The organism is Pirellulales bacterium (assembly GCA_036267355.1).
Lineage (GTDB): Bacteria > Planctomycetota > Planctomycetia > Pirellulales > DATAWG01 > DATAWG01.
In genome coordinates this window covers 1-57,671 of record DATAWG010000008.1, presented here as the reverse complement: position 1 = coordinate 57,671, position 57,671 = coordinate 1, and the positions used below count along the sequence as shown (strand labels likewise).

40 protein-coding genes and 1 tRNA gene (1 of these 41 running past the window's edge) are annotated in these 57,671 nt (G+C 61.2%); 22 read left to right on the top strand and 19 right to left on the bottom strand.

The genetic code is table 11. From position 1 onward, the window contains the following. The 8 genes from VHX65_01940 to VHX65_01905 form a co-directional block, all read left to right on the top strand. Window positions 1-510: the 3' end of an ATP-binding protein gene (locus VHX65_01940; protein HEX3997287.1), read on the top strand. 990 nt of this gene lie to the left of the window's left edge; the window shows 510 of its 1,500 coding nt (coding positions 991-1,500); the start codon falls outside the window, past its left edge; the stop codon is at window positions 508-510. Window positions 511-609: 99 nt separating this feature from the next. Next, the gene (locus tag VHX65_01935; GenBank protein HEX3997286.1) at window positions 610-1,056 is read left to right on the top strand and encodes a response regulator; all 447 of its coding nucleotides are present in this window, start codon (window positions 610-612) and stop codon (window positions 1,054-1,056) included. Further along, window positions 1,053-1,379, top strand: coding sequence for an STAS domain-containing protein (locus tag VHX65_01930; GenBank protein HEX3997285.1), 327 nt, complete (start codon window positions 1,053-1,055; stop codon window positions 1,377-1,379). Before VHX65_01935 ends, VHX65_01930 begins: the two co-directional genes overlap by 4 nt. A 77-nt stretch (window positions 1,380-1,456) precedes the next feature. After that, window positions 1,457-3,193 (top strand): ATPase, T2SS/T4P/T4SS family, encoded by a 1,737-nt coding sequence (locus VHX65_01925; protein HEX3997284.1) that lies wholly within the window; start codon window positions 1,457-1,459, stop codon window positions 3,191-3,193. Window positions 3,194-3,361: 168 nt separating this feature from the next. Continuing rightward, window positions 3,362-4,552: a type II secretion system F family protein gene (locus VHX65_01920; protein ID HEX3997283.1), complete on the top strand. Its 1,191-nt coding sequence runs from the start codon at window positions 3,362-3,364 to the stop codon at window positions 4,550-4,552. A 462-nt stretch (window positions 4,553-5,014) separates the two neighbouring features. After that, entirely contained in the window at window positions 5,015-5,179 is a 165-nt protein-coding gene (locus VHX65_01915; GenBank protein HEX3997282.1) for a hypothetical protein, read from the top strand. A gap of 117 nt (window positions 5,180-5,296) precedes the next feature. Continuing rightward, window positions 5,297-6,178, top strand: a complete 882-nt coding sequence (locus VHX65_01910; GenBank protein ID HEX3997281.1) for a PEP-CTERM sorting domain-containing protein — start codon at window positions 5,297-5,299, stop codon at window positions 6,176-6,178. 283 nt (window positions 6,179-6,461) lie between these two features. After that, on the top strand, window positions 6,462-8,006 hold the full coding sequence (locus tag VHX65_01905) for an Lpg1974 family pore-forming outer membrane protein (GenBank protein HEX3997280.1): 1,545 nt from the start codon (window positions 6,462-6,464) through the stop codon (window positions 8,004-8,006). A 362-nt stretch (window positions 8,007-8,368) separates the two neighbouring features. Here VHX65_01905 and VHX65_01900 read toward each other — a convergent pair whose 3' ends face one another. The 4 genes from VHX65_01900 to coaD form a co-directional block, all read right to left on the bottom strand. Further along, entirely contained in the window at window positions 8,369-10,090 is a 1,722-nt protein-coding gene (locus tag VHX65_01900; protein ID HEX3997279.1) for a LysM peptidoglycan-binding domain-containing protein, read from the bottom strand. Between the two features lie 128 nt (window positions 10,091-10,218). Then, complete coding sequence (gene rsmH, locus VHX65_01895; protein ID HEX3997278.1) at window positions 10,219-11,106, bottom strand: 16S rRNA (cytosine(1402)-N(4))-methyltransferase RsmH; 888 nt, start codon at window positions 11,104-11,106, stop codon at window positions 10,219-10,221. A 333-nt stretch (window positions 11,107-11,439) separates the two neighbouring features. Beyond that, entirely contained in the window at window positions 11,440-12,501 is a 1,062-nt protein-coding gene (locus tag VHX65_01890; protein ID HEX3997277.1) for a DUF1559 domain-containing protein, read from the bottom strand. A 78-nt stretch (window positions 12,502-12,579) separates the two neighbouring features. After that, window positions 12,580-13,089, bottom strand: coding sequence for a pantetheine-phosphate adenylyltransferase (gene coaD, locus VHX65_01885; GenBank protein HEX3997276.1), 510 nt, complete (start codon window positions 13,087-13,089; stop codon window positions 12,580-12,582). Between the two features lie 129 nt (window positions 13,090-13,218). Here coaD and VHX65_01880 point away from each other — a divergent pair, with 129 nt between their 5' ends. Next, window positions 13,219-15,207 carry a UvrD-helicase domain-containing protein gene (locus VHX65_01880; protein ID HEX3997275.1) on the top strand — a complete coding sequence of 663 codons (1,989 nt, stop codon included), beginning with the start codon at window positions 13,219-13,221 and terminating at the stop codon, window positions 15,205-15,207. Window positions 15,208-15,682: 475 nt separating this feature from the next. On the opposite strand, the gene VHX65_01875 is transcribed toward VHX65_01880, so the two are convergent. The 5 genes from VHX65_01875 to VHX65_01855 all read right to left on the bottom strand — a co-directional run bounded on the left by VHX65_01875 (window position 15,683) and on the right by VHX65_01855 (window position 20,939). Beyond that, the gene (locus tag VHX65_01875; GenBank protein ID HEX3997274.1) at window positions 15,683-16,801 is read right to left on the bottom strand and encodes a hypothetical protein; all 1,119 of its coding nucleotides are present in this window, start codon (window positions 16,799-16,801) and stop codon (window positions 15,683-15,685) included. Between the two features lie 330 nt (window positions 16,802-17,131). Beyond that, window positions 17,132-17,908, bottom strand: a complete 777-nt coding sequence (locus VHX65_01870; protein HEX3997273.1) for a molybdopterin-dependent oxidoreductase — start codon at window positions 17,906-17,908, stop codon at window positions 17,132-17,134. A gap of 199 nt (window positions 17,909-18,107) precedes the next feature. Then, a complete protein-coding gene (locus tag VHX65_01865) occupies window positions 18,108-18,785 on the bottom strand; it encodes a cytochrome b/b6 domain-containing protein (GenBank protein ID HEX3997272.1) in 678 nt (225 codons plus the stop codon). Between the two features lie 139 nt (window positions 18,786-18,924). After that, the gene (locus VHX65_01860; protein ID HEX3997271.1) at window positions 18,925-20,298 is read right to left on the bottom strand and encodes an MFS transporter; all 1,374 of its coding nucleotides are present in this window, start codon (window positions 20,296-20,298) and stop codon (window positions 18,925-18,927) included. Window positions 20,299-20,866: 568 nt separating this feature from the next. Beyond that, window positions 20,867-20,939 (bottom strand) — tRNA-Ala (locus tag VHX65_01855). 306 nt (window positions 20,940-21,245) lie between these two features. Between VHX65_01855 and VHX65_01850 the strand changes: the two genes are divergently transcribed. The 3 genes from VHX65_01850 to VHX65_01840 all read left to right on the top strand — a co-directional run bounded on the left by VHX65_01850 (window position 21,246) and on the right by VHX65_01840 (window position 27,673). Then, the gene (locus VHX65_01850) at window positions 21,246-22,400 is read left to right on the top strand and encodes a lysylphosphatidylglycerol synthase transmembrane domain-containing protein (protein HEX3997270.1); all 1,155 of its coding nucleotides are present in this window, start codon (window positions 21,246-21,248) and stop codon (window positions 22,398-22,400) included. Between the two features lie 191 nt (window positions 22,401-22,591). Further along, window positions 22,592-25,933 (top strand): transcription-repair coupling factor, encoded by a 3,342-nt coding sequence (gene mfd / locus VHX65_01845; protein ID HEX3997269.1) that lies wholly within the window; start codon window positions 22,592-22,594, stop codon window positions 25,931-25,933. 312 nt (window positions 25,934-26,245) lie between these two features. After that, window positions 26,246-27,673: a peptidylprolyl isomerase gene (locus VHX65_01840; protein ID HEX3997268.1), complete on the top strand. Its 1,428-nt coding sequence runs from the start codon at window positions 26,246-26,248 to the stop codon at window positions 27,671-27,673. On the opposite strand, the gene VHX65_01835 is transcribed toward VHX65_01840, so the two are convergent. Then, window positions 27,661-28,689, bottom strand: coding sequence for a redoxin domain-containing protein (locus tag VHX65_01835; protein ID HEX3997267.1), 1,029 nt, complete (start codon window positions 28,687-28,689; stop codon window positions 27,661-27,663). The two genes, VHX65_01840 and VHX65_01835, sit on opposite strands and share 13 nt — an antisense overlap. Before the next feature lie 204 nt (window positions 28,690-28,893). Here VHX65_01835 and VHX65_01830 point away from each other — a divergent pair, with 204 nt between their 5' ends. Together VHX65_01830 and VHX65_01825 are read left to right on the top strand one after the other, a co-directional pair. Further along, window positions 28,894-29,424, top strand: a complete 531-nt coding sequence (locus VHX65_01830; protein HEX3997266.1) for a class IV adenylate cyclase — start codon at window positions 28,894-28,896, stop codon at window positions 29,422-29,424. Between the two features lie 149 nt (window positions 29,425-29,573). After that, window positions 29,574-30,905 carry a citrate synthase gene (locus VHX65_01825; GenBank protein ID HEX3997265.1) on the top strand — a complete coding sequence of 444 codons (1,332 nt, stop codon included), beginning with the start codon at window positions 29,574-29,576 and terminating at the stop codon, window positions 30,903-30,905. 90 nt (window positions 30,906-30,995) lie between these two features. Here the strand turns inward: VHX65_01825 and VHX65_01820 are convergent, their stop codons facing one another. After that, window positions 30,996-32,024, bottom strand: a complete 1,029-nt coding sequence (locus tag VHX65_01820; GenBank protein ID HEX3997264.1) for a hypothetical protein — start codon at window positions 32,022-32,024, stop codon at window positions 30,996-30,998. An 892-nt stretch (window positions 32,025-32,916) separates the two neighbouring features. Here VHX65_01820 and VHX65_01815 point away from each other — a divergent pair. The 7 genes from VHX65_01815 to VHX65_01785 all read left to right on the top strand — a co-directional run bounded on the left by VHX65_01815 (window position 32,917) and on the right by VHX65_01785 (window position 46,778). After that, window positions 32,917-33,711: a hypothetical protein gene (locus tag VHX65_01815; protein ID HEX3997263.1), complete on the top strand. Its 795-nt coding sequence runs from the start codon at window positions 32,917-32,919 to the stop codon at window positions 33,709-33,711. Beyond that, window positions 33,620-35,473 (top strand): DNA polymerase Y family protein, encoded by a 1,854-nt coding sequence (locus VHX65_01810; protein HEX3997262.1) that lies wholly within the window; start codon window positions 33,620-33,622, stop codon window positions 35,471-35,473. The genes VHX65_01815 and VHX65_01810 overlap by 92 nt, the downstream gene beginning before the upstream one ends. Window positions 35,474-35,583: 110 nt before the next feature. After that, a complete protein-coding gene (locus VHX65_01805) occupies window positions 35,584-39,399 on the top strand; it encodes an error-prone DNA polymerase (protein ID HEX3997261.1) in 3,816 nt (1,271 codons plus the stop codon). 231 nt (window positions 39,400-39,630) lie between these two features. Continuing rightward, complete coding sequence (locus VHX65_01800) at window positions 39,631-40,713, top strand: ATP-grasp domain-containing protein (protein HEX3997260.1); 1,083 nt, start codon at window positions 39,631-39,633, stop codon at window positions 40,711-40,713. 179 nt (window positions 40,714-40,892) lie between these two features. Then, window positions 40,893-41,912, top strand: a complete 1,020-nt coding sequence (locus tag VHX65_01795; protein ID HEX3997259.1) for a hypothetical protein — start codon at window positions 40,893-40,895, stop codon at window positions 41,910-41,912. Window positions 41,913-42,046: 134 nt separating this feature from the next. Continuing rightward, window positions 42,047-45,076: a PVC-type heme-binding CxxCH protein gene (locus tag VHX65_01790; GenBank protein ID HEX3997258.1), complete on the top strand. Its 3,030-nt coding sequence runs from the start codon at window positions 42,047-42,049 to the stop codon at window positions 45,074-45,076. Between the two features lie 334 nt (window positions 45,077-45,410). Further along, on the top strand, window positions 45,411-46,778 hold the full coding sequence (locus VHX65_01785) for a hypothetical protein (GenBank protein HEX3997257.1): 1,368 nt from the start codon (window positions 45,411-45,413) through the stop codon (window positions 46,776-46,778). A gap of 141 nt (window positions 46,779-46,919) precedes the next feature. Here VHX65_01785 and VHX65_01780 read toward each other — a convergent pair whose 3' ends face one another. The 8 genes from VHX65_01780 to VHX65_01745 form a co-directional block, all read right to left on the bottom strand. After that, window positions 46,920-48,389: a DUF1501 domain-containing protein gene (locus VHX65_01780; protein ID HEX3997256.1), complete on the bottom strand. Its 1,470-nt coding sequence runs from the start codon at window positions 48,387-48,389 to the stop codon at window positions 46,920-46,922. A gap of 38 nt (window positions 48,390-48,427) precedes the next feature. Next, complete coding sequence (locus tag VHX65_01775) at window positions 48,428-48,793, bottom strand: hypothetical protein (protein HEX3997255.1); 366 nt, start codon at window positions 48,791-48,793, stop codon at window positions 48,428-48,430. 172 nt (window positions 48,794-48,965) lie between these two features. After that, window positions 48,966-49,181, bottom strand: a complete 216-nt coding sequence (locus tag VHX65_01770) for a hypothetical protein (protein HEX3997254.1) — start codon at window positions 49,179-49,181, stop codon at window positions 48,966-48,968. Between the two features lie 29 nt (window positions 49,182-49,210). Beyond that, window positions 49,211-49,558 carry a DUF5615 family PIN-like protein gene (locus VHX65_01765; protein HEX3997253.1) on the bottom strand — a complete coding sequence of 116 codons (348 nt, stop codon included), beginning with the start codon at window positions 49,556-49,558 and terminating at the stop codon, window positions 49,211-49,213. Continuing rightward, window positions 49,555-49,854, bottom strand: coding sequence for a DUF433 domain-containing protein (locus VHX65_01760; protein HEX3997252.1), 300 nt, complete (start codon window positions 49,852-49,854; stop codon window positions 49,555-49,557). Before VHX65_01760 ends, VHX65_01765 begins: the two co-directional genes overlap by 4 nt. 35 nt (window positions 49,855-49,889) lie before the next feature. Next, window positions 49,890-52,052 (bottom strand): PSD1 and planctomycete cytochrome C domain-containing protein, encoded by a 2,163-nt coding sequence (locus VHX65_01755; protein ID HEX3997251.1) that lies wholly within the window; start codon window positions 52,050-52,052, stop codon window positions 49,890-49,892. Between the two features lie 230 nt (window positions 52,053-52,282). After that, entirely contained in the window at window positions 52,283-52,618 is a 336-nt protein-coding gene (locus VHX65_01750) for a hypothetical protein (protein ID HEX3997250.1), read from the bottom strand. 168 nt (window positions 52,619-52,786) lie between these two features. Next, window positions 52,787-53,509, bottom strand: a complete 723-nt coding sequence (locus tag VHX65_01745; GenBank protein ID HEX3997249.1) for an SGNH/GDSL hydrolase family protein — start codon at window positions 53,507-53,509, stop codon at window positions 52,787-52,789. Window positions 53,510-53,718: 209 nt separating this feature from the next. Here VHX65_01745 and VHX65_01740 point away from each other — a divergent pair. After that, the coding region (locus tag VHX65_01740; protein ID HEX3997248.1) for an MG2 domain-containing protein at window positions 53,719-57,671 on the top strand (3,953 nt) is incomplete at its 3' end.

Genomic DNA, 57,671 nt, shown 5'->3' with positions numbered 1-57,671 from the left:
ATCGCCCGCATCGAGGCCGGCATGATGAGCGTTTCCAAGAATGCGATTTCGCTGAACGAATTGCTGTCGGCCACGCTCGACATCGTTCGCCCATCTGCGGCCGCGAAGCGAATCGAGCTCTGCGCTGAATTCACGCCGATGTATTTGGGCGTGCTCGCGGATCGCGATTTGATGATGCAGGTGGCGATCAATTTGCTCTCGAACGCCATCAAGTACACGCCCGAAGGCGGACGCGTGACGCTTCGCAGCCGCGCGGCCGACGACGAGGCGCAATTCGACGTCGACGACACCGGCGTCGGCCTCGACGAAGAGGACAAACTGAAGGTGTTCGAGCGGTTCTACCGTGTGCATAAGGACCGGCACATGGCAAGCGGAACCGGACTCGGTTTGCCGCTGGCAAAGCACATTGTCGAAGACGTGCACGGCGGCCGGCTCACCGTCGAGAGTTCGCCCGGCAAGGGAAGCGTGTTTACCGTGTCGCTGCCTACGGCGGCACAGTTGGTTTCATGAACGAAGGGTTTGGAAAGAAGCGGATCGAACGTAATTGCCGTCAGGCGGGAAAGCCTGACCCGCGGCGGCTGACGAAGGCTGTAAACCGGGTAATCCACGATGCCTCACTCGATTTTGCTTTGCGACGACGATATCGCAATCCTGCGGGCGGCCGAGTTCAAATTGAGCCGGGCCGGCTACGACGTGCGCTGCGCCCACGACGGCTTGGAAGGCTGGCAAGAGCTCGAGCGCCGCTGTCCCAATCTGCTTATTACCGACTTTCAGATGCCGCGCTTGGACGGTTTTGGATTGTGCCGCAAGGTGCGCGGCAATCCGCCGACCGCGCATCTGCCGATTCTGATGCTCACCGCCAAGGGATTCGAACTGCTTTTGGCTCAGGCCGTTGCCGATTGTGGCGTGATCGCGGTGATCGCCAAACCCTTTAGCCCGCGCGAACTGCTGCAAACCGTGCAGCGGGTGTTGGGAGATGAAGGGACGTATGGCGCGCTGCCGGCGATCGCCGCGATGCCCGTCGAGAAACTCCAACCGATCAGGCCGCCGCGATGAACCTTCCCACGGAAATCTTCGGCAACGTCGCGGTCGTTCATACACCGGAAGAATTGGGCAGCGAACAGATCGGGCCATTCCACGCGTTTCTCGCCGGCTTGTCGCAAGTGGCGGTTGTGCTCGATCTCGACGGCAGCGAACTGCTCGATAGCGCGGGCCTGACCGCCCTGGTCGATCTGCAAGAGCGACTGCGGATCGCCCAAGGCGATTTGAAAATCGCCACGGCAAACCCGATCAACCGAAAGATCCTGGAACTAACTCGCCTCGACCAACAACTCGAAGTGTTCGAAAGCGTCGTCGACGCCGTAAAGAGCTTCCGCTGAAAAGACGGAAGGCTGCACGCTACCGGCTACAGGACGAAGCAGAAGCCACTGCCCCCTCACTCTCACCCTTGCCCGCCATGTCCGTCGCCAACGAAGTGCCTCAACGACTGGGCAATCTGCTGCTCGACAAGGGCTATCTGTCGCTCGATGCGCTCGAGCAGGCGCTTAGCAAGCAGCTCCAATCCGGCGGAGAAAATAAGCTGCTCGGCGAAATTCTCGTCGAATTGAATATCTGCAGCGAAGACCAGATCGTCGAATGCCTGGCGGCCGAATACGGCGTCCCTTATGCCAAGCTGGAAGCGCGACTGTTCGATCCGAAAGTGGTCGATCTGCTGGCCCGCGACTATATCGAAGCCAACCTGACGTTGCCGCTGTTCTTGGTTCGCGACACGCTGACCGTCGCGGTCGCCGAACCGTCGAATCTATTCCTGATCGAAGAACTGCGAAAGCTCACGAAGCGGCAAATCCAGATCGTCGCCGCGACGCCACGCGACATCCGCCGGATGCTCACGTCCCTGCCGAACTCGAAAGTGTTCGTCATCGACGACATCATCGAAGATTCCGACGCCGCAAACGTCACGCTGATCGAAGAAGCGATCGAGGACATCGGCGATGTTGCCGAAATCGCCGGGCAATCGCCGGTTATCCGGCTCGTAAATTTCATCGTCTACACCGCCGTCAAGGAAGGGGCCAGCGACATCCACATCGAGCCGGCCGAACGCTGTCTCCGCGTGCGCAACCGGATCGACGGGCGATTGCACAAATCACTCGAGGTGCCGGCCCATCTGGCCGGAGCGGTCACCAGCCGTATCAAAATCATGGCGGCCATGGATATCAGCGAACGGCGATTGCCACAGGACGGCCGCGTGCATGTGATGCTCGAAGGGCGCAAGATCGATTTGCGCGTCAGCACCTGTCCGAGCAACCGCGGCGAGAAGACCGTGATCCGGGTGCTCGATACGCGGAGCGTGTCGCTGAATCTCGAAGATCTCGGCTTTGCCGAAGACCTTCTCACCGGATTTCAGCAAACGATTCGAGCGCCCAACGGAATCATTCTCGTCACCGGCCCGACCGGAAGCGGCAAATCGACGACGCTCTATGCCGCCCTGAATGCGATCAGCTCGATGGACAACAACGTCTGCACCGTCGAAGATCCGATTGAATTCCACCTGCCGCTCATCAATCAGTTTCAGGTGCAAGAAAAGGTGGGCCTGACGTTTTCAAAAGTGCTCCGCACCCTGCTGCGGCAGGACCCCGACATCATCATGGTCGGCGAGGTGCGCGACGAAGAAACCGCCCGGACGGCCATCCAGGCCGCACTCACGGGCCACTTGGTCTTCAGCACGCTGCATACCAACGACGCTTGCTCGGCCGTCACTCGGCTGGTGAACATGGGTGTCGAGCCGTATTTGATTTCGGCGGCACTGAACGCCGTGTTGGCGCAGCGGCTGGTACGTCGCACTTGCGCCAAATGCCGGCAACCCTACGATCCGCCCCGGACCGTGCGAAAAACACTCGAGCGCATGGGCTACGACATTCCAGAATTCTTTCGCGGGGTCGGTTGCCGCAATTGTCGCAACACCGGCTTTAGCGGCCGCGTCGGCGTGCACGAATTGCTGGTTTTGAGCGATGAAATTCGCGATGCGGTCACCTCGCGAGCCCCGTTGCAATCGATTCGCGAATTGGCCGTCAAACAAGGCATGATCACGCTCCGGCACGATGGATTTCGCAAGGTGCGGGCCGGGCTGTCCACGGTCGAGGAGATTTTCCAGGTCGCCGGAGATTATCGAGAAACACGCCAGGAAACACCGTAATACGTAGCAGGCACACTCCGTGTGCCGTCGGCGCGATGCGGAGCGCTCCGCAACGAGTGGGGCAGACGGCACACGGAGTGTGCCTGCTACGTTGCTCGCGGCCCTGCCGCGGCGACGCGAGCGTGCACATTTCGCGGATTCTAAGCCAGCAACGCATCGGAAATCGTCATGGACTTTCAATATCGGGTACGCGATCCGCTGGGCAATTTCGTCCAAGGGAAGCTCGAAGCCGTCAGCGTTGAAGACGCCGCACAACAACTGCGCCGCGACGGCTTCGCGGTCGTCGAGCTCGAAGAAGATTCGAGCAGCGGCTTGCTTTCTCGTCGAATCAGCAAACGCGACATCATTTACATCACCAACCAATTGGCGGTGATGGTCGACACCGGGATCACGCTGTCCACCGCTCTGGAAGGAATCTTGAAGCAGGAAAAGAACCCTGCGCTGCGCCGCGTATTGCTCGATCTGAAATCGTCCGTCGAAGGCGGCGACGATTTTTCCAGCGCTCTGGTGCGTTATCCGAAGCTGTTCGACAAGACTTATGTCGCCTTGGTCCGGGCCAGCGAAGCCACGGGCACGCTCGGTCCGATGCTCGAGCGCATCGCCAATTATTTGCGCAAGGAATTGGAAACCCGCGGCAAGGTGCGATCGGCGCTGGCCTATCCAATGGTGATGCTCTTCGTGGCGATCGTCGTCACGTTTTTCTTGCTGATCTACGTGCTGCCGCAATTCACGCCGTTGTTCAATCGCCAGGGAATCAAGCTGCCGGTTTCGACCGTGATCATGATGCACCTGTCGGACATGCTGATTCACCACTGGCCATGGTTCCTCGTTGGTGCGATTGCGACGATCGTCGGGCTGGTGTTCGCCAAGCGCACTCCGCATGGGACGCAGGCGTGGCATTGGCTCAAAATCAATTTTCCGATCATCGGGCCGATGGTTCGCAAAGTGGCGATTAGCCGAAGCGTGCGAACGCTGGGGTCGATGGTGGCTGCCGGCGTGCCCGTGCTCGATGCCCTACGGCTTTGTGCGGATGTGTCGAACAATTTTTATTACGAGCGGATGTGGATGCACGTGATCGAGCAGGTGACGTCGGGCAAGCAGATTTGCGAGGGCCTGGCCGACAATCCGCTTTTTCCGCCGATGTTGGTGCAGATGATTTCCACCGGCGAGGCGACCGGCAAGTTGGATCGTGTGCTGGAGAAGGTGAGCATCTACTACGATCAGGAAGTCGACGCGTCGATCAAAACCACGACAAGCCTGATCGAGCCGATCATGATTTCTGTGATGGGCGTCGTGGTCGGGGGGATCGCGATGTCGCTCATGTTGCCGATTTTCTCGCTGAGCCGGCACGCCGGATGATTCGCAAGTCGTTGTGGCATAGTCGGTTCGGCGGACGTGGATTGCTTGACCGAAGCGGTCCGGCGCCGAAAGTTCGCCGCTCAAAAAATCTTCGGCGGCGGTGTTTGCAAAATGCTTGACGCGGACTAGTTTCGTGGATAGTATGGGCGGAGATGAATTCGGCTCAGGCGAGCACCGAAGGTGCGTTTCGCAGAAGGGGCCGAAGATGTGTGGAACGAAGCAGGTAAGTCTCATGAACGTCCAAGTCCGCGCCACGGGTTAGTCGGCGCGACTCACGAGGGTTTCTATCCTGTGACTTGGAGTAGCCGGAAATTGGTTGGTTGCAACTAAGGTTGCCGGTTCGTGATTCGCGTTGCTTTCCCCCGCGGTGAAAAAACCGCACACGGCTTTGACCCGGCAAATTTGTCGGGCTGCTTGGTTCGTCGCACGTTTGCGCGAGCCAGAGGCGCCCCTTCGCCTGTCATGCCATCGAGCGTTGCTCTGCTCTTGATGCCCGATCTGGTCCTACTCGGCCGACCGGCGCTCGGAAGCAGCTTTGCGACGCCCCCGACGATCCGTCGCCCGCGTTTGACTGGGGCGATTCGGCACGTCGAACCGGTGCGATTCGCGGCATTTCTTCCCGAATAGCTTTCTCGATTGCTGCCTTTATTGGCCGCCAATCGTGAATGGCTTCTACGTCAACCCATCCCTGGACGGACAAGGTTCTCGCCGGACGCCCACTTCATCGAATCAAAGACTCACACAATGACTTACACAATGACGCCCCACCGTATCACGCCTCTCCCGCCCGCTCGCCGCTCGGCGAAGCGCAAGCTCGGCTGGAAAATATGTCTGTTGGCAATCGTCGCGGCCGCATTCGCATCAGCCACGCCCGCCGTTCGCGCCGATACGATGAGCTATTCGATTGACGTTTCGTCGAGCCTGGCGTTGACGGAATCGCCGACCAACCCGAGCGTTCAATTGCAGGTTTCCGATCAGTCGGCCTTGGTGGATCGCGTCGCCGACAACAATCCGGTCGTCGAACTGACGAACACGTCGACCACCGCCGACATCAGCAGTGTGCAATTGACGCTGAACGATCCCGAGAGCGTGATCGAGGCGGTCAAGGTGTTGAGCTCCGATGGTACGGCAACCGGCGCCTTTGCCAACAACGTTTACGGCGGCCCGGCCACCTCGCTCGATATCGCGCTAGCCACCCCGCTGGCGCCGGGGCAATCAATCCTTTGGGAAATGGAATTGGCCCCCGTCAACGGCTACGGGTCCGCCGGCTGGACGCCCGGTTATCAAAACATTTTGTTTCCGGGCAGCAATCCCGTGCCGGGCACGAATGCGTCGTTCGACGTAACCTATACCGATCCCACGACCGGCACGCCGACCAGCTCATCGTATGTGTTGCCGGATCTGTCGAGCTTCGATCCGGCCGTCACCGTGCAGCCGACGACGGTTTGCTCGTCCACCGGAACCGCCACGGGCCTGTTCACGCTCAGCGTGCCTTCGACAACTCCGACGCCGACGCCCGAACCTGGCACGATCGTTTTGATGGGCATCGGTCTCGTTCCGCTAGCAGTGCGGGTTTGGCGAAAGCGCCGGCAGCCGGCGGGCGTCGTCGCGGAAGCGATTGCCTGATCGCCCCGTGAGCCCGCCGCGCTAGCAAGGGACAGATAGTGTGGCCGACGCGAATTCCCTCGCCCCCAACTTTTCCGCCTGAAGGCCACTCTGCGGCCTACAGGCTTTCTTCCGTTTCCGGCAACTCTGCCGGAAAGCCAAGATCTTCCTTCTTTGCCAAAAAAGCGGCAAGTATCGGTCGTAGCGGTGCCGATAGGTGGATAAGCCGGGCTAAATGTTCGTGCCGGCAAAGCGTTATCGGCTGTCGGCGGGGCGCCGCGGCGTTGTTCGAGGAGGAGATTCAATGAGCCGATCGATTCGTATTTCGTTGTTCGCCGCAGTGGCCGCCGGAACAGTGCTTTCAGCCGGATTTGGCCAAGCCGCGAGTCCATATGGCACTCCTGCGGGCTATGCAGGCGGAGCCCCGAGCAACACTGGCGGATCGCAACTGACACTCGTATCTGCCACCGAAGAACAACCGCAGATGGCCGACCCTTCAACCGTTCGCTTGACCGACCCGCAGGGGACGGCTCCGACGGTTCAGCATCCGGCGGCACAAGCGTCGCCGAAGCCGACCGCGGCTAAACCGGCCTCGCCCCGGGCTTCCATGCAGACCGCCAAGCCGGCATCAAAGACGCCGCGCCCGGCTCCATCCGTCGTCCAACAACGAACGGCTCCGCGACCGGCGACTCCGGCCCCGCGCTATGCCGAAAGATTGCCGCCGAGGCAGCCCGCGCCGACCTATGCTCCGGGGCGACCGGGCGTGCAACTCACGGCACAAGTGGTCGTCGATCCGACCGTTCCGGGTCGCCAGGAAATGGTGATGCGGCCGGGGTCGCCCTCATCGCCGACTCCTCCGTCGTCGCCGGAGGTCGACGCGGCGATTGCCGATGGTCCGATCAGCACGACCCCCGAATGCGGGCCGACTTGCGGCTCGTGCTGCAATTCGTCCTGCGGGTTCTGCGTGGGGATGGAATATCTCTTCCTCCGCCCGCACTTCAACGATGACGAAGCGTTCCAACAGTTGACCGCGACAACGACCGCGACGACGGCGACGCAGACCGACCAGCTCGTCAATTTCAACGAGCCCTACAATAGCGACTATCATCTCTTCCTTGGCTACCATACCGCTTGCGGCGATGAATTCCGCTTCGGTTTTTGGCATATCGGCGACAGCGCCAATCAGTCGGGCACCGTGACGGGCGATTTTCTCGGCGGCGCCGGCACCGCCTTCCAAGCCCCCGGCGGAACCGAACTCACCATCGCGGGCGAAACAATCACTGCCACCAGCCATCTGACGATGAACATCTACGATTTCCAAGATCGCAAGCGGCTCGATCTTCCCAGCTTCGGTTGCAACTGCTGTCCCGAATGGGAAGTGCACTGGTCGTATGGCTTGCGAATCATCGACTTCCGCCATACGGTCGACATTTTCGACCCGATCGAAAGCTTCACCAACGAAGCCGATTTCATCGGAGCAGGCCCGATTCTTGGCATCGAAGTTCGCCGCCAAATTGGCCATTCGAAAGTGTCGGCCTATGTGTCCGCCACGGGCGCTATGCTGCTCGGCGAGCAGCGCGGACGAAGCACCACCACGACTCCCGGCCTGCAAACCGCCATCCTGACAACCGAAGCCACGGCGGATCGCAAGATTCCCGATGTCAACGTGTCGATCGGCTTGGAATGGCAGCCATGCTGCCATGCCACGTTCACGGCCGGCTGGATGTTCGAAGACTTCGGCGACCTTGGCGCGCCGACGTGCCTGAACTGCAATGCACCGACCGGCACTCTCAGCAGCGGCGACCTGTCGTTCGACGGATTGTTCGTCCGTGCCGAGTACAGCTTCTAATGGTCGGTCGTGGTTTTGCTGATGAGTGAAAGCACGACGGTTGGCTACCGGCGGCTAACGCATTGCCGCTCACGCTTGCCAGCCATGTTTGAGCGGCAAGGTGCCGTGTGCCATAGACGCCGTGTGCCACTGGCCAGCGAAGTCGGCCAGTGGGAGCGCCGCTGGACTCGGCGATACTCTCTTGCACGTTGCCGTTTGGCGAGTGTATCGGGTCAGACGCCTCCGAGCCGCAGCGCCAACTCGCCGGCCGACACTGGCCGACTGCGCTGGCCAGTGCCACACCAATCCGCCAGTGCCACACCAACACCAATCCGCCAGTGCCACACGAAGATATGCCCGTGTCGAAATACTTCAACAGGCTGCTAGCGTTGCAGCGTTGCGCTTGGCTCGCGGGCGATCGACGCCGCGGCGCCATCGGCGGGGATTACTAGTTGAGTGCCCGCCTTCAAATAGCCGAAATCGTTGCCCAGTCGATCGTGGTTGAGTTGATAGATTTCGCCCCAACGCGACGCTCGGCCTAATTCTCGCCGGGCGATTTCATACAGTGTGTCGCCGTCGGCAACGGAATACAGCCGGGTGCCCGGAGGCCCGCTCGCCACGGCCGCGGCGGGCACTATTTCTGCATCGCGACCCGACTTCGGACACAGCGCCGGATACATCTGCTCGAGCATCGCCACTTCGGGCACGTCGAGCACGTCGCCAACCTGCAATCGATCGGATTGCGAATGCTGCCGGCGATTGTGCTCATAAACGGCTTTGAAATACCCGCCGGTGCCATACACCTTTTCGGAAACGGTCCAGTAGTTGTCGTTGGGCTGAACGATATACTGGCCCGACCTGCCAGCGCCAGCCTCGGCGGCTGCCGGTACGGCCGGAGGAACAGCAGCCGGCTGGGCCGCGCTCGGAACCTGAGGCGGCATCGTCGGTTGACCGTTGGCAGGCAGCTGCACTCCTCCCGGGGAATCGGAGTATTGCGACGGCACATTGATCGCCGTCGAAGTTATCGGCGGAGGAACCGAATCGGCGGCCGAGGATCCCGGGGGGGCCGCTTGCGACGGCGACCGTTGCGCAGCCGGCGGCGCTCCGGAAGCTTGCAAACCGGAGCCATTGGATCCGAACGAACTGCGGGGAACGTCCGACAATCCGACATTCGCCGAAGCGCCGGCATCGGGCGCAGCGTTTCCAGAATGCGAGCCGCGCAACGGATTGGGCTCGGTCGCATCGGCGGAAGCCGCGGCTAGTCGCGCCGTTGGCCGATTCGCCGTCGGATCGTCCGGTCGCGCGGAAGATGGGCCGGCCGAGGGTGATTTTTGTTGAAACGGATCCGTCGATCGGTTGCCGGTCGGAAATCCGGCCGAAGGTGGTCGATCCAGCGGCGAGGCGGCGCCGCGCAGCGGAGAATCGCTGGATGCCGTATCGGTCGGCGCAGCGGATTTGTGTTGGAACGGCTCCGCAGAAGCGGCCCCGCTGCTAAAAGCCGAAGGGGCGGTCGCCGCTGCCGCTGGTGCGCTGTTTGTTCCCGCGGTAAACAGGGAATGACTGCCGTTGGCAACCGTGGTGTCTTGTGGTCTACCCGATGCGCCGCCGGCGGCATCGGCCGGCTTGCGATGGCTGAACTGCGAGAAACGATCTTCCGGCGCTGCCGGAACCGCGGTGCCTGCCGTCGTGCCGGCATCTGCCGAGGCCGCAGCGCCGTTGTTGTTCGCGATTGGCGCCGCGTCGTTCGGCAGCGTCGTGCTGCCTGTCGCAGGCGCGCTGTTCGCCGCGGGCAAAAACGAACCTCGCGGCTCGCTGGTGGCGTCGGCGGAATCGCTCGCCGGGAACTGATGCGGCGTGCCGAATAGCGATTTTGAGGAACTTGCGCCGTCGATCGCGGGATCGGCGGGGCGGCCGGTGTCGGTGGCAGAAACCACCGTCGGCTTATCGGCCTGAGCTGCGGAGGCGGCCATCTGAGTTGCCGTTGCGGCGGGGGCACGTACATCCTCGGGCCGCGTTAATCGCCTGACAAGAATGTAGCCAAACGCCGCCACCAGCACTCCAATCACCGCCAAACCAATTTTGATTTCCTTGCCGATTTTTTGCATGACAAGCCTCCTCCTTAAGGCCCGCATTACCACGCGGAAGTTTTTTTATTCGGTGCCGTTCAATAATGATTCGCAAAAAATTCGTTAGCCCGAATGCAGCAACCGCTGCCGTAGCCCACTGGCACGCATCAGCTCTCGCTGGCTCGCTCCGCAACACGCAGCTTCGCACTGCGGCTCCGCGGGTTGCGTGCACACTCTTCGTCGCCCGGCACAATCGGTTTGCGCGTCAGCGCCCGATACCGTGGATCATCGCGAAATGCTTCCTTCACGCGCCGATCTTCCAACGAATGAAAACTGATCACGGCCAGCCGTCCGCCGGGCGTCAAACAATCGGGCAAACGCCGCAAAGCAATTTCCAGGGACTTTAATTCATCGTTGACCGCAATCCGCAGCGCTTGAAAGGTTCGCGTCGCGGGATCGATCCGTTTCGGCCCGTGGGGCCGAGGCACGACGCGGCGAATCAATTCCGCAAGTTGGCCGGCCGTTCGAACCGGATCGTCGCGACGGCGCTCGACGATCGCCCGGGCGATGCGACGACTGAAGCGTTCTTCTCCATATTCGTAAATAATGTCCGCCAAATGCTCCGAGCTCAGACGGTTGATCAGCCGCCAGGCCGGCTCACCGGCCGACGGATCGAATCGCAAGTCCAAGGGGCCATCGGCCGCAAAGCTAAAACCCCGATCCGCGTCGGCCAGTTGGTCGCTCGACAGGCCCAGATCGAGCAAAATTCCGTCGACGGCCGGCCGTTCGCACTGCTCCAGCACTTCGGGCAAATCGCAAAAATTGGCCTGCACCAGCCGCACCGGGAAACCTGCAAGTCCTGCCGCGGCCCGCTCGATGGCCGCCGGATCGCGGTCGAGGGCAATGACTTGCCCGTCCGGTGCAACCCGTTCGGCGAGCGCGCGCGTATGGCCGCCGCCGCCCAGGGTGCCATCAACGAACGTCTGGCCGCCGCTGGGTATGAGCCATTGGAGCACCTCTGCCAGCAGGACCGGTTGATGCTGGGAAGCCGTCACAGGGAGTATGTACTCGATTTTCGCCAAATACGGCAAGAGAGTTTGGGGGAGATCGCGTCGATGCAAATTCGGCATCCCTCGCCGCTCCACCGCCCACCGGCGGCTAGCGCCTCGCCGCTAACCGGGGCATCTACGTGTGAGCGGCAAGCCGCCAGCCGCCGGTTGAAGCATTGCCGACGAACGATTGCTTGTGTGCCACTGGCTCTGCCAGTGCTGAAATCCTCGGTAATTCCTGCACTGGCGGAGCCAGTGGCACACGAAGATCCGCTCGGTCGAAATTACTTCAACAGGCTGCAAGCCGCCGGTGACTGTGATCGTCCTTCAAATGCCTGTTTATTGCAACGCGCGATCGTCGATCGGATGGCCGTCGCTGCGATTGCATAGTTCGCCCAGGATGGTCGTGTCCATCGTATAGCTGAGCCGGTGGATGGAGCCGTCGCAAAAGACGAATCCGGCGCCGTCGGGATGGGCGCTTCCGAAGCAATCCCAGGCATCCATGCCGTAGGTGTCTTCGAGCAGTGGCTGACTTGGCGAACCCCAGCGGCAGACATCGTCGAGAAAACCGATGTCCCAACCTTGAAAATCGCCTTCCAAACTGCCGTTGGTATAGGCGTCGGGCGACATGTATTTTTCTCCCGATAAGATCGTGTTGCTCGCGCCGTCGGTGATATGTGCTAGCTGAACCGTGCTTAACAGGAAGTTCACGCCGGTCGCGGCGATCGCCGATTGATCTTGAAACTCGCCCAAGGCCATGTGATTTGCCAGCACGCCGGGAATCTGGCTGTCGCCGTCGGCGATCGACGACGGGCCGTTGTAGTAAAAGCCGGAAGTGGTGTCGCCGGAGTTGGCGGCATAATCGGTCTTTCCTTGCATGCTGACGTAGGTCATGTTGATGTAGAGGGGCGTAAAACCGCTGAACGTGGATTGATGCGTGTAGGCGGCCACGGCCCGCCGGCTGGGGCAAATGAAGGCGGCAATCGGCGTGGCCGCGGCAGCGCCGAGGGCAGTGTATTTCTGCGAAGGGCCGAGGCCCGAGCCGACATCGTGCACCGCCGTTTGCTCGATGAACGGAAGGATGTTGTAGAAAAATCCGCCCGGCTGCTTTGGAGAAAAGCCCTGGTCGGGATCGCCGGCCCACCACCAGCCCCAACCGCCGGTCGGCAAAAATCCCATTTGCGATTCGTGCGCGAGCGCCGCCGTGCCAATCTGTCGCAGATTGTTGGAGCAGGTCGACCGCCGAGCCGCTTCCCGCGCCCCCTGCACCGCAGGCAACAACAGCGACATCAGAATCCCGATTATCGCGATCACGACCAACAATTCGACGAGCGTAAAACCGCGGCAATCGCGCGGGCCATTTTCACCCGCCGTTCGAAATCTGATCGTCGTGAATTGCATGGGGCGCCGTTCATCTTCCAGCCCTATTGAAACAGCCGCCTGTGGGGGCGTCAACGAACGAGGGCTAGAGCGACCAGTCTACGCGCCCGCGGCCGGAAACTTCTTCCGCAACTCGCGCAAAACCACCGGCGGCACGAATTGCGACAACTCTTCATCGCTCGCCAGCGGCGTGATCTGCTTCAACAGCGAACTTGAAATGTGCGAATACTGGGCGTCGGCCATCAAAAACACCGTCTCAATTCCCGGATCGAGTTGCCGGTTGGCCAACGTCATCGTGAATTCGGATTCAATATCGGTCAGCGATCGCACGCCGCGGAGCATCACCCGGGCCCCGCATTGCCGAACGAAATGCACCGCCAGCCCGCCGAACTGCCGCACCTCGATATTGGGCAAATGGGCCGTCGCTTGGCGAACCAGCTCGACCCGCTCGTCGGGCTGAAACAGCGGTTGCTTCTCGATATTGACCCCCACGCCGACAATCAACCGATCGACCAACCGGCTGGCCCGCTCGACGACATTCAAATGCCCAAGCGTGATCGGATCGAACGACCCGGTATAAACCGCCACGCGTGAGTCGGATTCGGTCATGGGCGAGGGGCGAGGGGCGACGGCACGAATGCTAAAAGTCTAGTCCATCGCCGTTTCGCCGTCCAGGAAATGGCCTCGACGCGGCAACCACCTTCTCCGCCGTCGCTCCGAACGCTACGCTTGCAAGCGATGTCCGACGCATTGAATCCATCGCAGCGCGAAGCAGTTCGCACGTTGAGCGGTCCGCTCTTGGTGTTGGCCGGGGCGGGCACGGGCAAAACGCGCGTCGTCACGCATCGCATTGCCGAGTTGATCCGCCACGGCACGCTGCCGGAAAAGATCCTCGCCGTTACGTTCACCAACAAGGCGGCCACGGAAATGCAGCAACGCACCAGCGCCCTGCTCGGCCGCCGATTGCCCAAACGGCCCGAGATTTCCACGTTCCATTCGCTTTGCGTCCGTGTGTTGCGGCGGCAGATCCATCATCTCGGCTATCCGCCGAAATTCGCAATTTACGACCGTGGCGACCAGGAGGGAGTCGCCCGAACCGTGCTCCGCGAATTGAGCATCCCCACCACGTCGCTGCGGCCGGGCGATTTGCTCTATCACATCGGGCGGTGGAAAACGGTGTCGATCGCCCCGGCCAATGCCGCCGCCACGGCCGAAACCGACAAAGAACATCTCGCGGCTGCCGGGTACCGCCGCTACCAAAAAGCAATCAAGGCGGCGGGGGCCGTCGATTTCGACGATCTGCTCGTGCTGGCCGAGCAATTGCTGGCCCGATTTCCTGACGTTCGCCGCGCCGAGGCCGCGCGATTCAGCCATGTGCTGATCGACGAATATCAAGACACCAACGCCTGCCAGTATCGGATCATCAAGGCGTTGGCGGTCGGACATCGCAATCTGTGCGTCGTCGGCGACGACGATCAATCGATTTACGGCTGGCGCGGCGCCGAAGTGGCTCACATCCTGCGATTCAAACTCGATTGGCCCGAGGCCATAGTCGTGCGGCTCGAAGACAACTATCGCTCGACCGCCGAGATTCTCGAATTGGCCAACCGCCTGATCGTTCACAACCGCACGCGGCACTGCAAAGTGCTCCGGGCGGCCATCTCCGGCGGCCACCGCCCGCGAATCCTCCAGTGCCAGGATGAGGAAGACGAAGCGAAGCAAGTGACAAACGACATTTTGGGCCGCCTCGCCGATCCGGGCCGACAACCGCGCGACTTCGCGCTATTGTTTCGCACGAACGAACAATCGCGCCCCTTCGAAATGGAAATGCGGCGGGCGCGGGTGCCGTATGTGCTCGTCGGAGGAATGTCGTTCTACGATCGCAAAGAGGTGCGCGATATCGTCGCCTATTTGAAGTTGCTGGCCACCCCGGCCGATGAGATCGCGCTGTTGCGAATCATCAACACACCGCCGCGCGGCATCGGCCAATCGACCGTCACCGCGCTCATGGAATTTGCCGTGCGCGAGCGCCGCCCGCTCTGGGAGTTGCTCGGGGATCTTCCGGCGGAACTGAAACTTTCCGCCGCGGCGATCGAGGCCATTCGCAAATTTCGATCGCTCATCGGCGAATTTCAGCAGCGGCTCAATCGCGATCCGCCGCTCGCGGTCGTGTCGGATTTGATCCATCGCATCGGCTATAAGCACGAACTGACGCGGCAATATAAAAACGCGGAAGAGCAACAGTCGCGGTGGGCGGCGGTCGAAGAATTGGTCAATTCGCTCGGCCGCTATCAGCAACGAGCCAAGCAGCCCGACCTGCGCGAATTCCTAGACGAAGTGGCGCTCGGCGATCGCGACGATGGCGACGACAAGGAATCGCAATTGGCCCGCAATGCCGTGGCGCTGATGACGCTGCACAGCGCGAAGGGGTTGGAATTCCCCGAGGTGTATATGATCGGGATGGAAAAGGGATTGTTGCCGCATCATCGGGCGGTGACGGAAGGCGAAACGGCGATCGAAGAAGAACGCCGCCTCTGCTATGTCGGCGTTACGCGGGCCCGAGAACGGCTTACTTTATCTTTGGCGCTCTCACGAATGAAATGGGGCAAGAGCCGCCCGACCGAGCCGAGCCAATTTCTCTACGAACTGACCGGTCAAACGCCAGCCATGAAGGTGAGCGAGAAAGGAACTGGCCGCCCCCGGCCCGGCGCGAGCCCGCAGCACTAGCAAGGGAGAAAGCCAACCTGTTGCCCCGGACAGTCGTCTCGAGCAGCCGCATCTCGTCGGTCAGAAACGGAAATTGCTCGTGGGCGTAGACATCCATCGGGCCATCCATCACGATCAGGCCGGATAAGAAGCCGAGGCTTGACGGAACCGGCTCACCCTGGAACAGCCGCACGGTCCGGGCCGATAGCTTCCTGGCCTCGAGCGATTCCGCAATGGAACCGATTGTTTCGCACTCGACGTGTTGCAGGACGGTCACTTCGGCTGGCATCGGATTCCTCGTGGGATTCGAGCTCGTGGAAGATGGTTGGTCGGCACCGTGAGGTGGCGCGTCATTCTATCGAAGCGAAAAGAACGACGGACAGCCTGCGGCGATCCTCACCGGCGCGAATCGCTGAACCACCATCAGCCGATCGCTGACCAGCCCAGCACGACGGCCGGCACACCGATGGCGACTGCGGCATCCGCCACGAAAATCTCATCCGCTCGATCGAGCGCTTGCTTGCAACGCTTGCAGAGTGGGCATGGCGCTCGATCGTTCGCAGGCCCGCTGCCATAGATCGCCGAGCGCTTGCGGGGCTTGGGCCACTCCCAGGCACAATAGCGGGGCGATCAGAGCGCCCCAATATTGATTGAACGGATTGCCGACGATCGCGAAGCCGCCGAGATACACGGCCGCGGTCAGCCCCGCGCGGCGGCCCCACGGCGCCGTCCATCCGGCGAACCCCAACAGCGCCAGCGACAAATAGATGGCCGTGATCCATTGCGGCAGTTGCAGCAGATAGGCATTCACCTGCGCGACAGAAATGACAAACGCGGCGCCGCCGAAGCGGATCCAGCCGTCGCTGTGCGCCAGCGCATGCGGGCCGATTCGCGGCAGAACCTGCATTGCATGGGCCGCATACCATAGCCCATACAGAAACGCCGCGCCGCCCCACGCAGACACCTCGCGCCATCGCCGCTCGCTTATCGCCATCAAGCAGCAGACCACGCAATACGCCGCTGCCAATTCTCGCACCACCAAGGCGGCGAATCCTAGCCCGACACCCCAGCCGCTGCGCCGCATGCCGTAGGCCAGCATTGAAAGAGCAATCAACACGCCGGCCCAAAGCTCATGCATCACATAGAGCTGATCGAGCACACAGGGAAGCACCGCCCCGATCATCAACAGCCCGCAAAAAACACCGCGGCCAAATTGTCCATCCCGGATCAGCAAATGCCAGAATCCGAACATCATCCAGATCGCCATCAGCGCGAGAAGCACGCGGCCGATCATCGGCGTCGGCAACACGCCCAACAGCCACAGCGGCAGTGGGGTTCGCCAGTTGAACACACTGCGGGTCGGATAGCCGCGGCTCGGCAATTCGGCAGCGGCCGCATCGTAATAATTCTCGCCGGCGTGAATTCGTCCGACGATTGCCTGGTACAGCGCGATGTCGCCGGGCCGACGCAAAGGTTTGTCGGCGAAGCCGGTAGCGAGCGGCGAGACGGCGATGCCAACGAACAAGAGTGTCGCCAATAGCGCGACGATCAGCACGCCCCGCGCAGCGGCCGGCGAAAGCCGTCGAAAACCAGACGATTGCAGAGCGGAGTCCATCGCGGAATCCCGATAAGCCGCCACTTCGAAACCAAGCGCGCAGCCCTTGAGCACGGGGTGAAGTTGCTTACTGCGGTTTGCTGCCGGAGCCCGCGCGCTAGCCAGGGAATCGGGCTGATCCTCCCTCGCTAGCGTTTCGGGCTCCCGGTTTTTCTGCATCGTCGGGTGCCATGCCCACTGCCTTGAATGGGCATGCGCCTCACCCGGTGAAACCATGCCACGCAAAGCCGTGGGCATGGCACCCATCGACCGATTACCACAATTGAATGGCAATCCCCAAGAAAGCTTAGCTTACTGGCAAGGTCCGTTGGGGCAGCTTTGACGGCCGTTCTACAGGCCCGCGTACCAGTCGTAGCCCCGTTCGGCCCAGTAATCGGCGGGCCGGCTGTCGAGAAAACGGATCGTGCCGATGCGCTTGATGTTTTTGATGCCGTATTTCACCGGAATCACGAGCCGCAACGGGGCACCATGTTCGAGGGGCAACGGCTTGCCGTTCAGCTCGTAGCAAAGCAGCGTTTGCGGGTGCATTGCGCTGGCCATATCGAGGCCGACATAGTAACCCCGATCCGGCGTTTCAAGCTGCACGAAGTCGAATAAATTCCCGGGCGAAGCGGGAGCGTTCGGATCGCGGAGGCCGAGATTGTGCGCCGATAGAAAGTCGGCGAGCCGAGCGCCCGCCCATTGCACCACGACGCTCCAGCCTTCGATGCATTTCAGCTCCGTGATCATTTCGGCCCGCGGCAGGGTTTTGATGTCGTCGAGCGAAAACCCCCGCGATGCCTTTCCCGCGGGCATTTCCACTTTCAATTTCCACTGCGCCGGATTGAACTTCGGATCCGCCAGGCCGAATTGCCCGTTGGCCCGCGGATCGCGCGCTTGATCGGCGGAATAAACGGGCGAAAGCCGCGAGGAGCTGAAATACGCTTGAGCCACCTTCGCATTAAAATTCAGCGTCTTTCGCAGAAACCAAGGGATGCCCGCATTCTGAGCCTGCAGCTTCAACCAAAGCCAGCCAGCGAATCCAACGGCCGCGGCTCCACCGGCCACCGCAAAACTTCGCCGCGAGAGCCGGCGCATCTGCTGCTCCGCGGTGGGGGAGGAAGGCAACGGCGAGGATGAGGGTGAGGGTGACAGTGAGGGGGGAGGCAGCGGTGGAGACTGGGGCGGAGATGCGATCGCGGCCGGCGCGGCAGGTGTGATTGGGGGGACGGTTGGCGGGTCGGCCGGCGGCCACTTGGCGGCCCTTTCGGTGTCCTCGCCCCTCGCCCCTTGTCCCTCGCCCCCCGGCACTTCGCCGGCGGTTTTTTCAGTTGGATTCATAGGGTGCGTCCTCCGGCGCGGCGAGTTCGTAGCCGGCCACCATCGCTCGGAAATTGTTCCAACCGGCTCGGATCACTTGCGCGATGTGAACGACGAAGAACAGCACATATCCGATGACCAGCAGAAAATGCTCCCAGCGGGCCATTTCGTAGCCGCCGAGAAGCCAAGTGAGCCATGAGAACTGAATCGGCTTATAAATCGCCAGCCCGGTCAGAAGCGAGCCGGCGCCCATCAACACGACCGCGGTGTACGCCAATCGCTGGGCACCGTTGAATTTCCGCCGCGGCAACGGCTTCTTGCTCAAACGCAAATCGTGCAACACGACATCAAGCGCCTCGCGCGGCGTGTCACGATTCGGCAGCAGATGCCGCCACTGGCCGGAAATGAACGTGTAGCCGACGTAGATCAACCCGTTGATTGCGAAAAACCACATGAAGAAAAAGTGCCACGCCATTCCCTCGGCCAGCCGATGGCCGAGATTCAGGGCCGCATACCACGAATCGGGAAAAAAGTGGAACAGCGTGAATCGGCCCAGCCCGACGCGGTAAACATCGTTGGCCCAATAGATCAAGAGCCCGCTCCAAATCATGATCGCCAGCAGCGGCGCGTTGAGCCAATGAAACACGCGAGTCGGCAGCGAATGTTTTTTTTCGAGGCGTTTCATCGTCGATGTCTGATATGGTCCACCGGCGCGGGATTCAAGCCCAGGGAACGCCCGGAGAGCGATCTCTCCATTGGCACACGCGTTCCAGGCCTTCCCTGGGCTTAGTGACCGCTACCTCAAGGATAGCATTGCAGACGGTTCAAGCAACGGTGCGGCTGCGGCGGGGATAGAAGACCACGAGCGCGATCAGGCACGCCAGGCAGGTCCACATCGGAACGCTGAAGAGCTTCGTGTAGTCGAGATGGTCTTTGTCGATTCTGGCCCACTCCGCCACCCAGCCGGCGATTTCGCTCCCCACGATGATCCCGACGCCAATCATCACGAGGTTGAACAAGCTCTGAGCGCTCGCGCGCACGTCGCCGGTGGTTTGTTCGTCGACGACCATGAACGCGATGAACACGAAGCAGCCGAATGAAAAACCGTGCATCGCAATGCCCAAGATCAGAATCGGCACGGGGCCAAGATGCGTCGCCGCGGCAATCGGCCCGACATAGGCGAACAAAAACATCCGCAGCCCATAGGCGATGATCCCGATTGCCAGCAGCGTCTTGCGCGAAAGCGCCTTGGCGAGAATGGGCATCATGGCCAACACGCCGAATTCCGCAAATTGGCCGACAGTCATCAGCCCGCCGCCGCCGACACCGAAGATCGAATTGATCGCGTGGAACAGGCTCTTCGTGGAAGACTGGCCATTCGTGGCTTCGGCAGCCGCCTGAAACTGCCCTAGAAAACCCGCGGTGTGCACGAAATAAAATTGATGCACGCAACTGATCGGTATCGAGATCAAGAACAGCGTGAGCAGCGGGTTTTTCTTGATTTCGCCGAGCGCTTCGACCGAGGCATTTTTCTTCTTGCCCTGGCTTGGAGGCGTGTGCGGCAGGAGGAAGCAGAACAAGCCCATGGCGATGCCGAGAATGCCGCTCAGGCGGAACGCGTCGGCCATGCCGCCGGCCTGGGAAAGCAACATCTCGTTGGCACTTGCTCCGGGGGGCGTGTAGTGATGCAGCAGCCATTGGGCCACCGACATGCCGACCACGATCCATCCGATCGTGCCCCATATTCGCACTTGTCCGAAATCGCGATCGCGATCGGGTAGATGATGAAACGCCAACGAATTCGTAAGCGACAGCGTCGGCGAATAAACCAGCGAATAGACGAACGAAAACGCCAAAAACTGCCAATAGGTCGTGAGCGACGCTAGAACCCAGATCAGCGCCCCGCCGATCAAATGGCTGACGGCCAAAAATCTCTCGGTCGAAAAATAGCGATCGGCAAGTTGTCCGGCGAGAAATGGAGCGATGATCGCCCCCAGCGCCCCGACGGCAAACATATCGCCGATCTCATGGCCGTTGAATCCAAGATGGTTTGCCAGATAGGGCCAGAGCAGCGGCAGCCATGCGCCCCAAATCGCGTACTGCAAAAACATCATCGTCGAGAGTTGCGTTCGCAACTGCATCGACATCGGCGGCGCAGCGGCGATCGCCTGCGGCGGCTTGTAGGGATTGCCTTCCATCGTTGACCGTCAGCTGCGGAGAGAAGTGGCCTGACAATTGGGCGGCCCGGCAACCTCGGTTGCAGCCGTGCCATTTAATCTGCCATAGACTAATACGAAGCGCCGGCAAAAGCGAGTAGCGCGCGAATCGCCGGTATCGAGGGACGTTTGGCTAGCATCTCGGCCTGAAGGGCCGATTCTGCCAGCCCAGCCCGGAGCCGCGTAAGCGGCGCAGGTCTGGGTAAATACCCCGCGCAATGCGCCCGGCCCTGAATGGGCCGTTCAACGAGGCGACACGAAATGGAACGGCGCCTATCAGGGCCGGGCAGCACATCGCAAGCAACCACGAGCCATGGCTCCGCCGCTCAACCGGCTCCGCCCTGGACTGACGGAACGAGCCTTTCAGGCTCGGACGCGACTTTAGATGCCCAGCAATGAGTGCTGCGTTCTCTGCGCCGAAACGTTCGCCTTGACGCTATTTATCGCCCGTGCGACGATGTTGCCGCAAAGCGATTCCGACCTTCCGACCCGGATTGCGTCGGAATCATTGCGAGCTTTGGTTGCGGCGGTCGCCCGCGTTAAGAAAAAGTGGAGGATAGGGGATTTGAACCCCTGACCTTCTGGCTGCCAGCCAGACGCTCTCCCAATTGAGCTAATCCCCCAGAATCACACGTTGACCTTCAAGTCCAACCGTACAATGAATTAGTATATCGACCTTTGCCGCGGAAAATCGTATCCGCAAATCGTATTCGCCCGGCAAGGGATTCCACGCCCGCGGCGAACAAAAAAGCTATCACTGTTGCCCACACGTGTCAAGTTCGCAAGCATCGTTCGAATCCGGTAGAGGTACGGTTGCCGTAGGTCAGCCTTTCTAGGCTGACGAAGCCCGAGGAATGTCAGGCTGGAAAGCCTGACCTACTTGAAAACGTACCACGACCCCGAATTGCCAGCACGCCGGAAAGCCCCCTTTGAAAACCGCTCCCGCCAAGTTCTCTCCCACGAAGCTTATTGTCAAGCTGCTGCAATGGGGCATCTTGCTCGGTATCGTCGCCTATCTGGTGCGCGATATTTATCGCAACGACAGCTTCGGCGAATTGTGGAACGAACCGAAGCGGTGGCATCTGCTGGCTGCCGCCCTGGTGGTGACATTTCTGGGCGTGCTACTGACGATCATCCGCTGGTTCTGGCTGCTGCGGGCGCACGATCTTCCGCTTTCGCTCCGCGATGCGTTGCGGCTGGGCTTCTTGGGGTTTTTGCTGAATTTCGTCTCGCTGGGGGCCGTCGGCGGCGATTTGTTCAAGGCCATCTTCGCCGCCCGCAAGTGCCACGCCCGCCGGGCCGAAGCAGTCGCCACCGTCGTCATCGACCGCTTGATTGGGCTGTATGTCATTTTCGTAATGGCCAGCGTGGCGATGCTGGCCACCGGCCTGTGGCGCTCGGCCGACGATCGCACGATCCAGCTGCTGTGCCGGGCAACGTTTATTTGCACCGGCATTGGAACCGTGGCGATCATTCTGCTGATGATGCCCGATCTCGACGGCGGAAGAATTCTCCGCTGGCTCGGCGGCTTGCCGAAAGTCGGCCGCACCTGCGAACGGCTCATTAGCGCGATGCTCTATTATCGCAACCACAAGCGCGTCATGGCGATGTCGCTCGGAATCACGGTGGTAGCCCAGAGCCTGCTGTTCCTGGCCTTTTATCTCGTCGCGGCCGGATTGCTCAGCGAGCATCCGTCGCTCGAAACGCATTTCGTGATCGTGCCGCTGACGACGATCGCGGGCGTGGTGCCGCTGCCCGCCAACGGCTTGGGGGCCATCGAACTGCTCGTTGATTATCTCTACAAAAATGTGACGCCGGCGATCGACCACATCACGCTGCCGAACAAGGATTTGGGCGTGCTGGTATCGTTGGGAAATCGGATCGTGATGCTGGCGGTGGCGCTTGTGGGAGTGTGCTACTATCTAGCCGCCCGCCGCGAGGTGGCCGAGATGATGCACGAGGTTGAAGAGGAGAAAGTTCATTCGCTGCTGGAAGCCGCCGACGATTCGGGCGAGACAGCGATTGGCGATCGCGTCCCGTCGGCGACCGAACAGGCGCCCATGGTGCCGTCAAGGGGGGCGTAGGCGCAACGAGATTATTGGTGACGGCACTCGATACTTTGTAAGGAGCGACAAAACGCCGTTATCGTAGTAGGCATACTCCGTGTGCCGTCTGCGCGCCGCGGCGTGTTGCGCAAAGAGCGGGGCAGACGGCACACGGAGCGTGCCTGCTACTTTGGTTGCGGGTCCGCCGCTAGCACCGATTGTCAGGGAGCATGGTTGAGTCGCAGACGACAGCCGATGTCATGCAGCGGCTGTTGGAATTAGCCGAGCGATTGCGGGAAGACGCGGGGTTTGCCGAAGTCGTGGCCGCGCTGAAGGCGGGGCACGGGGCTACGCTCGGCGGAGTCTGGGGCTCGAGCTGCGCGCTTGCCGCGGCCGCCTTGGCCGCCGAAGCGCCTCGGGCGCTACTGGTCGTCTGCCCGCGGCCCGCCGACATCGATCCGCTCTGCGATGATCTGGCCCTGTTCACGACGCTGCATCCCGAGCGGTTCCCGGCCTGGGAATCAAGCCCCGGCGAAGGCAAGATCGACGACGATATTCATGGGGACCGGTTGCGCGTGTTGAAGCGGTTAGCTGCCGCAGGGGAGTTGGGGGCGAAGGGGACGGTCCGCTTTTCTTCCGAAGACTCCAGAAAAGGGGACAGTCCCCGAGCGCGTTCCCCCCGCGCGTCACACGCCCCTCGCCCCTCGCCCCTCGCCCCTCTGCTGCTCGTCTCCAGCATCCAAAGCCTGATGCAACCCGTGCCTCCGCCGGACACCTTGGCTCGGCAGACGCGCGTGCTGCGGGTCGGCGATGAGCTGAATGTTCCCGACTTGCTTCGCTGGATGGCCGAGGGGGGATTCGACAATACGACGGCCGTCGGCCTGCCGGGTGAATTTTCTCCCCGCGGCGGAATCGTCGACGTGTTCGCGCCGGATTGGAACGCCCCGGTGCGGATCGAGCTGTTCGGCGATCAGATCGAATCGCTGCGGTGGTTCGAGGTGTCGACCCAGCGAAGCCTCGAATCGCTCGACGCGGTTGAAATCACGGTTCTTCGGCCCGACGCGGGGCATCGCGCCTATCTCACCGATTACCTCGGCCCGAATAGTTGGATCATGCTCGTCGAGCCGCAGGAAATCGACGAAGAAGCGAAACACTATTCGGGCCGGCTCGAGCGTCCGCAAGAGGTCCACGAAAAAAGGGACGTGCTTACCGAAATTTATCGCTTTCCTTCGGTCACGGCGGCCGGCGTGGCCAGCGGCTCGCTCGAAGCGACCTGCCACCTGAGGATCGAAAGCGTCGAGCGGTTCAGCGGCGATATCGGCAAAGTGCGCGACGAGCTGGATTCCGCCGCATCGGGCCAAGACGTCACCCTGATCTGCCAGACCGAAGCCGAGACCCAGCGGCTCTCCGAAATCTTCAGCGGCACCCGGCTCGCCTCGCTCGGCAAATTGCATTTCACCGTCGGCCATCTGCAGTCCGGCTTTCGGCTGGTGGACCAGCGGATCGTGCTCGTGAGCGGAAACGAATTGTTCCACCGCGGCGATCTCACCCGGCCAAGCCGCCGCAAGCTCGGCCGAGTGATCGATAGTTTTCTGGACCTCCGCGAAGGCGACTACGTCGTCCACTTGGCCCATGGCATCGGCCGCTATCGCGGGCTGAAGCTGCTCGACAAGCACGATCAGGTCGAAGAACACCTGGAACTCGAATTCCACGGCGGGACGAAAATTTACGTGCCGGCCGTGAACATCGAGTTGGTGCAGAAATATGTCGGCGGCAGCAAGGCGAAACCGGCGCTTGCGCGGATTGGCGGCCGATTGTGGGCCAAGCAAAAGGAAGCCGCCCAACAAGCCGTCACCGATATGGCGGTCGAGATGCTGCAATTGCAGGCCGTGCGGTCGTCGCGCCCTGGCATTCGCTTTCCTTCCGATACCGCCTGGCAACGAGAATTCGACGCGGCGTTTCCCTATCGCGAAACGCCCGACCAACTCACCGCCATCGCCGCCATCAAGCACGACATGCAAATCGAGCGCCCGATGGACCGCCTGCTCTGCGGCGACGTCGGCTATGGCAAGACTGAAGTCGCCATGCGGGCGACGTTCAAAGTGATCGACGCCGGTTATCAGGTTGCCGTGCTCGTGCCGACGACGATTCTTTGCGAGCAACATCGGCGCACGTTTACGGCGCGGATGGCCGAATTTCCATTTCAAATCGCCGCGCTCAGCCGCTTTTGCACCGCTCGGCAACAAAGCCGCATCGTGGCCGGATTGAAAACGGGTGCGATCGATATCGTCGTCGGCACGCACCGGCTCGCCCAGGGCGACGTCGCGTTTGCCAACCTCGGCTTGGTGATCATCGACGAAGAGCAGCGATTCGGCGTCGAAGTGAAAGAGCGCCTCAAAACCTTGCGGCAGACGATCGACGTGCTGACGCTCACCGCCACGCCCATTCCGCGCACGTTGCACATGTCGCTGCTCGGCCTGCGCGACATCTCGAATCTCGAAACGCCGCCGGAAGATCGCCTGGCCGTCGAAACGCGTGTCACCCGCTTCGACGAATCGCTGATTCGCCATGCCGTGTTGCGCGAATTGAATCGCGGCGGACAAGTGTTTTTTGTCCACAACCGCGTCAACGACATCGGCCTGTTGGCCGCCAAGCTGCAGCGGATCGTTCCCGAGGCAAGCATCGGCATCGGCCATGGACAGATGCCCGAGGGCGAATTGGAACAAGTCATGTTGGACTTCGTGGCCGGCAAATTCGACATCTTGCTGGCGACGACGATCGTCGAAAGCGGGCTCGACATCCCCAACGCCAACACGATGTTCATCGACGAAGCCGATCGGTATGGCCTGGCCGACTTGCACCAATTGCGCGGCCGCGTCGGGCGATACAAGCATCGGGCCTATTGCTATCTGCTGTTGGACCCCGGCAAATACGTTTCCGGCACCGCCGTCAAACGGCTCCGAGCGATCGAGGAATTTAGCGACATGGGGGCGGGCTTCGCCATCGCCATGCGCGATCTGGAAATTCGCGGGGCGGGCAACATCCTCGGCACCCAACAAAGCGGGCACATTGCCGCCGTCGGATACGAACTCTATTGCGAGCTTTTGGAACGGGCCGTTCGCCAAATGAAGCAGATGGCCCCGAAGGTGACCCTTGATGTGAATATCGACCTTCCCGGCGAGGCTTATATTCCGCGTTCCTACGTCGGCGATATGCGATTGAAAATCGATCTTTATCGCCGGCTGGCCCGCGTTTCGAAGGCCGATGAACTGGCCGCCTTGGAGGCGGAAATGATCGATCGCTTCGGCCCGCCGCCCGCTCCGGTCGGACGATTGGCTCGGCTGGCAGAGCTGCGGATCGCGGCCGCCGATTGGAAGATCGACACGATCCGCCGCGAGGACGGCTTCTTGGTTTTCGATTACGGAAATCGCCGCCGCATCGAGCAACTTGCGGCCATCAAGCCGGGCCGGCTTCGGATCGTCGACAATCGCAGCGCCTATCTTCCATTGCAAAAGGGCATTGCGACATTCGAGGAGTTGTTTGCGGCCGCGAAATCGATGTTGCGGCCCTGAGCCGGCCTTGTCTATAATCCCACCCCGCGCAGCCTAGGGCGGACGGGCGCCAAGCCCGGGAAAGGCCGCCGTGCGGTTTGCTTTTCGGAGACTTCTCTCCCGGCCTTCCCCGGGTCTGGAGTTCGGCTTAGACTCGGCCACAAAATAGTTCTCCACAGCCCGCTGTCCCCTTGCGGTAGAGGGCAGGGCGAGGGGCTCAAAAAACGGAAGCTATTTTTCGGCCGAACTTAGACTCGTGCACGCCCGTCCCTTGTCGGTGCTACGACCCACGTTCGGTTCAATTCGATTGACCTGACCCCAAGCCGGTGGCGCGTGACTCGATTTCTCTATCCGGCCTTTCTCACGGCAACGTTGGCGCTCGCCGCAGCGCTCTGCCTCGGCCCGACCGCGGCAAACCGATTGCTAAGCGTGGTGGGCGTCGTGCAAGCACAATCGCCGACCCCGATCGGGCCCGCTCCGGCAGGCGGATATGGCGATGGAAGCCAACCGCTGCCGGGCTTCAACACGAGCCCCGGCGCTCCCTTCGACCGCTTGATGACCACCGCTCCGACGCAGCCGATGCCGGTCGCTCAGCCGCAGAACTGGGCTTCTGGCGCCCAGGGCCCGAACTCGAATTCCTCAATCCGCTCGGTATATGTCCCGCCGGCCGGCGCTCCGCCTGCTAAGCCGTTGGAAAGCGCGGCGGTCATCGCAGTTGTCGGGCCCGAGGCGGTGCTGGCGTCGGAATTGAGCCCACGCTACGAAGCCTATCTGGCCGACAAAATGGCCGGCGCTCCGCCCGAACAGCTCGCCGGCGAACGCCAAGAACTGATTAAGCAGATGAAAAATCTGATCGATGTCAAACTGCTGGTGACCGAAGCCACGGCCACCATCCCTCCCGATGGGCTCAAGGATTTTCAAAGCAAGGTCAACGAACAGTTCGACAAAGAACAAGTCAAACAAATGATGGAGCGGGTGAAGGTCAACACGACCGCCGAACTGGACGCGGTGTTGCATCAATATGGCACTTCGCTCGACCGCAAGCGACAGCAAGCGTTCGAACAAACGCTGGCACACGAGTGGCTCACCGAACACGCCAAACCGGAGAAGGAAATCGATTTCGATACGGCCTTGGTCTACTACCACGACCATAAGGCCGATTTTTCGTTCCCCTCGCAGGCTCGTTGGGAACAACTGACGGCCTCATTCGCCAATTTCACCGACAAAGCGGCGGCATATCAGGCGATCGCGGCGATGGGCAACGACGTGCTCAAGGGCGCAAAGTTCGCCGAAGTCGCCAAAAAGCTCTCGCAAGGACCGACCGCCGCCGACGGCGGCTATCGCGGTTGGACCACCAAAGGGGCGCTTGTCTCCAAAGTGCTCGACGATGCGCTGTTCAGCCCGCTTCTGCCAGTGGGCCAAATGAGCACAATCATCGAAGACACCGATGGCTTTCACATCATTCGCGTGATCGAGCGCAAGTTGGCCGGCACGGTGCCGTTCCGCGATGCACAGGGCGACATCAAGAAAAAGCTATTGGACGATCTCGCGAAGAAAAATATTGCCGAGTATCTCGACAAACTCCGCAACAAGACGACGATCTGGACGATCTTCGACGACGCGGGGCAAGCTCCGGCGGGCCAGGTTCCGCCCGGCAGAGCGGCAATTCCCCAAGTGCGGGCGCCGGGTCAAGCGCTGCCCCCAGCCTATGGCCCAAATGCCGCAGCGCTTCCCCCGCCGCAATCCGCCTACGGCCGGTAGCCGCCGCCCAAAATTTTCTGCGCTTCCTTTCCGGCATTGCTGTCGGGCGAGTCTTTCACGATTTTCTGCAAAATCGGAGCGGCCCTCTGTCGGACCACAGGGTTGCTCGAAACAAGAAGCTTCTTGGCCCGATCGAGATCGCGTTGAGCCGCCAGCCCGGCTCGGATTTTGGGATCTTCCGCAAGCTTCTTCTTCGCCTCGACCGCGCTGTCGGGAATGTCGAAATCCAAAAACTTCTGGTCGATCGCACGGTAGAGATTGTAGGCTGCCCAGATGTCACCCTTCTCCTCGGCCTTTTTCGCGTCGGCGACCATCGAGTCGATGGCAGGCTGCACGGCGGCAATCAGCTTTTCGGCGCCGGCCTTTATTTCCGCATCCGGCGATTTGAGCGCCGCCTTGAGCAGCGGACCTGCTGCACGATAGTTGCCAAACTCGACGCCCTCCCATGCGGCGACAAGCTTGAACGGAACCTCGTTTGGATCTACCTTCCATGTCGCCCCCTTCCGCGCGGCCGCGGCCGTGCCGGGAATGTCTTCCCAGTTCGCCAATTGCAAATGTCCGTCGGAAGTAATGACGCGCAACTGACAGATATTCTGCAGACTGATCGGCGGCGAAATTTGCGACTCCAACTCGTATTTGCGACTGGTATCGACCAGAATCGGCCAAGTGACCTTCGTTTCATGGACGTACTTGTCGAGCACTTCTCGCGGCGCGCCGGAACTGACCCCGATGAACAGCACCGGTTGCCCCTCGAACAGCTTGGACAATTCCATCAGCTCCGGCCATTTCTTCTTGCAGCGCGGGCATTGATCGGAGAAAAACCACAACACCACCCCCTTCCCCTTCAGGTCGTCCAAGCGCAGCGGCGCCGTGTTGATCCATAGCCCTGGATCCTGCGGAAACTCCGCCGCCTTGAGTCCGTGCCACGCCATCGAGGGCACCTGAGCGTGGGCCGACGACAAACCGGCGAACGAACCAACCACCGCTACCGCGCCGCAGAGAAGCCAGGTCTTCATAGCGAAGCCCCTTGTAAAAACCGAGCCGCGTGGAGATGAACGAGAAATGCTTCGCAAGATTCGACGAATGCCCCGCATCCACCCATCGTTTTATGAAAGCAAGCGGCCGTCTGTCAATCGATGCCGGCCGTTCGGGGCAGGCGGCCAGCGCTTTTGCCGCGGCACAGCCGGCTTGCGGAATCGCGAACCAATGCGAACAGGATCGTGAGCAACCCACGGCGAAATCTCGAGCTCAAAGCGCGGCTGCGAAATCCCGCGGCAGCCCGTAAACTCGCCGAAACATTGGCCGATCGGCCGGTCGAATTGCAAACGCAATGCGACACTTATTTCCACTGCCGCCGCGGCCGGCTGAAGCTGCGCGAAATCGACGGCCGCGGCGGGCAATTGATCTGCTACGAAAGAGCCGATCGCGCCGAACCGAAAGCGAGCGACTATCGGCTGGTAGAAGTCGGCGCTTGCCGCGGCCTCGGCGAAGCATTGGCCGCGGCGCTCGGCGTTCGCGCGGTCGTGCGCAAGCATCGGCGAATCTATTGGCACCGCAACGTGCGAATCCATCTCGATGAAGTCGAATCGCTCGGCGACTATCTGGAGTTCGAGGCCGTTTGTGCCGATTCCGCCGACGAAACCGTCTCGCGGCGCCTCGTCGACGAATTGACGACGCGGTTTGGCTTGATGCCGGACGATTTGCGGTGCGGCTCTTACAGTGATATGCTTGCTGCGCTGGATGGCGGATAAATCGTGTGCCATGGCTCCGCAGGCGGCACGACCGAACGCCGCGAGCGTCGATTCCGACTGAATTGTCGAAACGCTGCCGGGCCGATAAAATTCATTGTGCTCGCTTGCCTGAAGCGCCCGATTTCTCCGTACCGCCAGAAGGATGCACCATGAGCTCGACGCTGGATACCGCGCCAAAATCCAAAGTCGCGACCGGCGACATCGGCAAACTGAAAGTCGGCAAACACGAAGTCGACCTCCCGGTCCTCGTCGGCACCGAACAGGAACCGGCCGTCGATATCAGCAAGCTACGAGCTCAAACCGGTTTCATCACGCTCGACGAAGGCTACGGCAACACCGGTGCATGCACCAGCGCGATCACGTATCTCGACGGCGAAAAAGGAGTGCTGCGGTATCGCGGATATCCAATCGAAGTGCTCGCGCAGCGGTCGGATTTCGTGGAAGTCAGCTACCTGTTGATCTACGGCGAGCTGCCGACCGACGACGAGTGGGACCGCTTCCGCGGTTCGCTGCTGCGGCACACCATGCTGCACGAAGACATGCGGTCGTTCTACAACGGCTTGCCGCGCGACGCCCATCCGATGGCCACGCTCAGTTCCGTCGTCGGAGCGCTGTCGACGTTCTATCAAGATTCGCTCGATCCGCGCGATTCAAGCCAAGTCGAGATTTCGGTCCATCGCCTGATGGCCAAGCTGCCGACGATCGCGGCGTGCAGCTATAAGAAATCGATCGGCCAGCCGTTCATCTACCCGCGAAACGATTTGTCGTATCTGGAGAATTTTCTCCACATGATGTTCGCCGTGCCGTGCGAACCGTATCAGATCGATCCCGATTTCGTCGAGGCATTGAACCTGCTTTTGATCGTCCACGCCGACCACGAGCAGAATTGCAGCACCTCGACCGTGCGGATGGTCGGTTCGAGCGACGCCAACCTGTTCGCTTCGATCTCGGCCGGAATCTGCGCCTTATGGGGCCCGTTGCACGGCGGGGCCAACCAGGCATGCGTCGAGATGCTCGAACAGATTCGCGCCGAAGGGGGCAACGTTAAGAAATATGTCGACTTGGCCAAGCAAAAAGACGGCGGCTTCCGGCTGATGGGCTTCGGCCACCGCGTCTACAAAAACTACGATCCCCGCGCAACGATCATCAAAGCCACCTGCGATAAGCTGCTTAAAAAGCGCTCGATCAACGACCCGATCTTCGACATTGCCCAGGAACTCGAAGAAACCGCCCTGTCGGATCCCTATTTCATCGAGCGAAAGCTCTATCCAAACGTCGATTTCTATTCGGGAATCATCTATCGAGCGCTCGGCATCCCGGTCCAGATGTTTACGGTGCTCTTCGCAATGGGCCGGCTTCCGGGCTGGATCGCCCATTGGATGGAGATGCACCATTCCCCGAACAAGCGCATCTGCCGCCCGCGCCAGATCTACACGGGGCCCACCGAGCGCGAATATGTGCCGCGCAGCCAACGCGGGTAGCGCGGGGCACACGCAGCGGCGCGAAACCGCAAGCGAGCTTCCAGCCTCCGCTTGCGATTTCGCAACTTTTTTGCGGTTCAAAGGCGGCCGCTATTTCGCCCCACCGTTCGGCGTTGCGGCGGCATTCGCGCCGATCCGCTTCCGGAGCGCTTCCGCCTGCGCCTTTCGAACCAATTCGGGCGCGCCCGGATCGAATTCGATCGATCCGTCCCCCAAAAGAAACGCCAACTGCCGAGCGGCTGTCCGCCGCGTACTTTCCTGCGGGCGATTCAGCAACACAGCCCAAAGCGATCGATTGTCCATCAACTGGCTGGCTTCCTGCTCCGGCGTGTCTTCCGTCGACTCGGCCTGCATGTCGACGATGCCGTCGATCCGCGATGCCTGCTCGAAATCGAGTTGATGGCGGTCGAGCGATTGCAGAAAGGGAAGCACAACAGTCCCTTCGGCGCGCAGTTGGCGATCCGCCGCTTCGCGAACCATGAACTGATCGCTGGCCAGATTTCCAACCAAGCGGCTCCAGCGGCGGAGATTTGCCTCTCGATATGCCCCCGCGATCCGCAGCATTTGCGATTCGATCGCTTGCGCCGTCTCCACCAACCGCCAGTCGGAGCGCAGCATCGCCAACAGCGGAAGCAAATGCTCACGGCAAAGCTCGGGCTCGGACAGCAGCAGATACCAAACGGTGTCGCCCCGGATTTCGCGCTTCACACCGTCTTGTTCGACAGTGAGCACGATCGGCCCGGTTCGTGGCTGCTGGAAATCGACCTGGGCCGCGTGCGGCTTCTTTGCCGGATGACGCGAGATCGACACATCGCAGCCGTCGGAAACGTTTACCGAGAGCTGCTCGGTGTCAGTCGCCAGATCGTATTTGACTGACGCTTCCTCTTCGTTGTTCGTGCTCACCGAGAGAGTTTCATGGCGTCCGGGCTCGATCGTCGAGGTTTGCTCGCGTTCGAAGCCCGGTTGATCGGCCGTGGCCTCGATTCGGCCCCCCGCCATCGAGAACCGCACCACAACCAACCGGCTTGTCAGATTTGGCAGATCACTGGTTTGTCCTAAAACCGTTGCCGCCGACGCAACCACGCACGCACCCACCACTCCTCGCAATAGAGACCGCATGGCAGATTCCTCTGTCTTTCTCCCCCGCGCATGCGACTGCTGGATCAAACGATTCGCGGTTCCTCCCGCAATCTCTTGCATCGAGCAGCCATTGAAGTGGATCGCTCCTTCGAAAATTGCCTGCCGAACGCAACAAGGCGCCACGTTTCGGCCAACCACCAAATAACTGTCACCTAATAGTGTACCGAGACAGGGAAGGGCTGAACGACAATTTTTTCGGCTCCGTGCAGCGGCGCCCCAAGCATTCAGGCCCTAGAATCACCACGGCTAATATTTAACCACCACATTTCTGCGATGCTGGTCCGGTGCTGGCACGAAAGAACCACGGATTCAAAGCTAGCCAAACCACGAATTGCGCGAGAGACGCGAATACGTTGCGGCGCGAACCACGAATCACCAATCGCGGCCGTAAGGGGCGCACCCAACGTAGCAGGCACACTCCGTGTGCCGTCTGCGCTCCGCGGCGGGTTGTACACAGAGCGGGGCAGACGGCACACGGAGTGTGCCTGCTACAATTGAGCCGTTTCGCCGCGCGTCGCGAGGATTTCGACCGTTCGTTTGTTACCGATTGAATGTCCTCCGCAACTTGCGGAGAAGTTTTGGAGCTCCGCGAGTGCGGCCTTTGGCCGCACCCAACGTAGCAGGCACACTCCGTGTGCCGTCTGCCTCTCGCGGGGCGTTGCGCACATAGCACCGCAAACGGCACACGGAAGTGTGCCTGCCGCGATCGGGGGCGGCAGTTCGACTTCCGTATTTACTGCCGCTGCTCGCTTGCGATATCGATCCTGCTCGCGAATTCTCTCGGAAGGGGGGGCCGGCAGTTTGCTCTTTGCGCGGCGGCCTGCTTCGTTTATCTTCTTGACATGATAATGTACGGACGTATAGTGATAGCATGCTAGCATCCTCCAGCCAAGCCGAAATCGTAGACGCCTTGCGAGAGCAGGTGCAGCGATTGGAAGTTGCGCGCCGCCCGGCGGTTCCCTCGTTTTCCAGCGGCTGCGGGGCATTGGATCGCATCTTGCCGGGGCAAGGCCTGCATCGCGGCACGCTGGTGGAATATCTCGCCGAAATCGGCAGCGGCGGAGCGGCCTTGGCCCTGATTGCCAGCCGGGAAGCATGCCGCGACGGGGGAGCCCTGGTGGTGATCGACCGCGGCCGCTCGTTCCATCCCCCCGCCGCCGCCAATTTGGGCATCGAATTGGCCAATGTCGTTTTTGTCCGCCCGCGAACCCGAAAGGATTTTCTCTGGGCACTGAATCAGTCGCTCAGTTGCCTGGGCGTGGGGGGGGTCGTGTGCTGGCCCGAACGGCTGGATAGCAAAGCGTTTCGCCAATTGCAGCTTGCCGCGGAAAGCGCCGGAAACATCGGGCTATTGATTCGTCCGCCGAGCGTTCGTGGGCATCCGGCTTGGTCCGACATGCAATTGCTCGTGGAAGCGCGTCCCTCGACTGGCGCGCCCCGGGGACTGGCTCAATTTCCGATGCCCTGTGAGGAAATTGTGCCCGTCCCCTTCTCCGCGGGCCGGCGTTTGCGTGTGGAAGTGGTTCGTTGTCGAAATGGCACCCCCGGGGCAGTCGTTCAACTGGAGCTTGACGATGAAACAGGAACGCTCCAAGAATCGCACGCTCGCGATATGGCTTCCGCATTGGCCGTTGCAGCGGGTGCGAAGCAATCGTCCGGAGCTTAAGGGCCGCGAAGTCGTTTTATACGGGCAAGTTCGCGGGGCATTGCGAGTGGTCGCTTGCTCGGGCCGGCAGGGCATCACGGTGGACATGCCCCTGGCCGAAGCCAGGGGGCTCGTGCCGGCGGCCTATTTCGAGCAGCACGATCCTCGGGCCGATCGAGCGGCTCTCGAACAATTGGCCTGCCGCTCCGAACAGTTCAGCCCGCTCGTCGGCATCGACGGCGGCGACACGCTCTTGTTGGACGTCACTGGTTTGGCGGCGCTGTTTGGAAGCGAAGCGTCGCTGGTGCAGCAATTGATGCGGGCATTTCATCGCTGGGGTTTTGTGGTGCGAGCCGCATTGGCCGACACGCTCGGCGCCGCTTGGGCGCTGGCTCGCTTCGGGCCTCCCTCGCTAGCGCTTCGGGCTAACATGTTAGCCCGACGCGCTAGCGAGGGAGGCGAGGCCGAAGCGGGAAGCCATTTTTCGCCCGTGATCGTGCCGCCGGGACAAACGGCCAGGGCCTTGGCCGATTTGCCGATCGCGGCCCTGCGCTTGGAAGCGGAAGTCGAAATTCTCGCCGAGTTGGGCATTCAGCGGATCGGCCAATTGCTCGGTCTTCCGCGCGAAGCATTGGCCGCCCGGTTCGACCCACGATTGCTGTTGCGGTTGGATCAAGCCACGGGCGCGGTTTCGGAAATCATCGTGCCGCATCGTCCGCCTCCCGACATTGCGGCCGGCATCGAATTGGAATATCCCACCGAAGATCGGCAGGCGGTAGACGCGATTCTCGGCCAGCTCATGGAGCGCATCAGCCGGGCATTGGTCGCACGGCAGCAAGGCGCGATTCAACTGGAATGCCGCTTGAAGCATGAAGGGGGCGAGACGATCCAATTTGTCGTCGGCCTGTTTCGAGCCAGCGCGCAGGCGAAGCATCTTTTGGAACTGACGCAAATGCAATTGGATCGGACCGCGCTTGTAGGGCTGAAAAAGGGGACTGGCTCCGAGCGACGGTCCGCCGCGGCTCCGCTCGATGCGTTGCCGCGAGGTGCCCGTCCCCTTTTTCAGCCCGGCCCGGTAACGGCGGTGAGATTATCGGTCTTGGCGGCTGCGCCGTTGCAGGCTTGGCAACCGGAGCTTTTCGAGCCGTCGAAGCGCGAAAGCCGCCGGCAGGTGGCGCAGCTGGTCGATCGGCTCAGCAATCGCTTGGGACGCGAAGCGGTGGTTCGAGCTTTGCCCCAGCCCGACGCTCAGCCCGAATTCGCGTTTCGCTACGAGCCGTTGGCGGGCGTCGTGCCGCGAAAGGCTGTGCCGCGAAAGGGGTCTGGCTCATTTTCCAGCCGTAGCGGAAAGAATTTGCGCACGAACCGGAAGCCGGAAAATGTGCCTGACCCCCTGTCATCGCCAAGCGGGAAGAACGGCCGGGGACTGTCCCCTTTTGCGGAGTCCGCGGAGCAAAAGGGGACTGTCCCCCTCGCGTCGCCCCTCGCGTCGCCGAAGAACTCGCGTTGGAAACTCCTGCCCCGCCCGTTGCGCCTGGAAACCGAACCGATCCGGCTGGAGGTGTTGTCGGTGGTTCCCGAGGGGCCGCCGATTCAATTTGATCTGCACGGCATTCATCGCGTGGCCCAAGCCTGGGGCCCCGAACGAATTCAAACCGGTTGGTGGCGTGGCCGCTATGTCCAGCGCGATTACTACCGGATCGAAACGGCGGCGGGCCTCCGCTTCTGGCTCTTCCGCCGCCTGTCGGACGACCAATGGTTTTTGCACGGAGCATTCGATTAAGAAGGCTGTGAGGCTTTGAGACTGTCAGGCTTTGAGGAAAGGACGCGCAGCGTCCGCCATCGCCTTCGTACCTCACAGCCTCAAGCCTCAAGCCTCACAGCCTTCCCCCCATGCCTGAGCAACCCGACAGCAATCGCCGACAACTCGCCGATACGCCGCCCGTTTCACCGGTGCCGCGGCAGACGGTCGTTTCCTATGCCGAATTGCATTGCAAAACGAATTTCTCGTTTCTCGAAGGGGCCTCGCATCCCGATGAACTCGTGTATCGCGCCGCGGAGCTCGGCTACTCGGCATTGGCGATTACCGATCGAAACAGTTTGGCCGGAGTGGTGCGGGCCTGGGGAGCCGCCAAGCAAGCAAAGTTGAAATTGCTTATCGGCGCCGAACTCACGCCCATCGATGCGCCGCCGCTTGTGGTGTTGGCGACCGATCGCAAAGCCTACGGCCGGCTGTCGCGATTGATCACGGTCGGCCGGCGAAACGCTCCCAAAGGCCAGTGCCGGCTCACGCTCGACGATATCGCCGCCCACGCCGAAGGATTGCTCGGCCTGGTGGTGGGCACTATTACCGATTCCACAGAGTGGCACCCGGCATTCTTGCAACAGCTCTCGCGATACCGCGAGATATTCGCCGATCGGTGTTATTTGTTGGCGGAGCTGCATCGGGGGCCGAACGACGATCGCGTGCTCGAAGAGCGGATTCACCTGGCTCAAAAAGCCCGGCTACCGCTGGTGGCCGCCAACGACGTGCATTTTCATCATCCCTCGCGCCGGGCATTGGCCGACGTGCTGGCTTCGACGCGAGCGGGCTGCACCGTGGCGGAAGCGGGCGAGCTGTTGTTTCCCAATGCGGCCCGGCATTTGAAATCGCCGGAAGAAATGCGCGAGCTGTTTGCCCGCGTGCCCGCCGCCGTGCGCCGCAGCGTCGAGGTGGCCGAGCGATGCACGTTTGTCTTGGATGAGCTGCGCTACGAATACCCCGAAGAACTGGCCCCGGCGGGGCAAACGCCGCTGGAATATCTCACTCGGCTGACTTGGGAGGGGGCCGGCAATCGCTATCCCGGCGGAGTGCCGGAAAAGGTGCGGAAGCTGCTCGAACACGAATTGCGATTGATCGCGGAACTGCGCTACGAAGCCTATTTTCTCACGGTGTGGGACCTCGTGATGTTTGCTCGATCGCGGGAAATTCTTTGCCAAGGACGCGGTTCGGCGGCCAACTCGGCCGTCTGCTTTTGCCTGGGCGTCACCTCGGTCGATCCCGAGCGCATGGATGTGCTTTTCGAGCGGTTCATCAGCCGCGAACGGAATGAAGCCCCCGATATCGACGTCGATTTCGAGCACGAGCGGCGCGAAGAGGTGATCCAATATGTGTATCAAAAATATGGCCGGGAACGGGCCGGCATGACGGCCGAAGTGATCACGTATCGGCCGCGCTCGGCGGCTCGCGATGTCGGCAAGGCGCTCGGGCTGTCGTTGGATCGCGTCGATGCGCTTTGTAAAACGCTCGACAACCACGGTCGGCTTCCGGCGGAGCGCTGCGCCGCGGCCGGCATCGATCCGCAATCGCCCATCGGCCGGCAGCTTTTGGGGCTGGTCGGCGAGTTGCTGGGCTTCCCGCGGCATTTGGGGCAGCACGTCGGCGGGCTGGTGATCACCGAGGGGCCGCTTTGCGAAATCGTGCCGATCGAAAATGCCGCCATGGAAGATCGTACCGTGATCGAATGGGACAAAGACGACTTGGACGAACTGGGCATTTTGAAAGTCGATTGCCTTTCGCTCGGCATGCTGACGGCGATTCACAAATGCTTCGACCTCATCGAGCAACACTATCAACCTGTTGAAAAAGGGGACGGGCACCTCGCGGCAATGCACAAACCGCAACAACATTCGGCGGTCGCTCGGAGCCAGTCCCCTTTTTCAACATACCAACCTGTTGAAAAAGGGGATGGGCACCTCGCGGCAACGCACAAACCGCAGCAACACCCGTCGGTCGCTCGGAGCCCGTCCCCTTTTTCAACAGGCCGGCGGCTGACGCTGGCCGACATTCCCGAAGGCGACGCCGAAGTGTATGGGATGATTTGCCGCGCCGACACGATGGGCGTGTTTCAGATCGAAAGCCGGGCCCAGATGAGCATGTTGCCGCGGCTGCAGCCCAATCGTTTCTACGACCTGGTGATCGAGGTGGCGATCGTGCGGCCCGGGCCGATCCAGGGAGACATGGTGCATCCGTATCTGCGGCGGCGGGCCGGCGAAGAGCCGATCGAATATCCGAACGACGCGATTCGGGCCGTGTTGGAAAAAACGCTCGGCGTGCCGCTGTTTCAAGAGCAAGCGATGCAATTGGCCGTCGTCGCGGCCGGCTTCACGCCGGGCGAGGCCGACCAATTGCGGCGGGCGATGGCGGCCTGGCGGCGGCCCGGCGTGATCGACGGCTTCCGCGTTAAGCTGCTCGAAGGGATGCGGGCCCGTGGGTTGTCGGAAGAATTCGCCGAGCGATTGTTCAAGCAAATCCGCGGATTCGGCGAATATGGATTTCCCGAGTCGCATGCCGCCAGCTTCGCGCTGTTGGCGTATGTCTCGGCATGGCTGAAATTCCACTATCCAGCGGCGTTTTGCGCCGCGCTCATCAACAGCCAGCCGATGGGTTTTTACGCGCCGGCCCAATTGGTGCGTAATGCGATCGAGCATGGCGTGGAAGTCCGTCCGATCGACGTAAACCACAGCCGCTGGGATTGCACGCTGGAAGACGAGGAGGATAGGGGACAGGGGGCAGGGATCAGGGGTCAGGAACTGGAAGACGCCCGAGTAGCCCGAAGCGCTAGCGACGATGCCACGTTAGCCCGAAGCGCTAGCGAGGGTGCACTAGGCAACGCCCAAAATTCTCAGGAATCGCGCCGTGTACCACTGGCTCTGCCAGTGCCGTGTGTGGAACGTGATCGTGCCAAATGCACTGGCGGAACCAGTGGCACACAAGCGCAGTCTGCCAGCGTTGAACCCGCGCCGCCGCCATCGGCACTGACAGACTGCGCTTGCCAGTGGCAAACCGAAAAGGCGATCCGCTTGGGCCTGCGAATGGTCGTCGGCCTGCCACAGGCGCAAGCGCTATTGATCGAAGCCGCTCGCGATGGCAAACCGGCCCCCGCCACTCTCGCCTCTGGCCCCCGGCACCTGTGCTCTGCCCCCTTTTTCTTCGCCACCCGCTCCTCGAAGGGGACGGTCCCCTTTTGCTCCGCGGACTCCGCAAAAGGGGACAGTCCCCGCTCCGCGGACTCCGCAAAAGGGGACGGTCCCCCTGCTCCATTTCGCTCGATCGACGATTTCAGCCGTCGCAGTGGCGTGCGGCCGTCGGTGGTCGAGCGGTTGGCGCGGGCCGACGCGTTTGAATCGATGAAGTTGAACCGCCGCGCATCGCTCTGGCAGGCATTGCGGCCGGCGCATGCCAAAGAGACATTTCCGCTGTTCGATAAATTGGCCGACAGCGAACCGCCGCTCGCGCTGCCGGCGATGGATGGCCGGCAAGAGGTTTTTGCCGACTACCAGACGGCCGGCCTATCGCTCAAATCGCATCCGATCGCGTTCTTTCGCCGCGAATTGGATCGGCTGCGCGTCGTTCCGGCCACGAAACTGGCGAGCTTGGAGGATGGCCGATTCGTGCGTGTGGCGGGCTTGGTGTTGGTTCGCCAGCGACCGGCCACGGCCAAGGGAATCACGTTCGTCACTTTGGAAGACGAAACAGGCACGGCCAATCTCATCGTGCGGATCGACGTATGGGAGCGATTTTACACCGTCGCCCGAACCGCTCCCGCTTTCATCGCCGCCGGCCGGTTGCAGAATCAAAAAGGGGTGATCCATGTGTTGGTGTCGCGATTGGAGAACATGAACGACCGCGTGAATGAAATTCGCACCCACTCGCGCGACTTCCAATAGTCGCGCCGCACATACAAACTCCCCCAAGCCCAGGGAAGGCCCCGGCCCCGCCGCGCCAATAGAATGATCTCTCCTGGCCTTCCCTGGGCTTCCCCCGCGCAATGCAATCAGCGGCGCCGCCGTCCTGGCAATCCGCGGGGCTTGTACACCCGCCAACGTTTTATACGATGAACCCTTCGGCGGAGCAGGAGCTTCGCAGGGCAAACGCGCCGCAACAGGAGCGACACGAACGTGAAAATCGGCCTCACCTACAATCTCCGCACCTCCAGCCCCCATTCGTCCTCCTCCAATTCTCACGACCCGGCAAACTCGACCGCAAATTGGATCGACGACGCCGAAGAGGAATTCGATTCGCCGGAAACGATTCAAACAATCAGCCGCGCGCTGGAATCCTTCGGCCATGAGGTCGAGCTCTTGGGCGACGGCCTGCCGCTCTTGCGGCGGTTGGTCGGAGGTAGCCGGCCCGATCTAGTCTTCAATTTTGCCGAGGGCACCGGCAGCGGCCGATCGCGTGAAGCGCGCGTTCCCGCAGTGCTTGAAATGCTCGACATCCCCTACACCGGTTCCGACCCGCTGACGCTCTCGGCAACGCTCGACAAAGCATGCGCGAAGCAGTTGGTCCGCGGGGCAGGCCTGGCAACACCCGATTGGCTCGTGGTCGACCATCGTTTCCAGGCCGACGGCCAAGCGGATGACGAAACGGTCGACATCCGCCGCCGGCTCACGACGATGCCCCTGCCGGTGATCGTCAAGCCGGCCTGCGAAGGCTCGAGCAAAGGCATCCATCAGACGAACCTGGTCGAAGATTCCGATCGGCTCGTGGAAGTCGTCGAACAGATGGTGACCCATTATCGCCAACCAGTGCTCGTCGAAGAATTCATCGACGGCGACGAGTTGACCGTCGGCGTCGTCGGCCATCGGCCGCGGCAGGTGCTCGGCGTGATGCGCGTGGTGCCCAAAGATGCCCACGGCCGGCCGTTCATTTATAGCTTGGAAGTGAAGCGCAACATGGATCTGGTGCGCTACGAATGCCCGGCCCGGCTCTCGGCAAGCGATCTGCAAGCGGTCGAAACAGCGGCACTGGCCGTTTGGCGCACCTTGGGATGCCGCGACGTGGCCCGGATCGATTTCCGGCTGCGCAACCACGTGCCGTATTTCCTCGAGGTGAACCCGTTGCCGGGGCTCAACCCTGCGACCAGCGATTTGCCGATCATCTCCCGTGCGGTTGGCGTCGAATATCCGGACCTGATCGGGCGGATCGTGCAAGCGGCAATGGAACGGCTTGCGGAAAACGCCATTGCTGGGCAGATTTAGCGGTGGCCGAGCAGATTTAAGCCGGACCATTCATATCGCCAGGAATTGCGGACATGTTGCGAAACAATAGCCCGAAGCGTTAGCGAGGGTAAGTCTCAGTGGCTCGCTTACGCTTCGGGCTAGTGTGGCACGATGCCAAGAGCGGCAGCGAAGAACGAATCGTAGAGTGCTAACTGTCCGTGGAAATAATCATCCTCTACAACCAGCCCGCGAGGTCGCCCGGCCATCCAGCCTATGACCAAGAAGCGGGTGTGCTGGAATCGGTGGCGGCATTTCGGTCGGCTCTTTTGGCGGCCGGGCATGCCGTCGGCGAATTTGCATTGGCCGACAGCCTCAGCGATCTGATCGACGCTGTCGAGTCGCGGCGGCCCGATGTGATCGTGAATTTCTGCGAAGAATTCGGCGGCACGACGGCCGGCGAAATTTACGTGGCCGGACTGCTGGAAACATTCAAAATCCCCTACACCGGCTCGCCGCCGGAATGCCTGGCTCTGGGGCGCGACAAGGCGCGGGCCAAATGGCTGATGTCCGGGGCCGGCCTGCCGACGGCGCCGTTCGTGCGCGTCGGCCGTGATGAACCGCTTCCCGCAAAGCAGTTGATGGACTGGCTTGCCGAAGGACCGCTGTTCGTCAAGCCGGCCAGCGAAGATGCGAGCCTTGGGATCGATCACGACAGCGTCGCCACGGATTGGCCGGCCGTCGAGCGCCAAACGGCCATGATCACCGACGGCTTTGGCGCCGCATTGATCGAGCGCTACATCGATGGACGCGAATTCAATATCGGCGTTGTCGCGCTGCCCGAGCCGCGGGTATTGCCGCTTGCAGAGATAGAATTCCAGCTCGGCGGCCCACTGCGATGGCCGATCGTCACGTATCAGGGGAAATGGGACATGGAGGGAGTCGAAGATCGAGCAACGCAAGCTCGCTGTCCGGCCGAAGTCGAGCCGGCGCTCGGGCAAGTAATCGCCGATGCGGCGCGGCGGGCGTTCTGCCTGTTGGGTTGCCGCGATTATGCCCGCGTCGATATGCGAGTGGATCGCGCGGGACGGATTTTCGTGCTCGAGGTGAACGCCAATCCGGATGCTGGTCCGCGGGCCGGACTGGCAAAAGCGCTGCGCGCCGGCGGCATCGAGTACGATGACTTCGTATGCCGCGTCGTCGACACCGCGGCCAAGCGCGGCCGCTTCGTAGCGAGCTAATCGCAGCCGGCGTCGCGGAATTTCAGCGTATGCAGCCGATGCGCTGTTGCTTGCCGTGCGACGGCACGGCATTCATAATCAAAGCCCAAACGGCAAAACTCGTTCTAACTTTCCCACCCTCCGTCGAAGTTGCCATGCCCAAACGCTCACGACTGCTCGTCTTGTTGGTTATTTTTCTTGCGGTTGCGTCGCGCTCTTTGACGGCCAGCGCCGCTGAGCCGCTCCCGTGGGCGCAGGACAAACCGCCGGGGCCGGCGCTCTCGCCGCAAGACGCCATCAAGCGGATGGTCGTGCCGGAAGGCTTTTCGGTCGAACTCGTGGCCGCCGAGCCCGACATCGTCAATCCCGTGGCCATGACGTTCGACGAGCGCGGCCGAATTTGGATCACCGAAAGTTTCGAGTATCCGCGGCACGACGCCGGGCCGGGTCGCGACGTGATCAAAGTGCTCGAATCGACCAAGGGAGATGGAAAATTCGACAAGATCACGACGTTTGCCGATGGCTTGAATATTCCATCGGGCATTGCGGTCGGGCATGGGGGCGTGTGGGTGGCCGATTCGCCCGACATCTTGTTTCTCCAAGACACGAAGGGGACGGGCAAGGCCGACAAGCGCGAAGTCGTCGTGACCGGATTCGGCCGTTATGACACGCACGAGGTGCCGAACAATCTCACCTGGGGCCCCGACGGCGATCTCTACGGCCTCAACGGCGTGTTCAACGAAGCCCACATCAAGCAGGGCGATCGCGATTTACGATTCACGTGCGCTCTCTATCGCATCGATCCTCGCACGCGAAAGTTCGATCTTTTCTGCCAGGGCACGAGCAATCCTTGGGGATTGGCGTGGGATGCGGAAGGGAGCGCGTTCGTCAGCGCCTGCGTGATCGATCATCTCTGGCATCTGACTGAGACGGGCTACTACCATCGCCAGGGCGGCCCATATCCACCGTTCACCTGGGAACTCGGTTCGATCGTCAATTTCCGCCATCAGAAGGCCGCGTATTGCGGGCTGGTGTATCTCGATAGCGACGCATTTCCGCCGGCCTATCGCGACAAACTGGTGATGGGCAATATCCACGGCAATTGCCTCAATGTCGACCAACTGCATCGCAACGGCTCGACGTACCGGGCAACGCCGGCTCCCGATTTGCTCACCGCCAACGACGTGTGGTTCATGCCGGTGGTGCAGCGGATCGGCCCCGATGGCTGCCTCTATATCCTCGATTGGTACGACCGGTACCACTGCTACCAAGACGCCAGCCGCGATCCAGCGGGCGTCGATCGGAAATACGGCCGGCTCTACCGGCTGCGATACAAGAACACGCCGCCGGCCGGGCTGTTTGATCTCGCGAAAGAGACCGATGAGCAACTCGTCGAACGGCTGAAGAGCGGCAACATTTATTTTCGCCAGACAGCCAGACGCGTGTTGGCCGAGCGCGGCGAGGCGAAGAGCGCTCCCTCGCGGCCGATGCTGGAAAAATTGGTGCTCGACAAATCCGCGCCACACAAAGCACGGTTGCAAGCCCTTTGGGCGCTGATCGGCAGCGGTTCGCTCGACCTCGATTTTCAAATTCAGCTATTATCGAACGCAGATCCGAGCATCCGGGCATGGGGCGTTAGGGCAACTGGAAATTTCAACCGCCTTGACTGGCGATTTGCTCCAAAAATATTCGAGTTAGCGGCCGATCCGTCGCCGGATGTGAAGCTGCAAGTGGCGATTGCAGCCGGAAAACTCGATGGCCCGAATCCGGAAACCTTGCTGCTCGACGTGCTCGCAAATGCCGGCGATGATCCGCTGATTCCGGCGATCGTGTGGCAAAATCTGCAACCTCGGCTGGAAGCTCATGCGGCCGCGGTGGTCGATCGCATCGCCAAGGATGCTGCACTCCGCAAATCGCCCGGGCTGAGTGCCTTGATGCCGCGGCTGGTCGAGCGAATCCTTGCGAACAGCAAGTCCGACCCGCACCCGATCGCGTTGCTTTTCGAAACGCTGCTCACCTCGGATGCAAGCTCGAATGTGGCGGCGAAAAATGCGCTGGCCCTGTTGGCGCGAAAAATCCAAACCCGCGAGATCGCCGGCAAGCAGTTGAACGACTTGCGCACGATGCTCGAGCCGAGTTTGCTTTCGATTGTCGTCCCCAAAACGGCCGACGGCGTGCGCAATCCGTTCAGGCTCGACGTCGCGCTGCTGATGGTTTCGTTCGGAGATCCAAAGCCGGCCGTACTGAGGGCGGTGCGCGAAGTGTTTTCCTCGGCAAGCTATGCGGACAATCGGCGTATCGAAGCGCTCGGAGCACTCATCAGCGCCCGCGCTCCTGATCTGCTGGAAACTGTCGCGGCGATTTTGGAGAACCCGGCGAAATCTTCTGCCGGATTGCGAGCATCGGTTTTGGCGTCGCTCGGACACAGCGACGACCCGCGCGTCGCGGAAACCGTCTTGGCGGCATACGGCAAGCTCGATCCCGACTTGCAGCCCAAGGCGATCGAATTGCTCACGCAACGGGCCGTTTGGGCCAAATCGCTTTTGACGGCCATCGGCGAGAAGAAAATTCCCGCGTCGGCACTGAATGTCAACCAAGTGCAACGGTTGCTCGCCAGCCACGATAAGGAACTCACGGCGTTGGTGCTGGCGAAATGGGGCAGCGTGCGCACCGAGCGGAATCCAAAGCGCGAGCAAGTCGCGAGGCAGACGAAGGAATTGCTCCTGAAGAACCACGGCGATCCGATGCGCGGCTGGGCCGTGTTCAAAAAAATCTGCGCCCAATGCCATCGGATTTACGGCGAGGGGCAAGACGTAGGGCCCGACATCACCTCCAACGGCCGGGCATCGTTCGATCAATTGCTCTCGAACGTGCTCGATCCGAGCCTCGTGATCGGGGCCGGTTATCAGGCCCGAATCGTGCAAACGACCGGCGGCCGCGCGCTCACTGGCCTGACGGTCGAGGACAGCCCGCAACGGATCGTGCTTAAATTGCAGGGGGGCAAGCTGGAAACGATTCCCCGCGGCGAAGTGGAATCCAGCACGATCAGCAAGCTATCGTTGATGCCGGAGGGCTTGGAAAATCAGTTGAGCCGGCAAGAATTGATTGATCTGTTCCAATTCCTGCTGTTGGACAAGCCGCCGACTGACCCGAGCGCCAGGCGATTGCCGGGCGCTCCGCGGTAGCCGGATGCCTCGTGGTAGTGTGTCGTCCCGCGGTAGCTAGCGAACGTTCGCTACGGCCGGGGGCCAGCGGCCGTCGAATTCGGACGGGCTCGTCTTCGATGCTTCTCAAACTCGTTCGACGATGGCTTCCTTTCGCGATATCGCGGTGCCGACGATGTGCGCAGGCTGCGGTGCGCGCGTTCTGGTGCCGCAAGTCCGCCCCGGGACACGACTCAAGTGTCCAACGTGCGGGGCGGTGTTGCGAGTTGTCTCCATCGCACCGAAAACAATCGCACCACCGCCCGCTCCCGCGCCGCTGGGATCCAATCCGACGGCGACGATTGTTCCCCACGCCGTGGATGCTTCCCACTCGGCCGACGTTGCCGCGGAGATCGATGCCTTGCTGTTCGGGGATTTAACGGATCGGCAAGCGGAGACCGCGCCGGCCACGGCCGAGCATTCTGAGGCGGCTCAAGCCGAGGGACCGAAATATTTCATTCCGCCGACGGAAGTGCCTCATCCGGACGCAGCCGGCGCCGAAACTTCGTCCCACCTGCAAGTGCCGTCGGTCGAGTTGCCGCATGTCGAGACGCGGAAGCCGGCCGGCGACTCCATCGCGGATGCCCGATCGCCCGACGTTGGGCTGCCGCCGCCGTTGCCATCCGCGGCATTCGCTCCTCCGCCACAATCCCAGCGGCCGCCGCAGCGCGACCACGAATTTCAGTTGCAACCGCAACTCGACCTGCCCGAGGCGGCAAGTTCGCGGATGCAGCATGTGATTGAAGCCGCGGCCGAAGAGGAAGAAAAAAAGCACCAGGCCGAGCTCGCCAAGGCGAGCGAAAAGGCCGAGAAATTCACGCCCCATGCGACGCTTGCCGATCCGCATCGGGCGTTCTTGAGCGGCGTGTTCGAATTCCCGTTCTATCTCGACGTGCTGCCGCAATGGATCAAGTTGGCATTCACGCTGACGCTCGAATTGACGCTCGCCTGGTGGATCATCGAGCTCAGTCAGCATTCGGCGGGACGCGATTTTTGGACCAGCGGAATCGCCATCGGATCGCTGGTGATGCTCGCGCCCGCCGTTCTGTTCGGATTTATTTGGATCGCCATGACTTGGGCCGTCGGCTCGTCGATTCTCGAAGACACCGCGGCCGGCATGAACCACATCGACAATTGGCCCGAATCGCTCGTGCTCGACGACCTGCCGTCGCTGGTGTTTCCGGCGGTCGGGCTGTTCCTCTCGGCACTGCCGGGGGTGACGATCGCATGGCTGAGCGGAAAATCCGTACCGGAATTTTGGTTCATCGCGCCTTCGATCGTGCTATTGTTTCCGTTCGTGCTGCTCTCGATCTTGGAGACGGGATCGGTGTTCGTGCCGTTTTCAATGCCCGTGTTTCGTTGCTTGCGCAAGCGGCCGGGCACGTGGATTTGGTTCTATGGCGAATCGACGATCGTCATCACAGTTGCCGCCTTGACGAGTGTGCCGCTTTGGCTGAAAGGTGAATGGCCCCGATTCGCATTTGCGGCCGTTCTGGCGACTGCGGCGATCATCATCTATTTTCGCCTGCTCGGCCGACTGGCGCTGGTTTGCGCGAACCAGGCCATCGAATGGACGGAAGACGAGCCGGACGCCGAGGCGGAAACGGTCACAGATGACGATGGGCCGGATCAAGCCGTCCCGGAACCGTCGGCGGCCGACGACGTGCAAAATCACAACGATTGATCGCCCATTGTAGCAGGCACACTCCGTGTGCCGTCCGCGCCGCTACAACGCGATGCATTTCACGCCGCTATAACTCGCCGCGCACTGTGGCAGCCGAGCGCGCTAGGAGAGGCAAACGGCACACGGAGTGTGCCTGCTACGTTATGCCATCAGGCCGGGGACGATTTGCCCGTAAAGATCGGTGAGGCGGAAATCGCGGCCGGCGTAGCGGTAGGTGAATTTTTCGTGGTCGAAGCCCAATAGCCGCAGCACCGTGGCGTGCAGATCGTGGACGTGCACCGGCTTCTCGACGGCCTTGAAGCCGAATTCGTCGGTCGCGCCATGGACATGGCCGCCGCGAACGCCGCCGCCGGCTAGCCAGACCGTGAAACCATGGTGGTTGTGATCGCGGCCGTTCACTTTTCCCTGGTTGCTTCCCTTCTTCGGCAATTCCACGGTCGGAGTGCGGCCGAACTCGCCGCCGCAAATCACGAGCGTGTCTTCGAGCAAACCGCGCTGCTTGAGATCTTTCAGTAGAGCTCCCATCGCCTGGTCGCACTGCTGCGCCAGCCGGCGATGCTGCACTTCGAGATCGTCGTGGCTGTCCCATGGCTGGCCTTGCCCGTGCCAAACTTGCACGAACCGCACGCCGCGCTCGATCAGCCGCCGGGCGATCAAGATTTGCCGCGCCTGGGTGCCGGAGCCGTACATTTCGCGGATGTATTTCGGCTCCCGCTCGATATCGAACGCCTCGGCCACTTCCGTTTGCATGCGGTAGGCGAGCTCGAAGGATTGGACGCGCGATTCGAGTTGTTCGTCGCCGGGGCGCTCCGCGGCATGACGGCGATTTAGCGCCTGCACGAGGTCCAATTGCCGGCGCTGCTCGGCAGGCGAACTGTAGCGATTGCGGACGAATTGCACCAGCTTTTCAATGTCGGTGAATTGGCTGTCGATGTACGTGCCTTGATAGATGCCGGGCAAGAAGCCGGCCTGCCAGTTTTGCGATTCTTGAATCGGATAACCGCCGGGGCACATGGCGATGAACGCCGGCAGGTTTTGGTTCTCCGTGCCCAAGCCGTAGGTGAGCCAGGAGCCGAAACTGGGGCGAATCTGCCGGCCTTCGCCGCAATTCATGAGCGCCAGCGATGGCTCGTGATTCGGCACATCCGCATGCATCGAGCGGATGACGCAAATATCGTCGATGCAACTGCCGACGTGCGGGAAAATTTCGCTGACTTCGATGCCGCTTTGACCGTATTTCTTGAACTTATAGGGCGACGGCAACGCGGCGCCGGTTTTCCGCTCGGTGGGCAAATTGCTCATCGGCAAATTCTTGCCGGCATATTTGGCAAGCGACGGCTTGGGATCGAAGGTGTCGACATGCGACGGCCCGCCGTTGAGAAACAAATGGATGACCCGCTTCGCCTTGGCCGGCAGCGGCGAGGGCCGGGCCAACAGCGGATTGATCGGAATGATTGCCTGGTTGCCCTGGGCCGCCTGTGCCGCAGACGCAAAAAACCCGGTCTGGCCCAACAGGTCCACGAGCGCGATCGCACCGAAACCGGCCCCGCAACGGCAGAGCATATCGCGGCGCGAAAGACCCGGCGGATTAATATGCGGTTCGGTGTTCATGGCGAAGGCCTTTCTCAGCAAAATTCAACTCGGTGAAATCAATCCGGTAAATCGGTCGGGCCTGCTTCGTTTTGGATGCGAGCCCACAGTTCTTGCAAATTCAATCGGTCGACCCACTCATGGAGGTACGACAAATCCAACACCGGCCGCTGCAATTCGTACACGCCCAGCGCATCCGTAAACTGCTTCTCGCTCCGGCCGCACAACTTCGCCCAACGCAGTTTTGCCAGAATCGTGTCTTCAGGGCTCGAAACGTAAAACTGGAGTTGATCGACCTCCACCGATTGCCTGCGTGCAAACCTGGCTTGATCGAACGGCTCGTTGGAAAGCAGCCAGAAATCGACCTTCTCGCCGCCCGCGACATCGATCAAGTTGAACATCTGCAGCTTTTCAATCGCCGTCATCGCGGCCGTTTCGCTTAAATAATATTCCGGCGGAGGAAAAGACCGCAGCAACTCACGAACATGCTGTTTCTCGAGCGCGACGAGAACCGCGGCTCGCCTTGAGCACTCGACGCCATCGAACCCGTAACCATGTATTGGATGCCCGCATTGTCAAGCGTTTTTACCACTTTGGCTAATAATTCGTGTTGTGACATTTGTCGAGCCGGTCAAGATACAAGCGATGAAAGACGTCTTCCGACAAATTCGGGAAGCGCTGCCGCAATCCCGCCCGAAACAGCCGCCGGCCGAAATCGGACATTTCGCAGGCCTTCTTAAGCCGCTCGCCCGGCGTCATCCGCCGCAGCACTTCGATATACTCGCGATGATTGGGCCGCGCTTTCGGATCCATGAACTTCTCGCATTTGCCGACTGCATTTATTATTTCGGAAGATAAATAACTCGCCCCGCACACTCCTCGGTTTCGCAAATGTTCGCGATAAGTTCCAGATCGTCAACGCAGCGGCCAATTGGAACCCAAAGCCGGTGCGCATAAATCACACCAGAAAAATTCTCCAGGCCTCGCTGCCGTCGGTTCGCCTGCCTGAGCATATCGGAATCGTTGGAAAACAGGACACGGCCCAACTCGCCCGGCCTATTGATAACGTCGGTGTCCTCCATGCCAGCATTACCGTCGTCCTGCACGGTCAAGACATCTACACCTCGACGCCGGAGCCCATTAGGAATTGCAGCATCGACATTTTCGTCGATGTAAATTTGCAAAGTCACGGTAATTTGCCCATCGCACGGAGCTTTGCCGCGATCGGTGATGGTCCCGCTTGCTCGCGCATCTCGTTCGCGAACGTAATATCTCGCTCAATCTCCGCTTGGTGATCGTAGTAGTACGCGAACGCGGCATGAATTTCCGCCATCGTCAGATGTGGAAGCGACTGCTGAATCTGCTCGGGCGTCGCATTGTCGATTCGCTTGATCAACACAAGGTGGTTCACCTTGATCCGGCTGCCGGCAATTCGGGCAACGCCGTTTTTGTCCAACTCGATGTGCTCGCAGGAAACGTTTGCCATAACGCACCGTCCGAAAAATTGTGGTCCGCCTCCACTCAATCAATGTACACAAACTCGTTCGTCATCAACAATGCTTGGGCGTAGCGTTGCCACGGGGTCAGCTTGTCGTCGGGATGCGGTTTCGCGCCAGTTCCGCCCGGCGGCGGCGCGGCTAGATATTGCCGGGCCAGCGCGATTTCATCCGCCGTCGGCTCTCGGCTGTAAACCAAGCGATACATCCGCCGCACCCGCTCCCCCGTGTCGCTCGCGGAAGCGATTTCCGACCGGGCCGCCAATCGCTCCGCCTGCTGCACCACGAACGGGCTGTTCATCAAGAACAACGCTTGCTGCGGGATCGTCGTAACGTGCCGCATCGGGCTATGGGCATCGGGCGAAGCGAAGTCGAATGTCCGCAGGAGTCCCTGCAAGTTCTGGCGGTCCACATAGCTATACACGGTCCTTCGCCGCACGAACGGTTCCTTGAGCAGATCGATGCTGGGGCCGCCGATCTTTTCATCCAGTTCGCCGCCCGCGGCAAGTAGCGCATCGCGCATGGCTTCGAAATCGAGCCGCTGCCGGTTGAAATGCGAAAAGAGCCGATTCTCCGGATCGAGCGATTCAGACTTGGCCGAGCCGTTGCTCGATTCCTGATAGACGCTCGACAACATGATCGCTCGATGCAGCCGCTTGATCGACCAGCCCTGTTTCACGAACCGCGAGGCGAGATAGTCGAGCAATTCGGGATTCGACGGCGGATCGCTGCGGGCGCCGAAATCGCTCGGCGTGCGGACCAATCCGGTCCCGAAATGGTGCAGCCAAACGCGGTTGACCATCACTCGGGCCGTGAGCGGATTGTCGGCCGAGGCAATTTTGCGGGCCAGTTCGAGCCGGCCGCTGCCGTCGTGAAACGGCTTTCGATCGGGGCCGGAAAGCACTTCCAAGAATTGCCGCGGCACTTCCGCGCCCTGATTGCCCGAGTTGCCACGAATGAAAATGTGCGAGTTTGACGGGTGCGGCCGATCTTCTTCGATGAGCGCCTTTTCCGCCGAGCCCGGCTTGAGCGGCACTTCCTTTTCCTCCGACGAATTGAGCACGCCGTAGAGCGAATAATAATCGGCGGTCGGAATCGGATCGAATTTGTGGTTGTGGCAGCGGGCACATGTCACCGTCAGGCCCAGCATGCCGCGCGAGATCACGTCGATTTGGTCGTCGATAATCAATTGCCGATCGTTGATGAACCGCCGACCGACAGTGAGCAAGCCCATCGCGGGCAGATCGAGGTTATCTTTGTGCGGCAGCCGATCGGCGGCAATTTGCTTGACGAGAAACTGATCGTAAGGCAAATCGCTGTTGAATGCGTGGATGATCCAATCGCGATACAAATAGGCGTAGCGAATTTCGCGATTCTTGTTGTCGCCGACGTAGCCCTTGTTGTCGGCATATCGGGCCACGTCGAGCCAGTACCGGCCCCAGCGCTCGCCGTAATGCGGCGATGCCAGCAGGCGGTCGACAACTTTGGCAAACGCATCGGGGGTCGCATCGTGAACGAACGCATCGACTTCGGCCGGCGTCGGCGGCAAGCCGATCAAATCGAACGTCGCCCGGCGGATCAGCGTTGGCCGGTCGACTGGCGGTGCCGGCGAAATCGCCTTGGCTTCGAGCTTCGCCAAGACAAAGGCGTCGACGGGCGACTTCACCCAAGCCGCATTCTTCACGCGCGGCGCCGCCGGCTCGCGCACCGGTTGAAAGGCCCAATGATGCTTCGGATCGGCGATGCCGCCGCTTGCCGAAGGCGCTCCGGCGGCCGGCGAATCGGGCCACGGCGCCCCGAGCTTGACCCACGTGGCCAGCGTCTCGACCTGATCGGCCGGCAGCGGTTTCTTGGGCGGCATCTTCGTGTCGCCGTGGTAGCGAACCGCTTGCACTAGCAGGCTTTTCTCCGGCTGCCCCGGCACGATCACTGCCCCATCGCTACCACCCTTCATCGCCGCTTGCCGGGAATCGAGCCGTAGGTCGGATTCTTGCTTTTTATCGCCATGGCATTGATAGCAATTCGCGGCCAGCAGCGGCCGGATCTTGGCCTCGAAGAAATCGCCGGCCGGAATGTCACCGGCAAACAGCGACGCCGGACCCGCTAAAACTGAGCCGAGAATGACAGCCGCGCAGAGCGCGAACCATTTGGATCGCGGCGAGAGCGAAATCCGAAACGCGAAGGCCATCGGTGGTTTCGCTCCAAATGCGCGGCAGCGAGGCGGAAGTCAGCCGCGGTGCATCGAAATCGCGTTGGCATCAAGGTGGGGCGGGCGGAAGCAGTCCCACAAGCGCGCTTCCGGCGGGCAAGCCCATTCTAGCCGCTTTATCCCATATTTCGCAACCGATTCTCAAGGGCACCAAACGGCGGAGCGCACGCTTCCAGGCGCACGCCGGCAGCCGCGTGCGGCGCCTCCGACTACTTCGCCGGGTTTGCCGGTCCTGCAACGAGCGCAACTGCGGCCCGGACTAGATTCGGCAAATTCTTGGGGGACGGAAGCGACAGGGACACGGCAGCGTGCGAAACCTTCGCGGTAAATCCCTGCGACGATTGCATTATGAACCCATCAAGAGCGCTGCGAATCCCAGGACCAGCTTGGGCGAGAGCCGCCGCGCCGTTCTGATGGTAAAGCTCCGCAAGCATGTCGCGACCGGAGAGGATCAATTTTTGAACGTGTTCGGCGGCGTTGCCGTTTTGGGCCACGAGCGTGCCTGTCAGCATTGCATCGCCGCTGAGATCAAGCGACAGCGACATGGACTTGAGCGCAGAAATCGGCTGAGACAAACTTTGTCACCAAGCCGAGTCCGGCCGTGCCGACGGCCGGCTCGGCGGTCCGCGCCGCGCCGCAAAGCAGCAAAACAACCGGAAACGATAACGCCGAGCACATTCGCATCGTCTCACCTCACCTTGATCGATCGTCGCCTACTTGCTCGCCGCCGGTGCTGCTTCGACCTTGGCATCCGGAACGCCGACGCCGCGCAGGATTCCGAGGGCCATGATGGCGTCGCCCATCGGCTTCATATGCACTCCATCGGCGGTAAGCCAGTTGCCTTTGAAATCGGCCGGCTTCTTGGTCAGCGCCTTGACGAACATCGCGTGGAGATCGACGAACTCGCACTTCTTCGCTTCGGCGATTTTCTTTTCCGCCGCGATGTATTGCAGCAATCGGGTGTTGCCTTCGTTGTTCGGATCCTCGAAGATGATCGTCGGCGAAAGCAGAATCACCTTGATGTCGGCCGCCTGCGCCAGATCGACCATTTTCGTGACGTTCTTGGTATATTCCTCGAGCACCTTTGGATCGTGGGGCTTGCCCAGCCGATGCCACACGTCGTTGATTCCGACGGAAATCGTCACCCACTGCGGCTTGCGATCGACGACGTCGTGCTTGAACCTCGGGGCCATGTGTTCGGCATGCTGACCGCTGATGCCGACGTTGATGATCTTGGGGATTTTCAACTGGGGATAATCCGCGGCCAACACTTGATCGACGTCGATGAGATAGCCGCCGGCTTGCGTGATCGAATCGCCGATCGCGACGATCTGGTCTCCCGGCTTCAATTGCAAGTCCTTGGGCAGGTCGGCCGGGGCGGGGCCGACAAGCGCGATCACGGAAGCGAACAACTTGGCGAGGCTGGCGAAATGCATGGCGGTTCCTTCGGGAAAAAGGCGGGATCGAGCCGGCGGGACGCACGCGAACTGCGTTTACAATAACCGCTAGCACCGGCCGAATCCAGCACGCCGGCCGTTCGACGCCGCCCTGCACCGAAAGATTCCGACGAACCTCGGCCGGGCGTGATTCGTATTGGGATCGCGCGTGGCAAGCTCGACAACGCGGCGCGCGTGAGCCCGGGGCCATGGCTTTTCGTTCGAGTTTCCACGGCGACGGCACCGAAAAATCGCTCATGGCCGACGAGCCATTCATGAATCCGCCACGCGACATCCGCCGGCCGACCAGCTTCGCCCGCTTGTTGGCGATCGCTTTGCTCGCGGCCGGCCTGCTTCCAAGCGGTTGGATCGCCGCGATGGGCGGATCGCAAACCGTCGGGCGACCATCGCGCGATCTCCTAAAGAAGCAACTCGAAGCGGGCAATTTTAAGGATGCCTTCGACGGCTTTCGACGGTTGGTTCTCGATCCGGCCGACGATCCGCGGCAGGCTGGCGACGATCTGGCGTTGGCATGTCGCGCCCTGCAGGAACTGGGCCGGCTCGACGAACTCGACGACTTTCGCGAAGCGGCAATTCGCACGCATGCGAAAAACTGGCGGTTGCTCCGGTCCGCCGCCAACACTTGTTTGGGATTCAACCATTTCGGCACGATCGTTGCCGGCAAGTTTCACCGCGGCAAATCTCGCAGCCCGGCCGGCGACGGCCAGTCGGCGGATGCGACGCAGCGAGACCGCGTGCGCGCTTTGCAACTTCTCGTCGCCGCGATGCCACTGGCCGATGCTGATCCGTCGCATGCCGCAGTCGCGGGCCTCTATACCGATCTCGCGCACGCCCTTTTATCTGGGCGAGCGCTGACACAAGCATGGCAACTGCAATCGCTCACCGATCTTTCAGAATTGCCGGACTACGATCTGCATTGGTCGGCCGGCGACAACCTCGGGGCTCCGGTCGACGCCGATGGAACGCCGATTTTCTACTTTACCCCGAAGCGCTGGTCTGATGCCGCCACCGATGGCGAGCGCTGGCGCTGGGCCCTCGCGCGAGCAGCGGAAGTCGATCCGCGGCAATTGAACGCGATTCGCTTTGCCACGGCTCAGTTCCTTCAGAGCCAGTTTGGCGTCAATACGTTGGGAGACGATTATCCGCGGCTTTTCGAGGCGAGTGTCGCCGCGAAAGATAATAAGGCCGACCCCAATGGTCTCGCTCCGCAGACCCTCTCCGACGAGGAGACGATCGCTCGGCTCGCCACCGGCGTCAGGCGGTTCAAGCTGCCGGAGGAATTCAATTTCATCAAGATCTATCAAAAGATTGCGGCCGAGCCGCAAACCGGCCGCGCTCCCGAAGCGCTCGAAGCGCTCGCGACGCTTTTTGAAGATCGCGGCCAGCTCGACCGCGCGGCCGACTATTGGCTCGAGGCGATTCGCGATTATGGCCCTGGCAAAGACAATCATCGCCGCGAGCGGCTCGATCAGATCGTCGGCAATTGGGGCCGATTCGAAGCGGGCGTGCCGCAGCCGGCGGGGAGGCCGGCCACGGTCGATTTCCGCTTCCGCAATAGCCGGCAGGTGAGCTTCGAGGCCCATTCGATCAAGCTCGACAAGCTGTTCAAAGATGTAAAAGCCTATTTGAAATCGAACCCGCATCCGTTCGACGGCGCGCAGATCGATTTGCACGACCTCGGCGCGCGGCTCGTCCAGAGCGACCAGCAGCAATATATCGGCCCGAAAGTCGCCTCGTGGGATCTCGAACTCAAGCCGCGGCAACATCATCTCGATCGCCGCGCGACGATCTCGACGCCGCTGCAAAACGCCGGCGCGTATCTGCTGTCGGCTCAGATCGCGGACGGCAATACGAGCCAGATCCTCGTGTGGCTCGACAACACGGTGATTGTCAAGAAGCCGCTGGCCGATGGAACCTTCTACTATGTCGCCGATGCGGCCAGCGGTCAGCCCATCGCCAAGGCGAACGTCGAGCTGTTCGGCTATCGGCAACGTCAGTTGCCCTCCGGCAAGACGGATGTCGAGACGCTCGATTTCGCCGACTTCACCGATGCCGACGGCCAGTTGATCGTTCGGCCGCGGCCCGACCAGCAGAAGTTCGACTGGCTTATTGTCGCCACGGCGCCGCAATCGCGGTTTGCCTTCCTCGGCTTCACGAACATCGCCTCGCCCGATCTTCTCGACGCCGAATACAACGAGACGAAGGTGTTCGCGATTTCCGATCGGCCCGTGTATCGGCCGGGGCAGACCGTGAAATTCAAATTTTGGGTTCGCCACGCCAAATACGATCAGCGCGACGGTTCGGATTTCGCCAATCAGAGTTTCGCGGTCGAGATTCGCGATCCGAAAGGCACGAAGCTGCTCACGAAGACGCTCACCACCGACGCCTATGGCGGGATCGACGGAGAATTCGTTGTTCCGCCGCAAGCGACGCTCGGCATCTATCAATTCTCGCTTGCCAATTTCGGCGGCGGGAGCTTCCGCGTCGAGGAATACAAAAAGCCCGAGTTCGAAGTGACGATCGATGCGCCGGCCAAGCCGCTCGTGCTGGGACAAAGGGCCAAGGCAACCATTCGCGCAAAATACTATTTCGGCTCGCCCGTGACGCATGCGACCGTCAAATACAAAGTGCTCCGCAGCCGGTTTGACGCCCCGCCATTTCCGCCGGGCGATTGGGACTGGCTGTATGGCCCGGGCTATTGGTGGCTCGGCTACGATTGCGATTGGTATCCCGGCTGGGCAGATTGGTGCACGCCGCGCCCGTCGCCGTCGTGGTCGGGCGTGCCGATCGAGCAGCCTGAAGTGGTTGCCGAGCGCACGCTCGCGATCGGTTCCGATGGCACCGTGGCGATCGACATCGACACCGCGCTCGCGAAGGCGATTCATCCGGATTGCGATCATCAATATACGATCACTGCCGAAGTGACCGACGCTTCGCGGCAAACGGTGGTGGGCAACGGCAGTGTGTTGGCGGCGCGGCGACCATTTCAAGTCGTCGTGTGGGTCGATCGCGGCTACTATCACGTCGACGACGTCGTGCGAGTCGATTGCTTCGCCCGATCGCTTGACGGCCGACCGGTGCGCGGCGACGGCAAGTTAAGCCTCGCCAAGATCGCTTACAAGAATGGCAAGCCGCAGGAAACGGTCGTCCGCGATTGGAATCTTTCCAGCGGCCCCGACGGCCGGGCGACGCTGCAAATCAAGGCTTCCGAGCCGGGCCAATACCGCCTTTCCTTCAACCTCACCGACGACCGGAAGCATTCGATCGAAGGTGGCTGTTTGTTCGACGTCGTCGGCCAAGGCGTCGACAGCTCGAATTTTCGCTTCGACGATCTCGAACTAATCCCCGATCGGCCGCAATATTCCCCCGACCAGCCGATGAATCTGATGGTCAACACGGCCCGGCCAGATTCGGCCGTGTTGCTGTTCGTCCGCCCGGTGGGAGGCGTCTATTTGCCGCCGAAGCTGCTGCGGCTCACGGGAAAATCCGCGATCGAATCGATCCAAGTGCTGAAGCGCGACATGCCGAATTTCTTCGTCGAAGGGCTGACGATTGCCGACGGCCGGCTCTATTCGGAAGTGCGGCAGATCATCGTGCCGCCGGAATCGCGAATGATGAATGTCGCCGTGCAGCCGTCGCGCGAAGAATACCGGCCGAACCAGCCCGCCACCATCGCGCTGAAGCTCACCGATTTGGCCGGGCGACCGATCGTCGGCTCCGCCGTTGTGGCGATTTACGACAAAGCCGTTGAATACATCTCCGGCGGATCGAACATCGAGAACATCAAAGCCTTTTATTGGCGATGGAAACGCGATCACAACCCGGAAACAGAGACGAACCTGTGGCGCGAATTCGACAACAGGGCAAACCCCGAAAAAGCTTGGATGGAAGATATCGGCTTTTCCTTCGAGCAATACGTGACGAGCATGGTGCAGCCGGGCGCGATCAGGTTCAGCATGGATCCACCGCGTCCAATGATCCAGCCCTCGATTCGTTCGAGTTTCGCCGATACGGCCCTGTGGGTCGGGGCGCTCGAGACGAACGACAAGGGGGAGGCCGAGGTGGCCCTCACCATGCCCGAGAATCTTACCACCTGGAAAGTCAAAGTCTGGGCGATGGGCCAAGGCACCAAGGTCGGCGA

Excerpts from the sequence above, each read along its gene's own strand:
- VHX65_01935 (HEX3997286.1), top strand. The coding sequence starts at position 610 with ATGCCTCACTCGATTTTGCTTTGCGACGACGATATCGCAATCCTGCGG.
- VHX65_01930 (HEX3997285.1), top strand. The coding sequence starts at position 1,053 with ATGAACCTTCCCACGGAAATCTTCGGCAACGTCGCGGTCGTTCATACA.
- VHX65_01925 (HEX3997284.1), top strand. The coding sequence starts at position 1,457 with ATGTCCGTCGCCAACGAAGTGCCTCAACGACTGGGCAATCTGCTGCTC.
- VHX65_01920 (HEX3997283.1), top strand. The coding sequence starts at position 3,362 with ATGGACTTTCAATATCGGGTACGCGATCCGCTGGGCAATTTCGTCCAA.
- VHX65_01915 (HEX3997282.1), top strand. The coding sequence starts at position 5,015 with ATGCCATCGAGCGTTGCTCTGCTCTTGATGCCCGATCTGGTCCTACTC.
- VHX65_01910 (HEX3997281.1), top strand. The coding sequence starts at position 5,297 with ATGACTTACACAATGACGCCCCACCGTATCACGCCTCTCCCGCCCGCT.
- VHX65_01905 (HEX3997280.1), top strand. The coding sequence starts at position 6,462 with ATGAGCCGATCGATTCGTATTTCGTTGTTCGCCGCAGTGGCCGCCGGA.
- VHX65_01900 (HEX3997279.1), bottom strand. The coding sequence starts at position 10,090 with ATGCAAAAAATCGGCAAGGAAATCAAAATTGGTTTGGCGGTGATTGGA.
- VHX65_01890 (HEX3997277.1), bottom strand. The coding sequence starts at position 12,501 with ATGCAATTCACGACGATCAGATTTCGAACGGCGGGTGAAAATGGCCCG.
- coaD (HEX3997276.1), bottom strand. The coding sequence starts at position 13,089 with ATGACCGAATCCGACTCACGCGTGGCGGTTTATACCGGGTCGTTCGAT.
- VHX65_01880 (HEX3997275.1), top strand. The coding sequence starts at position 13,219 with ATGTCCGACGCATTGAATCCATCGCAGCGCGAAGCAGTTCGCACGTTG.
- VHX65_01875 (HEX3997274.1), bottom strand. The coding sequence starts at position 16,801 with ATGGACTCCGCTCTGCAATCGTCTGGTTTTCGACGGCTTTCGCCGGCC.
- VHX65_01865 (HEX3997272.1), bottom strand. The coding sequence starts at position 18,785 with ATGAAACGCCTCGAAAAAAAACATTCGCTGCCGACTCGCGTGTTTCAT.
- VHX65_01860 (HEX3997271.1), bottom strand. The coding sequence starts at position 20,298 with ATGGAAGGCAATCCCTACAAGCCGCCGCAGGCGATCGCCGCTGCGCCG.
- mfd (HEX3997269.1), top strand. The coding sequence starts at position 22,592 with ATGGTTGAGTCGCAGACGACAGCCGATGTCATGCAGCGGCTGTTGGAA.
- VHX65_01835 (HEX3997267.1), bottom strand. The coding sequence starts at position 28,689 with ATGAAGACCTGGCTTCTCTGCGGCGCGGTAGCGGTGGTTGGTTCGTTC.
- VHX65_01825 (HEX3997265.1), top strand. The coding sequence starts at position 29,574 with ATGAGCTCGACGCTGGATACCGCGCCAAAATCCAAAGTCGCGACCGGC.
- VHX65_01820 (HEX3997264.1), bottom strand. The coding sequence starts at position 32,024 with ATGCGGTCTCTATTGCGAGGAGTGGTGGGTGCGTGCGTGGTTGCGTCG.
- VHX65_01815 (HEX3997263.1), top strand. The coding sequence starts at position 32,917 with ATGCTAGCATCCTCCAGCCAAGCCGAAATCGTAGACGCCTTGCGAGAG.
- VHX65_01810 (HEX3997262.1), top strand. The coding sequence starts at position 33,620 with ATGAAACAGGAACGCTCCAAGAATCGCACGCTCGCGATATGGCTTCCG.
- VHX65_01805 (HEX3997261.1), top strand. The coding sequence starts at position 35,584 with ATGCCTGAGCAACCCGACAGCAATCGCCGACAACTCGCCGATACGCCG.
- VHX65_01790 (HEX3997258.1), top strand. The coding sequence starts at position 42,047 with ATGCCCAAACGCTCACGACTGCTCGTCTTGTTGGTTATTTTTCTTGCG.
- VHX65_01780 (HEX3997256.1), bottom strand. The coding sequence starts at position 48,389 with ATGAACACCGAACCGCATATTAATCCGCCGGGTCTTTCGCGCCGCGAT.
- VHX65_01775 (HEX3997255.1), bottom strand. The coding sequence starts at position 48,793 with ATGACGGCGATTGAAAAGCTGCAGATGTTCAACTTGATCGATGTCGCG.
- VHX65_01770 (HEX3997254.1), bottom strand. The coding sequence starts at position 49,181 with ATGGATCCGAAAGCGCGGCCCAATCATCGCGAGTATATCGAAGTGCTG.
- VHX65_01760 (HEX3997252.1), bottom strand. The coding sequence starts at position 49,854 with ATGGCAAACGTTTCCTGCGAGCACATCGAGTTGGACAAAAACGGCGTT.
- VHX65_01755 (HEX3997251.1), bottom strand. The coding sequence starts at position 52,052 with ATGGCCTTCGCGTTTCGGATTTCGCTCTCGCCGCGATCCAAATGGTTC.
- VHX65_01750 (HEX3997250.1), bottom strand. The coding sequence starts at position 52,618 with ATGTCGCTGTCGCTTGATCTCAGCGGCGATGCAATGCTGACAGGCACG.
- VHX65_01745 (HEX3997249.1), bottom strand. The coding sequence starts at position 53,509 with ATGCATTTCGCCAGCCTCGCCAAGTTGTTCGCTTCCGTGATCGCGCTT.